General features: G+C 65.5%; 58 protein-coding genes and 1 riboswitch (2 of these 59 only partly in view). Of the genes, 39 read left to right on the top strand and 19 right to left on the bottom strand.

What is annotated here, in order from left to right; all coding sequences use genetic code 11:
* The 5 genes from ACK6C6_RS23890 to ACK6C6_RS23870 all read left to right on the top strand — a co-directional run.
* Positions 1-443: the 3' end of a methyl-accepting chemotaxis protein gene (locus ACK6C6_RS23890; protein WP_409269635.1), read on the top strand. 1,261 nt of this gene lie to the left of the window's left edge; the window shows 443 of its 1,704 coding nt (coding positions 1,262-1,704); its start codon lies off the left edge, out of view; the stop codon is at positions 441-443.
* A gap of 86 nt (positions 444-529) precedes the next feature.
* Positions 530-916, top strand: a complete 387-nt coding sequence (locus tag ACK6C6_RS23885; RefSeq protein WP_209589648.1) for a hypothetical protein — start codon at positions 530-532, stop codon at positions 914-916.
* A 22-nt stretch (positions 917-938) separates the two neighbouring features.
* Positions 939-1,703 carry an alpha/beta hydrolase gene (locus ACK6C6_RS23880; RefSeq protein ID WP_409269634.1) on the top strand — a complete coding sequence of 255 codons (765 nt, stop codon included), beginning with the start codon at positions 939-941 and terminating at the stop codon, positions 1,701-1,703.
* A gap of 22 nt (positions 1,704-1,725) precedes the next feature.
* The gene (locus tag ACK6C6_RS23875; protein WP_409269632.1) at positions 1,726-2,043 is read left to right on the top strand and encodes a Dabb family protein; all 318 of its coding nucleotides are present in this window, start codon (positions 1,726-1,728) and stop codon (positions 2,041-2,043) included.
* Complete coding sequence (locus ACK6C6_RS23870; protein ID WP_409269631.1) at positions 2,040-2,573, top strand: hypothetical protein; 534 nt, start codon at positions 2,040-2,042, stop codon at positions 2,571-2,573. Before ACK6C6_RS23875 ends, ACK6C6_RS23870 begins: the two co-directional genes overlap by 4 nt.
* Here ACK6C6_RS23870 and ACK6C6_RS23865 read toward each other — a convergent pair.
* The 4 genes from ACK6C6_RS23865 to ACK6C6_RS23850 all read right to left on the bottom strand — a co-directional run bounded on the left by ACK6C6_RS23865 (position 2,530) and on the right by ACK6C6_RS23850 (position 8,579).
* A complete protein-coding gene (locus tag ACK6C6_RS23865) occupies positions 2,530-3,750 on the bottom strand; it encodes a serine hydrolase domain-containing protein (protein ID WP_409269629.1) in 1,221 nt (406 codons plus the stop codon). The two genes, ACK6C6_RS23870 and ACK6C6_RS23865, sit on opposite strands and share 44 nt — an antisense overlap.
* 83 nt (positions 3,751-3,833) lie before the next feature.
* Positions 3,834-4,040, bottom strand: a complete 207-nt coding sequence (locus ACK6C6_RS23860; RefSeq protein ID WP_027865824.1) for an addiction module protein — start codon at positions 4,038-4,040, stop codon at positions 3,834-3,836.
* A 42-nt stretch (positions 4,041-4,082) separates the two neighbouring features.
* Positions 4,083-7,682 (bottom strand): M1 family aminopeptidase, encoded by a 3,600-nt coding sequence (locus ACK6C6_RS23855; RefSeq protein WP_409269628.1) that lies wholly within the window; start codon positions 7,680-7,682, stop codon positions 4,083-4,085.
* Positions 7,683-7,685: 3 nt separating this feature from the next.
* Positions 7,686-8,579 (bottom strand): ABC transporter ATP-binding protein, encoded by an 894-nt coding sequence (locus ACK6C6_RS23850; protein WP_209589642.1) that lies wholly within the window; start codon positions 8,577-8,579, stop codon positions 7,686-7,688.
* A 206-nt stretch (positions 8,580-8,785) separates the two neighbouring features.
* Between ACK6C6_RS23850 and ACK6C6_RS23845 the strand changes: the two genes are divergently transcribed.
* Together ACK6C6_RS23845 and coq7 are read left to right on the top strand one after the other, a co-directional pair.
* Positions 8,786-9,211, top strand: a complete 426-nt coding sequence (locus ACK6C6_RS23845; RefSeq protein ID WP_409269627.1) for a hypothetical protein — start codon at positions 8,786-8,788, stop codon at positions 9,209-9,211.
* Positions 9,212-9,264: 53 nt separating this feature from the next.
* A complete protein-coding gene (gene coq7, locus ACK6C6_RS23840) occupies positions 9,265-9,909 on the top strand; it encodes a 2-polyprenyl-3-methyl-6-methoxy-1,4-benzoquinone monooxygenase (RefSeq protein WP_409269625.1) in 645 nt (214 codons plus the stop codon).
* Positions 9,910-10,093: 184 nt separating this feature from the next.
* Here the strand turns inward: coq7 and ACK6C6_RS23835 are convergent, their stop codons facing one another.
* The 4 genes from ACK6C6_RS23835 to ACK6C6_RS23820 all read right to left on the bottom strand — a co-directional run bounded on the left by ACK6C6_RS23835 (position 10,094) and on the right by ACK6C6_RS23820 (position 13,978).
* Entirely contained in the window at positions 10,094-10,516 is a 423-nt protein-coding gene (locus ACK6C6_RS23835) for an OsmC family protein (RefSeq protein ID WP_409269624.1), read from the bottom strand.
* A gap of 94 nt (positions 10,517-10,610) precedes the next feature.
* The gene (locus ACK6C6_RS23830; protein WP_409269623.1) at positions 10,611-11,795 is read right to left on the bottom strand and encodes an ABC transporter permease; all 1,185 of its coding nucleotides are present in this window, start codon (positions 11,793-11,795) and stop codon (positions 10,611-10,613) included.
* The gene (locus ACK6C6_RS23825; RefSeq protein WP_409269622.1) at positions 11,792-12,523 is read right to left on the bottom strand and encodes an ATP-binding cassette domain-containing protein; all 732 of its coding nucleotides are present in this window, start codon (positions 12,521-12,523) and stop codon (positions 11,792-11,794) included. The genes ACK6C6_RS23830 and ACK6C6_RS23825 overlap by 4 nt, the downstream gene beginning before the upstream one ends.
* Positions 12,524-12,535: 12 nt before the next feature.
* Positions 12,536-13,978 (bottom strand): alpha/beta hydrolase, encoded by a 1,443-nt coding sequence (locus ACK6C6_RS23820; RefSeq protein WP_409269621.1) that lies wholly within the window; start codon positions 13,976-13,978, stop codon positions 12,536-12,538.
* Positions 13,979-14,271: 293 nt separating this feature from the next.
* Here ACK6C6_RS23820 and rplM point away from each other — a divergent pair, with 293 nt between their 5' ends.
* Positions 14,272-14,700, top strand: a complete 429-nt coding sequence (rplM, locus tag ACK6C6_RS23815) for a 50S ribosomal protein L13 (protein ID WP_036210443.1) — start codon at positions 14,272-14,274, stop codon at positions 14,698-14,700.
* A 9-nt stretch (positions 14,701-14,709) separates the two neighbouring features.
* Complete coding sequence (rpsI, locus tag ACK6C6_RS23810; protein WP_005667904.1) at positions 14,710-15,102, top strand: 30S ribosomal protein S9; 393 nt, start codon at positions 14,710-14,712, stop codon at positions 15,100-15,102.
* A 94-nt stretch (positions 15,103-15,196) separates the two neighbouring features.
* Here the strand turns inward: rpsI and ACK6C6_RS23805 are convergent, their stop codons facing one another.
* The gene (locus ACK6C6_RS23805) at positions 15,197-15,469 is read right to left on the bottom strand and encodes a hypothetical protein (RefSeq protein WP_409269619.1); all 273 of its coding nucleotides are present in this window, start codon (positions 15,467-15,469) and stop codon (positions 15,197-15,199) included.
* Positions 15,470-15,634: 165 nt separating this feature from the next.
* On the opposite strand from ACK6C6_RS23805, the gene ACK6C6_RS23800 reads away from it, so the two are divergent.
* Both ACK6C6_RS23800 and ACK6C6_RS23795 read left to right on the top strand, forming a co-directional pair.
* Entirely contained in the window at positions 15,635-16,384 is a 750-nt protein-coding gene (locus ACK6C6_RS23800) for a helix-turn-helix domain-containing protein (protein WP_409269618.1), read from the top strand.
* A 14-nt stretch (positions 16,385-16,398) separates the two neighbouring features.
* Entirely contained in the window at positions 16,399-17,127 is a 729-nt protein-coding gene (locus tag ACK6C6_RS23795; protein ID WP_409269617.1) for a hypothetical protein, read from the top strand.
* A gap of 5 nt (positions 17,128-17,132) precedes the next feature.
* Here the strand turns inward: ACK6C6_RS23795 and ACK6C6_RS23790 are convergent, their stop codons facing one another.
* The gene (locus ACK6C6_RS23790) at positions 17,133-17,891 is read right to left on the bottom strand and encodes an SDR family NAD(P)-dependent oxidoreductase (protein ID WP_409269616.1); all 759 of its coding nucleotides are present in this window, start codon (positions 17,889-17,891) and stop codon (positions 17,133-17,135) included.
* Between the two features lie 120 nt (positions 17,892-18,011).
* Here ACK6C6_RS23790 and ACK6C6_RS23785 point away from each other — a divergent pair, with 120 nt between their 5' ends.
* The 4 genes from ACK6C6_RS23785 (at position 18,012) to erpA (ending at position 20,811) form a co-directional block, all read left to right on the top strand.
* Positions 18,012-18,590 carry a TetR/AcrR family transcriptional regulator gene (locus ACK6C6_RS23785; protein ID WP_209589633.1) on the top strand — a complete coding sequence of 193 codons (579 nt, stop codon included), beginning with the start codon at positions 18,012-18,014 and terminating at the stop codon, positions 18,588-18,590.
* Between the two features lie 148 nt (positions 18,591-18,738).
* The gene (gene argC / locus ACK6C6_RS23780) at positions 18,739-19,776 is read left to right on the top strand and encodes an N-acetyl-gamma-glutamyl-phosphate reductase (protein WP_036210458.1); all 1,038 of its coding nucleotides are present in this window, start codon (positions 18,739-18,741) and stop codon (positions 19,774-19,776) included.
* A gap of 187 nt (positions 19,777-19,963) precedes the next feature.
* Positions 19,964-20,368, top strand: a complete 405-nt coding sequence (locus ACK6C6_RS23775; protein ID WP_027865808.1) for a polymer-forming cytoskeletal protein — start codon at positions 19,964-19,966, stop codon at positions 20,366-20,368.
* Positions 20,369-20,442: 74 nt separating this feature from the next.
* On the top strand, positions 20,443-20,811 hold the full coding sequence (erpA, locus tag ACK6C6_RS23770; protein ID WP_027865807.1) for an iron-sulfur cluster insertion protein ErpA: 369 nt from the start codon (positions 20,443-20,445) through the stop codon (positions 20,809-20,811).
* Positions 20,812-21,016: 205 nt separating this feature from the next.
* Here the strand turns inward: erpA and ACK6C6_RS23765 are convergent, their stop codons facing one another.
* Positions 21,017-22,114, bottom strand: a complete 1,098-nt coding sequence (locus ACK6C6_RS23765) for an anhydro-N-acetylmuramic acid kinase (protein WP_409269615.1) — start codon at positions 22,112-22,114, stop codon at positions 21,017-21,019.
* A 332-nt stretch (positions 22,115-22,446) separates the two neighbouring features.
* On the opposite strand from ACK6C6_RS23765, the gene ACK6C6_RS23760 reads away from it, so the two are divergent.
* Positions 22,447-24,075, top strand: a complete 1,629-nt coding sequence (locus ACK6C6_RS23760) for a methyl-accepting chemotaxis protein (protein ID WP_409269614.1) — start codon at positions 22,447-22,449, stop codon at positions 24,073-24,075.
* 40 nt (positions 24,076-24,115) lie between these two features.
* On the opposite strand, the gene ACK6C6_RS23755 is transcribed toward ACK6C6_RS23760, so the two are convergent.
* The 4 genes from ACK6C6_RS23755 to ACK6C6_RS23740 form a co-directional block, all read right to left on the bottom strand.
* A complete protein-coding gene (locus ACK6C6_RS23755) occupies positions 24,116-24,643 on the bottom strand; it encodes a YybH family protein (protein ID WP_409269613.1) in 528 nt (175 codons plus the stop codon).
* 28 nt (positions 24,644-24,671) lie between these two features.
* Entirely contained in the window at positions 24,672-25,835 is a 1,164-nt protein-coding gene (locus ACK6C6_RS23750; protein ID WP_409269612.1) for a dienelactone hydrolase family protein, read from the bottom strand.
* Positions 25,836-25,981: 146 nt separating this feature from the next.
* Complete coding sequence (locus ACK6C6_RS23745; protein WP_409269611.1) at positions 25,982-26,941, bottom strand: IS1595 family transposase; 960 nt, start codon at positions 26,939-26,941, stop codon at positions 25,982-25,984.
* Positions 26,942-27,086: 145 nt separating this feature from the next.
* A complete protein-coding gene (locus ACK6C6_RS23740; protein ID WP_292041688.1) occupies positions 27,087-28,451 on the bottom strand; it encodes a peptidoglycan DD-metalloendopeptidase family protein in 1,365 nt (454 codons plus the stop codon).
* A gap of 159 nt (positions 28,452-28,610) precedes the next feature.
* On the opposite strand from ACK6C6_RS23740, the gene tyrS reads away from it, so the two are divergent.
* The 14 genes from tyrS to ACK6C6_RS23670 all read left to right on the top strand — a co-directional run bounded on the left by tyrS (position 28,611) and on the right by ACK6C6_RS23670 (position 42,632).
* The gene (gene tyrS / locus ACK6C6_RS23735; RefSeq protein WP_409269609.1) at positions 28,611-29,888 is read left to right on the top strand and encodes a tyrosine--tRNA ligase; all 1,278 of its coding nucleotides are present in this window, start codon (positions 28,611-28,613) and stop codon (positions 29,886-29,888) included.
* Entirely contained in the window at positions 29,885-30,352 is a 468-nt protein-coding gene (dtd, locus tag ACK6C6_RS23730; RefSeq protein ID WP_409269607.1) for a D-aminoacyl-tRNA deacylase, read from the top strand. The genes tyrS and dtd overlap by 4 nt, the downstream gene beginning before the upstream one ends.
* A 48-nt stretch (positions 30,353-30,400) precedes the next feature.
* On the top strand, positions 30,401-31,066 hold the full coding sequence (locus ACK6C6_RS23725) for a YbhB/YbcL family Raf kinase inhibitor-like protein (RefSeq protein ID WP_409269606.1): 666 nt from the start codon (positions 30,401-30,403) through the stop codon (positions 31,064-31,066).
* A gap of 28 nt (positions 31,067-31,094) precedes the next feature.
* Positions 31,095-31,757: a histidine phosphatase family protein gene (locus ACK6C6_RS23720; protein WP_409269604.1), complete on the top strand. Its 663-nt coding sequence runs from the start codon at positions 31,095-31,097 to the stop codon at positions 31,755-31,757.
* 128 nt (positions 31,758-31,885) lie between these two features.
* A complete protein-coding gene (gene dusB / locus ACK6C6_RS23715; RefSeq protein WP_409269602.1) occupies positions 31,886-32,911 on the top strand; it encodes a tRNA dihydrouridine synthase DusB in 1,026 nt (341 codons plus the stop codon).
* A gap of 98 nt (positions 32,912-33,009) precedes the next feature.
* Positions 33,010-33,243, top strand: coding sequence for a helix-turn-helix domain-containing protein (locus tag ACK6C6_RS23710; protein WP_027865797.1), 234 nt, complete (start codon positions 33,010-33,012; stop codon positions 33,241-33,243).
* 91 nt (positions 33,244-33,334) lie between these two features.
* Positions 33,335-34,921, top strand: a complete 1,587-nt coding sequence (gene purH / locus ACK6C6_RS23705) for a bifunctional phosphoribosylaminoimidazolecarboxamide formyltransferase/IMP cyclohydrolase (RefSeq protein ID WP_409269601.1) — start codon at positions 33,335-33,337, stop codon at positions 34,919-34,921.
* 188 nt (positions 34,922-35,109) lie between these two features.
* Positions 35,110-35,646 (top strand): crossover junction endodeoxyribonuclease RuvC, encoded by a 537-nt coding sequence (gene ruvC, locus ACK6C6_RS23700; protein WP_209589620.1) that lies wholly within the window; start codon positions 35,110-35,112, stop codon positions 35,644-35,646.
* A 20-nt stretch (positions 35,647-35,666) separates the two neighbouring features.
* Positions 35,667-36,245 carry a Holliday junction branch migration protein RuvA gene (gene ruvA, locus ACK6C6_RS23695; protein ID WP_036210484.1) on the top strand — a complete coding sequence of 193 codons (579 nt, stop codon included), beginning with the start codon at positions 35,667-35,669 and terminating at the stop codon, positions 36,243-36,245.
* Positions 36,242-37,309: a Holliday junction branch migration DNA helicase RuvB gene (gene ruvB, locus ACK6C6_RS23690; protein WP_036210486.1), complete on the top strand. Its 1,068-nt coding sequence runs from the start codon at positions 36,242-36,244 to the stop codon at positions 37,307-37,309. Before ruvA ends, ruvB begins: the two co-directional genes overlap by 4 nt.
* 123 nt (positions 37,310-37,432) lie before the next feature.
* On the top strand, positions 37,433-38,965 hold the full coding sequence (locus ACK6C6_RS23685; RefSeq protein WP_409269600.1) for a right-handed parallel beta-helix repeat-containing protein: 1,533 nt from the start codon (positions 37,433-37,435) through the stop codon (positions 38,963-38,965).
* Positions 38,966-39,084: 119 nt separating this feature from the next.
* Positions 39,085-40,902 carry a CIA30 family protein gene (locus ACK6C6_RS23680; RefSeq protein WP_409269599.1) on the top strand — a complete coding sequence of 606 codons (1,818 nt, stop codon included), beginning with the start codon at positions 39,085-39,087 and terminating at the stop codon, positions 40,900-40,902.
* Between the two features lie 18 nt (positions 40,903-40,920).
* The gene (locus tag ACK6C6_RS23675; RefSeq protein ID WP_409269598.1) at positions 40,921-42,030 is read left to right on the top strand and encodes a sensor histidine kinase; all 1,110 of its coding nucleotides are present in this window, start codon (positions 40,921-40,923) and stop codon (positions 42,028-42,030) included.
* On the top strand, positions 42,027-42,632 hold the full coding sequence (locus ACK6C6_RS23670; RefSeq protein ID WP_036210495.1) for a response regulator transcription factor: 606 nt from the start codon (positions 42,027-42,029) through the stop codon (positions 42,630-42,632). Before ACK6C6_RS23675 ends, ACK6C6_RS23670 begins: the two co-directional genes overlap by 4 nt.
* Before the next feature lie 7 nt (positions 42,633-42,639).
* Here the strand turns inward: ACK6C6_RS23670 and ACK6C6_RS23665 are convergent, their stop codons facing one another.
* The 4 genes from ACK6C6_RS23665 to ACK6C6_RS23650 all read right to left on the bottom strand — a co-directional run bounded on the left by ACK6C6_RS23665 (position 42,640) and on the right by ACK6C6_RS23650 (position 46,947).
* Positions 42,640-43,062, bottom strand: a complete 423-nt coding sequence (locus ACK6C6_RS23665) for a hypothetical protein (RefSeq protein WP_409269596.1) — start codon at positions 43,060-43,062, stop codon at positions 42,640-42,642.
* 91 nt (positions 43,063-43,153) lie between these two features.
* Complete coding sequence (locus tag ACK6C6_RS23660) at positions 43,154-43,495, bottom strand: SMR family transporter (RefSeq protein WP_209589615.1); 342 nt, start codon at positions 43,493-43,495, stop codon at positions 43,154-43,156.
* Positions 43,496-43,553: 58 nt separating this feature from the next.
* Positions 43,554-44,000: a DUF2147 domain-containing protein gene (locus tag ACK6C6_RS23655; protein WP_027865786.1), complete on the bottom strand. Its 447-nt coding sequence runs from the start codon at positions 43,998-44,000 to the stop codon at positions 43,554-43,556.
* 148 nt (positions 44,001-44,148) lie between these two features.
* Positions 44,149-46,947: a valine--tRNA ligase gene (locus tag ACK6C6_RS23650; protein ID WP_209589614.1), complete on the bottom strand. Its 2,799-nt coding sequence runs from the start codon at positions 46,945-46,947 to the stop codon at positions 44,149-44,151.
* 90 nt (positions 46,948-47,037) lie between these two features.
* Positions 47,038-47,143, top strand: a riboswitch (TPP riboswitch).
* A 68-nt stretch (positions 47,144-47,211) separates the two neighbouring features.
* On the opposite strand from ACK6C6_RS23650, the gene thiC reads away from it, so the two are divergent.
* The 9 genes from thiC to ACK6C6_RS23605 all read left to right on the top strand — a co-directional run.
* Positions 47,212-49,125 (top strand): phosphomethylpyrimidine synthase ThiC, encoded by a 1,914-nt coding sequence (thiC, locus tag ACK6C6_RS23645; protein WP_409269595.1) that lies wholly within the window; start codon positions 47,212-47,214, stop codon positions 49,123-49,125.
* The gene (gene thiS, locus ACK6C6_RS23640) at positions 49,125-49,328 is read left to right on the top strand and encodes a sulfur carrier protein ThiS (protein ID WP_209589612.1); all 204 of its coding nucleotides are present in this window, start codon (positions 49,125-49,127) and stop codon (positions 49,326-49,328) included. The genes thiC and thiS overlap by 1 nt, the downstream gene beginning before the upstream one ends.
* 16 nt (positions 49,329-49,344) lie before the next feature.
* A complete protein-coding gene (locus tag ACK6C6_RS23635) occupies positions 49,345-50,139 on the top strand; it encodes a thiazole synthase (RefSeq protein WP_409269593.1) in 795 nt (264 codons plus the stop codon).
* A complete protein-coding gene (locus ACK6C6_RS23630) occupies positions 50,139-50,882 on the top strand; it encodes a hydroxymethylpyrimidine/phosphomethylpyrimidine kinase (protein ID WP_409269592.1) in 744 nt (247 codons plus the stop codon). Before ACK6C6_RS23635 ends, ACK6C6_RS23630 begins: the two co-directional genes overlap by 1 nt.
* 25 nt (positions 50,883-50,907) lie before the next feature.
* Positions 50,908-51,522: a thiamine phosphate synthase gene (gene thiE / locus ACK6C6_RS23625; protein ID WP_409269719.1), complete on the top strand. Its 615-nt coding sequence runs from the start codon at positions 50,908-50,910 to the stop codon at positions 51,520-51,522.
* Positions 51,523-51,561: 39 nt separating this feature from the next.
* Entirely contained in the window at positions 51,562-52,275 is a 714-nt protein-coding gene (locus ACK6C6_RS23620; RefSeq protein WP_409269590.1) for an ion channel, read from the top strand.
* 125 nt (positions 52,276-52,400) lie between these two features.
* Complete coding sequence (locus tag ACK6C6_RS23615; protein WP_409269588.1) at positions 52,401-53,171, top strand: hypothetical protein; 771 nt, start codon at positions 52,401-52,403, stop codon at positions 53,169-53,171.
* A gap of 60 nt (positions 53,172-53,231) precedes the next feature.
* Complete coding sequence (locus tag ACK6C6_RS23610) at positions 53,232-54,683, top strand: M28 family metallopeptidase (protein WP_409269587.1); 1,452 nt, start codon at positions 53,232-53,234, stop codon at positions 54,681-54,683.
* Positions 54,680-54,948, top strand: partial view of a GNAT family N-acetyltransferase gene (locus ACK6C6_RS23605; protein ID WP_409269585.1) — the 5' portion only. 253 nt of this gene lie beyond the right edge of the window; the window shows 269 of its 522 coding nt (coding positions 1-269); the start codon lies at positions 54,680-54,682; its stop codon lies beyond the right edge, outside the window. The genes ACK6C6_RS23610 and ACK6C6_RS23605 overlap by 4 nt, the downstream gene beginning before the upstream one ends.

Here is a 54,948-nt window from a genome sequence, read left to right as displayed (position 1 = left end):
CGGTGTCGCGCGTGGAAGCCGGTTCGCGCCTGGTGGACCAGGCCGGCCGCACGATGGATGAAGTGGTGGCGAGCGTGAAGCGCGTCTCCGACATCATCGGCGAGATCGCAGCGGCCAGCGACGAGCAGCGCGAGGGCATCGAGCAGGTGAACGGCTCGATCGTGCAGATGGACCAGGTGACCCAGCAGAACGCGGCGCTGGTCGAGCAGGCCGCCGCCGCCGCGGCCGCGATGCGCGAGCAGGCCGCCGGGCTGGCGCAGCTGGTGGATACCTTCCAGCTCGCAGCCTCGGCAAGCGCGCAGGCCAATGCACACGCTCCCGTGCAAGCCCTGCCGCGTCCGCCCGCCCGTGCGGCACTGCCGCGCAGCCGCCAGGCGGCGCGCGCCGGCAAGCGGCCTGCCAAGGCGCCGGCCGAGGCGGTTGAAACAGCTGAAGTGGAATAAACGTCCCGGACTTGTCTCGAGGAGGACGCGGATGCCGCGGCGTCGAGGTGTAAGATCGATGGCCTTCACCCGACAAGGAGACCGCCATGTTCAGCCTCGATGATTTCGCGCAGCTGCAGTTCCTGGAAGGCCGCTGGAAGGGCGTCGCGCCGGACGGCAAGGAATTCTTCGAAGAATATACCCGGCCGGAACCGGCGGTGTTCCAGTCGCACCGCTTCCCGGACAGCGCTTTCACCGGCCACACGGACGGCGCCACCATCAGCCTCAAGGACGGCGAGGTGATCTCGCAGTGGGGGGAGTACACCTGGAAGGCGTCCAGCATTGGCGCCGACTCGGCCGCCTTCGAGCCCGTGAATGCGCCGAGCCAGTTCGTCTGGCGCCGGGTCGACGACGCCACCCTGGAAGCCCGGCAGCACTGGACGGCGGACGGCAAGGCGCAGGAATTCACGCTCCAGCTTACCAAACTCAACTAATCACCGAAGGGCACGCGGCTGCATGAAGCAGGCCCTCGTCGTCCTCCTGCTGCTGGCCGTGGGCGCCTATTTGGCCGCCTGCCTGGCGCTGTTCTTCCTGCAGCGCTCGCTGATCTATTATCCGCCGCCGGTCGCCGCCTACGCGGCGCCGAAGACCTCGATCCTTGCGCTGGACGGGGCCAGGGTCCTGGTCTCCGAGCGGCCGCTGGCGGGCGAGCGGGCCCTGATCTACCTCGGCGGGAATGCCGAGGACGTGACAGGCAGCCTGCCCATCCTCGAGCGTGCCTTTCCCGGGCGCGCCCTCTACCTCCTGCACTACCGCGGCTACACCGGCAGCACCGGCAATCCGTCCGAACAGGCCCTGGTCGGCGATGCGCTGGCCCTGTTCGACCGGGTGGCGCGCGAGCACCGGGACGTGGTGCTGATCGGGCGCAGCCTCGGCACCGGCGTGGCGGTGCAGGTGGCCAGCCGGCGGCCAGTCGGTAAGCTGGTGCTGGTCACGCCTTATGACAGCCTGGCGGGACTGGCTGCCCGACAGTTTCCGTATTTTCCGGTACGCTGGCTGCTGCGCGACCGCTATGCCTCGTCGGCGTATGCGCCGCGGGTGCAGGCGCCGACGCTGTTGATCGCTGCCCAGCATGACGAGATCATCCCGGCGGACAGCGCCGAGCGGCTGCTGGCGCGTTTTCCTGCCGGGGTGGCACGGCTGCGCGTGATCGAAGGAACGCAGCACAATTCGATTTCGGAACATCCCGACTACATCCCTTCGCTCCAGTGGGCGAAGTAAACAAACAAGGAAAAGGAGTCTTATGCCAGCCACACCATCCCTGCGTCACGTCGTGCTGTTCGCGTTCAAGAGCGATGCCAGCCAGGAAGCGGTCGATGCCGTCGTCGCCGATTTCGGCCGGCTGCCCGCCGAGATCCCGGTCATCGCCGCCTACGAGTGGGGCACCAACGTGAGCCCGGAAGGCCTGAACCAGGGCTTCACCCACTGCTTCACCTTGAGCTTCGCGAGCGATGCCGACCGCGATGCCTACCTGGTGCACCCGGCGCACCAGCGTTTTGTCTCCACCCTGGGCAGCTGCCTGGAACGTTCGCTGGTAGTCGATTACTGGACGCAGCCTTGAAACGCAGGCTCCTGCTGGGGCTGGCCATCGCATGGCAGATGCCGGCACTTGGGGCAGACCCGATCCCGCCACACCTGGCGGGCGTCTGGGCAACGGCCGATTCGCTGTATGCCGGCACGACCGCCCAGAGCGAGCTGTACTTGCAGGCGGACGGGAGCGGCATGATCATCGGTTCGGCGCCGCCACCGGTGCGCCTGGACGGGCCGGAGCAGGGCACGGCAGCGCCAAACATGCGCGCCGTCCTGGGCCTGCCGCTGCGCGCGGTGGCGGATGCAGAGGTGCTGACCCTGCATCCGTTCTGGAAGGGCCAAGGGACGGGAACGGAACAGGCGAGGTTCAGCTGTCGCTACCTGGCGCAGGGACCGGCCCTGGCTTGCGTCGGCAGCGACAGGCGTGAGATGCTGATGAAGCGGCGTAGCAGTACCCTGCCGCCCGATGCGGTGGCGGCGATCGGCGCCGTCTTTGCCGAGGCTTCCGCCACGAGCGTCAGGGCTGGCGCACCTCGCCCAGGGTCTTCCACACTTCCCTGAACTGCTGGACGATCTTCGGATCGTCCTGTTCGCCCTTGCCGCCGGCTTCGATGTTGGTCATCAGGATGCGGCCGGTGCCGCTGGCGGGGTCGATGAACATGAAGGCCGTGACGCCCGGGTCGCTGCCCGAATGCCCGACCAGCCCGTTCTTGCGGATGCGCCAGAACACGCCGCTGTTCGGTTCTGCCGCCGGGCTGGCGCTAGGGAGGGCGTCGGGCGCGAACTCCGGGTCGAACAGCAGGGTGAAGCCGGCCTTGGTCAGCACGCCTTCGCCGCCCTTGTAGCCCTTCACCATGGCCATCAGGAAGCGCGCCAGGTCGGCCGCGGAGGTGGTCAGGCCGCCGTCCGGGTAGGTGACCAGGGCGTAGCGCGGATAGGCCTGGTGGCGGCGGTTGTAGGCCAGCGCCTGGCGCTTCGCCTGGGTTGGGTCGGCGCGCCAGGTGGTGGAGCGCATCTGCAGCGGCTCGAAGATATGCTTGCGGGTGAAGGCCTCGAAGCTCTGGCCGCTTTTCACCTCGATCAGGTAGGCGGCCAGTGCTGCGCCGATGTTCGAGTAATGGTAGGCGGCGCCCGGCGCTGCCTTGGCGAAGTTGCTTTTCCGGTAGCTGCGCCCGCCCACCGCCAGGTAGTTCTTCAAGAAGCCGCCCAGGCTCAGGTCCTGGCGCCCCGGCTGGGTGAAGTCGCGCCTGAATTGCTGGTAGAGCGGGCCGCCGGTATCGGCATCGGGCAGCACGTAGTAGGAGTGCCCGTAGATCTCGTCGTCGTCGACGATGCTGGAGGTGTGGGTGACCAGGTGGCGCACCGTGATCGCTGCGCCGCCATGCGGATGCTCTACCTTGAAGGGCAGGATGCCGTTGATCTCGGTGTCCAGTCCGAAGTAGCCGAGTTCGATCGCCTTCACGATCGCCACGCCGATCACGGTCTTGCTGACCGAGCCGACGTTCTGCAGCGTCTCCTCGGTGTAAGGGCGCCTGGCCTGCAGGTCCGCATGGCCGAAGCCGCGCTGGTACAGCACGGCATTGCTCGACACCACCGCCACCGCGAAGCCAGGCAGGCTCGAGGCCTGCTGCAGTTTGGCGAGCTTGTGGGTGAGGGCGGGCCGCTCCCCGGCTGCCTGCGCCACCGGGGCGGCGGCCAGCAGGGCCAGCAGGAAGGGCGCGAGCAGCTGCTTCTTCAAGCTCGTACGTACAGGGGCGCGGGCTGAAATGCAAAACCGCGGCCAGGCCGCGGTTTCTCGTGTCGCATCGTGAGGCCCCGGATTTACTCCTGCCATTCCTGCAGCGCGCGAATGGCCGTCTCGCCGTTGCGGATCGCTTTGACGCGGCGCACGACTTCATTGTGCCAGGCTTCGTCGGCATCCTCGTCAGGACCATCGATATCCTGGAGGAGCAGGCGCACCAGGGCGTGCTTTTCCTCAGCACTCAGCATCTGGATCTTTTCCGCGATCTCGGCAACCAGGTTCGACATGATGCTCCTTCCGGTAATATTTTTGAAATAATAACTTGGGTTTTATAGGTTGTCGACTGGAACCATATTGTCCGTTGGTTTTCTGTCAATTAATTTATTGTCCGGGTCGATGCCGGCCCGTGCCGGACGCCCGCCGACCACCAGCGTCACGGTCTGGCTGGCACTGTCGACCAGGCGCCGTTCGCGCGCCAGCGGGTTGCCGTTGCGGTCGTCGACGCCGAATTCGATGTAGTCCTTGAGCGGCGCCGGCTTCTCGTCGCCCAGTTCTCCGGCGCGCACCTTGCCCGCATGCGCCCGGATCGTCACCTCGAACTTGCCGTCCGGGCGCTGGCGCGCGCTGGCGCTGTCGGCGCGGTTCTCGTACAGCACGATGTGCTCGAACAGGTCGTCGATCAAGTACGCCTTGTCCGGCGGCGTCACGGCGCGCAGCCGGTCGACCAGCGCCAGCACGGTCGGGTAGGGCGCGCCCTTGAAGCCGTGTTCCTGCAGCAGGCTGTTCAGGACGTGGTTGACGACGTCCTCGCCCAGCAGGTCGGCAAGCAGGTAGAGCGCCAGGCTGCCCTTGCGGTAGTGGACGTAGTCCTGGTTCTCGTTCTGCGCCAGCGGCAATTCCTTGCGGCGCTCGGTGGCGCGGCCCATCAGGTAGCCATCCAGGTTGTAGCGCAGGAAGCGGCGCATCTTCTGGCCGCCGACCGCGCGCTTCATGACCATCAGCGCGGTGTACTCGGACAGGCTCTCCGACAGCACGCTGGAACCGCGCGCGTGGGCGCCGGCCAGCTGGTGGCCCCACCACTGGTGGGCGGTCTCGTGGGCGCTGACGTAGAAGGGATAGTCGATGTCCTTGGGCGAATCGTCGTCGATGCGGGCGATGAAGCCGACGCTTTCCGAGAACGGGATGGTGCCCGGGAAGGCTTGCGCGTAGGACGCATAGCGCGGGAACTCGACGATGCGCAGCTCGCTGAACTGGTAGGGGCCGAAGCGGCGCGACGCGTATTCCAGGCTGGCCTGGGCGCCGCGGATCATGCGTTCGACGTTGGCGTCGTGGCCCGGATGGTAGAACACGTCGATGGTCACGTCCTGCCAGCGGTCGTGCCGCACTTCGTAGCGCGCCGACTGGATGGCGTAGAAATTGAGGATCGGCTTGTCCATCCGGTAGTGGAAGTAGCGCCGCCCCTTGTCGATCCATTCCTTCTCCAGCGTGCCCGGGGCGATCGCGATCTGGTCGGGGGAGGTGGCGACGACGGCGCTGAAGCCGATCCAGTCGGCGTCCATGCCCAGCACGTTGTTGGCGCGTGCCGCCGGGTCCTCGCGCGCCGGCAGCGGGTCCTTCGGCGCCAGGCCGCGGCGCTTGCGGTCGCGGTCGTCGACCAGCTCCACCGAGGGCTGGTAGCCGATGCGCGGCATGACCTCGTTGGTGAAGAAGGTCCCGTTCTGGATGACCGGGGTGTCGCGGCCGATGCCGAGCAGGCCGCCCGGCTGGTAGCGCACGCTGAACTCGAGCGCCATGCGCGCGCCGGGCGCCAGGGGCTCGGCCAGGCGGTACAGGTAGAAGCCGTGCTCCGGATCGGCCGTGACCTGCCGCGCGGCCTGCGAGAAACGGGCGGCGAGTTCGGCGCCGCGCTGCTGGTACAGGACGACGTCGCGCAGCGGCGCACCGGTGCGGTTCTCCAGCTGGTAGAAACCCTTCACGGCCAGGCTGCGCGCCTCGGGACGGATGTCGACCTGCAGGTCGACATTGGTGATGCGCGGCTGCGGCAGCCTGGCGAAGCGGCGGTAGCGCAGCTCGTAGTCGGCGCGCAGGTTTTCCTGCTGCGCGCTGGTCAGGTAGCCGCCGGCATGCAGCTCGTAGGCCAGCAGGCTACCCGTGCCCGCAAAGATCACGAGACCCGCGCCAAAGCCGGCCAGCACCGGCCTGGACAGGTTGCGGCGCGCCAGGCGCAGGCGCTCGCGCCAGCCGCTGTCGACGCCGCGCGCCCACAGCACGCGCGCCGCCACCATCAGCATCAGCGCCATGCCGCTCCAGTAGAGCTGGAACAGGTGCTCGCGCAGCAGGTAATGGCCGAAGCCGTTCATGGCCGAATAGGTGAAGGACGGCGTGCTGCCGTACACCAGCATCGGGTGGTCGAAGCCGAAGCCCTGCGCGGTCCCGAGCACCAGGTACAGGGCGATCAGGATGAAGTAGGCCAGGTAGCGGTTGTTGACGATCACCTGCATCGCGATCGCCGCCACCGCCAGCAGCGCGTACTGCGGCAGCAGCACCGTGAACAGGAAGCGCAGGTAGAGGCCCGGCTCGAGCCCGAAATAACCCTTGAACAGCTGGATCAGCATCCCGACCAGCATCGCCATCACCAGGAGCAGGGCCTGCAGGCCGACCAGGGCGAGCGTCTTGCCCACCAGCGGCAGCCAGGTCGGCGCCGGCATCGCGTCCAGCATCTGCGCCATGCGCGCCTCGCGCTCGCGCCACACCATCTCGCCGGCGAACAGGGTGGTGACCACCAGCATGTACAGCGAGAACACGTCGCGGATCAGGTCCAGCACCATGTAGGTGACCGGATAGGTATTGGTGCCGTAGATCGAGCCGAGGTCGAGCGCGCTGGCGACCAGGATCAGGGCGCCGGCGACCGTCAGGGCCAGGAAATAGATGTTCCGGCTCGACTCGCGCAGGTTGTACAGCACCGACTTCCCCAGCAGGACGGCCAGGCTGCGGCGCGCGAAGTCGGGCGGCTCGCGGGTGTCGACGGCTGCATGCGACAGCTGCTGCGGGGCGAGGTCGGCCAGCGTATCGGCCAGCCCCTGGCCCTGGGCCTTCTTGTGGCGCGCGTCGACGTTGCCGGTGGTGTGGAAGCGCCAGTAGCCGAACAGCAGGACCACCAGACCGAAGCCGACCCAGATCAGGCGGTTCACCAGGTACACGCCTTCCAGCATGACGGGGCGCGTGTTGCGCTCGGCGATCGGCCAGTATTCGGTAAGGCGGATCAAGGCGGTGGTGCCGAAGGGATCCATCAGCGCGGCCAGGGTCTTGTAGTCGAGGTCGCGCGCCAGCGACGGGGCGACGATGTAGCCGATCATCATGACGATGCTGGCCACGTAGACCGGCAGCATGCGGCGCGACAGCGCGGCCAGCACGAAGAACAGGGCGCCGAAGATGAAGGTGTTGGGCAGCAGCGTGAGCAGGTAGGGCAGCAGGTAGTTCGCCACTCCGCCGGGCCCCAGGCGGTCGGGCTGGATGCCGGGGATGAAGGTCCCGAGCCAGGCGCCCAGCACGATGCTCGACAGGATCACCGCGAGCGTGGCGAAGGCGCCGAGGAAGCGTCCCAGCACGTAGTCCGCCTTGCGGATCGGCGCGCTGAAGAAGAAGTGCTGCATCTCGTATTCGAAGTCCTGCTGCACCGAGCGGCCCATCACGGCCGCCACCACGATCACGCCGAAGCAGCCGAGGAAGGATGCGGTCAGCGCGATCTGGCGCGGCGCATTGATCAGGACCCGGCCGCCGAAGGTGACGATGGCGTCGCGGAACGCGCCGCCCGCCGCCGCCATCCACAGCATCGCCAGCGCCAGGAAGATGCCGAAGTAGATCCAGGTCGACAGCAGCCGCAGGCGCTGGCGCGCCTCGAAACCGGCGATGGCGAACAGCGGGGCCATCGCTCAGCAGTTCCCCGCCGCGGCGTTGAATTTACCCGCGATGGTGGCGAAGTAGACGTCTTCCAGGCTGGCGCGGGCCGGTTCGAAGCCGTCGCCCGGGTCAGTCTCGGCATACACGTGGATCAGGGTGCGGCCGGTAAGCAGGCGGGTCGAGATGACCTGGTGGCGCTTCTGGAACACCGGCAGTTCCTGCTTGGTGACGATGCGCGCCCAGATGTAGTCTTCGATTTCGTAGGTCAGGTCCTGCGGGTCGCCGCACAGCAGCACGTGGCCCTTGTGGATGATCGCCATGTTGGCGCACAGGTCGGCCACGTCGGATACGATGTGGGTCGACAGGATGACGGTCTTGTCCTCGCCGATCTCGGACAGCAGGTTGTGGAAGCGCACGCGCTCCTGCGGATCCAGGCCGGCGGTGGGCTCGTCGACGATGATCAGGCGTGGATCGCCGAGCAGGGCCTGGGCGATGCCGAAGCGCTGGCGCATGCCGCCCGAGAAGGTGCCGAGGCGTTGGTTGCGCACTTCCCAGAGGTTGGTCTGCTGGAGCAGGCCGTCGACCACCTCGCGCCGGCGGTGCTTGTGCGACAGGCCCTTGAGCTGGGCGAAATGGTCGAGCAGCTCGTAAGCGGTCACTTTCGGGTAGACGCCGAAATCCTGCGGCAGGTAGCCGAGCATGCGGCGCACCTCGTCCTTTTCGTCGAGGACGTCGATGTCGTCCAGGAAGACCGAGCCGGAATCGCATTCCTGCAGGGTGGCGAGGATCCGCATCAGCGTCGATTTGCCGGCGCCGTTTGGACCGAGCAGCCCGAACATCCCGGCCGGGATGTTGAGGGTGACACGGTCGAGCGCGACCACGCCATTGGCGTAAGTCTTCGACAAATTGCGGATTTTCAATTCCATGCCATATCCTCAAGCGTGCATATAAACCTTTTTCAACACTTGCATTGTATTAAATTGTCTTGAGGTTTGTGGCGACTTCGCGACGCACGGGCGCTTTGATGGTCCAGACTGCATAATCCGGTGACAGAACGGATGACAGAGCGCAGCAATAATTTCTTTGAATAAACATTGCTCGCGTAAAGCCGTGAAACATGGATAATGACAGGATGAACAAGGCTATCCAGGACAAGCTGCTGGCGCTGATGCGCGAAGGACGCGACCGGACCGAGTCGCTGGACTGGTTCCGGGTGTCGCTGGGCCTGTTCTACCTGGCGGCGCTGATGACCGAGGAGACGATCGACTTCAAGAAGGTCGACCGCGAGTTCAACCGCTTCATCTACCACACCCTCGGCAAGGGCCATACCATCACCAGCGTGCTGCAGTACATGAGCGGCGCGAAGGTGATGCCGACCGTCGAATCCGAACGTTTCATGGACGCGTTCCGGCGCCACTGCCCGGAAATCCCGATCGCATCGATTCCCTTCCTGCTCGAGCTGAACCTGGGCGTGGCGAAGAACATCTCGGGGCTGGAGGCGGCGGGTCCGCTGGCCGACTGGATCGCGCTCAGGAAGGCAGAGGCGCCGGGCGCCTGAGCACCTCGGCTGGGCCTATAATGGTGTTTTCGAATATCGCATTTGACAACATCATGAGCGCATACCGTTCCAACTCCTCCCTCGACGACCTGATCGCCGGCTTCGACAAGGCCTTGCGCGTGGTCGGCGGCGTCGCCGCGTCCTCGCGCCCGAACCCGGGCACGCATGCCACCGACTGCGAACTGAGCGACGACGAGCGCCGCCACAGCGCGGGCCTGATGCGCGTGAACCACGTCGGGGAAGTGTGCGCGCAGGCGCTGTACGACTCGCAGGCGCGCTTCGGCAAGAGCCCGGCGATCCGCAAGCAGTTCGAAAAGTCGGCGCGCGAGGAAGAAGACCACCTGGCCTGGACCGCCGAGCGCCTGTCCGAGCTGGGTTCGCAGCCGAGCCTGCTCAATCCGCTGTGGTATGCGGGTTCCTACGTGCTGGGCAGCATCGCGGCCAAGCTGGGCGACCCGCACAGCCTGGGCTTCGTGGTCGAGACCGAGCGCCAGGTCGAGGCCCACCTGAACCGCCACCTCGAGGACCTGCCGCCACAGGATGCGAAATCGCGCGCGATCGTGGAGCAGATGCGGGTCGACGAGATCGCCCACGGCGCCTCGGCGCAGGCGCTGGGCGCGGCCGAGACGCCGCTGCCGGTGCGGATGCTGATGACGGCGATGTCGAAGGTGATGACGACGACGGCGTATCACATCTGATTGACCGAGTCGCCGCGCTTCCAGTTCTTCTCACGCATCATGTAAACGTCGTTCCGGCGAAGGCCGGAACCCAAGTTCTGCAGGCATCACGACTGCACATGCAAAATTGGATTCCGGCCTTCGCCGGAATGACGGTTTTTAGGGAGGTGGATATTGTGAGGCTGGCGATTAGCCAGCAATCGGATCAAACCTCCACAATCTCCACCGTGTGCGTGATCTCGGCCATCTTGGCCAGCATGATCGACGCCGAGCAGTATTTGTCGTGCGACAGGGTGACTGCACGCTCCACCGCCGCCGGCTTCAGGTTGCGCCCCGTGACCGTGAAGTGGAAGTTAATCTTGGTGAACACTTTCGGGTCGGTCTCCGCGCGCTCGGCCTGCAGCGTGACGTCACAGCCGCGCACTTCCTCGCGGCCGCGCTTGAGGATCAGCACCACGTCATAGGCGGTGCAGCCGCCGGTGCCGACCAGCACCATCTCCATCGGGCGCGGCGCCAGGTTGTGGCCGCCGCCTTCGGGCGCGCCATCCATCATGACCATGTGGCCGCTGCCGGTCTCGGCACGAAAACTCATGCCCGACGGGCCGTTCCAGCTGACTTTCACTTCCATGTATTTTTCTCCGCTCAGGTCTGTTGCCGCTGCATTGTAAAACAGAAGGGGCGCCCTTGCCGGCGCCCCTCTTTACGCTGACCTCAAGGCGAGTTCAGACCGCCAGCACGTAGCGCTCGCTCTTCATGCGCCAGCTCGCGAAGGCCACGATCAGCAGGGCGGGAATCGCCGAGCACAGGAAGGTCAGCAGGTAGGGCATGGCGCCGATGTCGCCCGCCTTGGACGCTTCCTTGATCAGGGTCTGGTTCGACAGCATCGGCACCAGGTACATCCAGTCCGCGGTCTTGAGCTCCATGAACGACACCACCATCATGGGGATGAGGGGCACGAAGGCCACGATGCTGAGGATGGTCTGCGCTTCCTTGAAGGTCTTGGCGTTCATCGCCAGCGCGATGTACAGCGCGCCTGCCAGCAGCGACAGCGCCACCGTGACCAGGCACACCAGCAGCAGCTGGGGCCAGCCCAGGCTCCAGGTCATGCCGATCTCCTCCAGCGGCAGCCATTTGAAGACCGCGTGCGCCAGGATCAGTTCGAGCGTCACGCCGACAATGCCCAGCGTGCTGGCGGCGAGCCACTTGCCGCCGATCAGCTCCCAGGTATGGGCCGGCTGCGCCATCAGCACTTCGAGCGAGCGGCGTTCGCGTTCTCCTGCGGTGCTGTCCACGCTGGCCGAGAGGGGTAGCATGAAGGCCGGGAAGAACAGGAAGCCCATGAGGGTGCCCACCAGCATCGCCGAGCGCGAGGCATTGGTGCCGGTGTCGTAGCGCTGGACCTGGATCGGGGTCACGGCCGCCGGCGATACGCCATGCGCCAGCAGGCGCGCGCCGGCCACGTTGGAACCGTAGGCTTCCAGCACGTCTTCGACGTCGCGGCGCTGGCGGCCGGTGTCGGTCGCGGAGTCGTACCAGATCTCGATGCGGGCAGGGCGCATCGCGTAGTACTGCTCGGCGAAGTCGTCCGGCAGGCGCAGCACCGCCGCTACTTTCTTGCTGCGCAGCAGCTCGCCAATGGCATCCTCATCCATCGGTGGGGTTTCCTGGACCGTGATGTTCTTCTGGCCCAGCTGCGACATCAGGGTCGGCGCGCGGGCGCCGCCGATCACCGCCAGTTCGATGCCTTCGCGCTCGGACTTGGTGCTTTTCTCGATCATCTGGTGCAGCATGAAGCCGTACATGATCGGATAGAGCAGGGTAAACATGGCGAGCATGCCGAGGGTGCGCTTGTCGCGCAGCGTCTCGAGCAGCTCTTTCAGGTAGACGACCAACAGCCTGGATTTCATGCGATTCCTTCCTCGGTGCCGACCAGGTGCACGAATGCGTCTTCCAGGTTGGCGATGCCGGTACGCCGGCACAGTTCATCGGGCGAGCCCTGGGCCACGGTGTGGCCGCCGGCGATGACGATCACGTCCTCGCACAGGGCCGTCACTTCCTGCATCACGTGGGTGGCCATGATCACGCAGCAGCCGTCGGCGCGCAGCGCGCCTAGCGCGGTGCGCAATGCGCGCGTGCTCATGACGTCCAGGCCGCGGCTCGGTTCGTCGAGCAGCAGGTGGCGCGGCCGGTGCAGCAGGGTGCGCGCCAGCGCCACCTTGATGCGCTGGCCCTGCGAAAAGCCCTTGCTGCGGCGCGCGAGGATGTCGTCCATGCCGAGCAGCGCGGAGATTTCCTCGATGCGGCTGTTGATGGCGGGGCGGCCCATGCCGTTGAGCTCGCCGAAGTAGGTGAGGTATTCACGCGTGCTGAGGCGCTCGTACAGGCCGAACTGGTCGGTCAGGAAGCCGATGCTGCGGCGCACCGCCATCGGGTCTTTTTCCGGATCAATGCCGTCGATCGCGATGTTGCCGTGGTCGCGCTTGAGCAGCCCGACCAGGGTGCGCAGCAGGGTGGTCTTGCCGGCGCCGTTGGGGCCCAGCAGCGCGGTGATCTGGCCGTCGCGCGCGGTGAAACTGACGCCGCCCAGCGCCTTGACGGAGCCGAAGCTCTTGCGTACATCGTGGACTTCAATCATGTTCTGGTGCCTTCAGGGTTGCGGGCCGGCGCTGCCGAGCTGGAAAGTCGGGGCCGGGATCTCGTTCATGCATGCCGCGTCGAGCTTGGCCTGCGGCTTGTCGAGGAACTCGCGCAGCAGGCGCGGCGCGCAGCCGAGCTGCGACACGCCATGGCCGGCATTGGCCACCACCACGTGCTGGGCGCGCGGCATGTGCTTGGCGGCGGCGTTGGCGCGGTGCGGCGGCGTGATCGGGTCGAGCGCGCCGGACAGCAGCAGGGCAGGCGCGTCGATCCTGGTCGGCGCCTGCGCCGCGACCGGCGGCACGTTCATCGTCTTGCACATGGCCGGGAAGCGGTCGGTCAGCAGCCTGGTTACCTGGCTGTCATCCGACTTGCGCAGTTCGGGCGTCAGGCGCGGCACGTCCTCGGCGCACACCACGGCCAGTTGCAGCAGGATCGCCACGCTGCCGTCGACGCCGAAGTCGCTGAGCAGGTTTTGGCGCGCCACGAACGGCTGCCAGCGGCCCTGCGCCGCGTTATGGATCAGGAAGGGCAGGCGGCGGGCGTCGGCCGGCGAATACAGGATGTTGTGGATGGTGCCGTAGAAACGCTCGGCGGTCATGGTGACCTCGACCGGCTGCGCGGTGCGCGGGTTCGATAGCGACAGCTTGATGCTGCCGGCTTCGAGCTTCGCGGCGAGCGCGTCGAATTCGGCGCGCAGCTTGGGGAAGGCCTTGTTGCAGCCGGCATCCTTGGCGCACTGTTCGAACATCTTGTCGAGTGCGGCCTGGGCGTCGCGGCCGGCCGCCGGGATGACCTGGTCGGGGGCGGCGACGCCGTCGAAGACGAGGCTGCGCACGCTGGCCGGATACAGGCGCGCATAGGCCTGGCCGAGGCGGGTGCCGTAGGAGCCGCCCCAGACGTTGACGGCGCCGTAGCCGAGCGCGCGGCGCACCAGTTCGGTGTCGCGGGCGGCGGCATCGGTGGTGTAGGCGCCGAACGAGGCCTTGGTCGCCGCGATGCAGGCGCGCAGTTCCGCGTCGAGCTGCTCTTCGGTCATGATCTCTTGTTCGGGCTTGTTCTTGCAATCGAGCTTGCCCGAGCGGCCGGTGCCGCGCTGGTCGATGAACACGATGTCGCGGGTGGCGCGCACCCGGTTGAAGGCCAGGGTCAGCATCTGCACGACTTCGCTGCCCGCCTGGCCGGGGCCGCCGGCGAGCACGAACAAGGGGTCGCTGCGCGTACCCTGGCGGTGCGCCGGCGCCACGGCGACGTGCAGCTTGAGCTTGGCGCCTGCCGGTTTCGCATGGTCAAGGGGCACGTCGAGGGTCATGCAGCGCAGCGCATCGGTGACCCCGGGCAGGTGGCAGCTGCGGTCGGCTACGACGGGCTTGGAGGCGGCGGGGGCTGCCGCGCTTGTCGCCGATACGGCGAGCCAGAGCGCAGCGACGGGGAGTAACGATCTTGTCTTCACACAATCTCCTCAAAGGACGCCTGCATAGTAGAGTGGCATCGTTTTGACGGTCAACGTATTGTTGCACCATCGCATGAAATTATGCGAAGAGGGAACGCTTTGTTTTAAAAGAAAGAAATAGATCAGACAAGCGGGTGGAAAATGCGACAGGAGGCACAGCTTGCATTGACGGGCTGGCCGCTGTTCGGCTATCATCGTGGGCTTTCCCTTTGCTCGGGGAAGATAATAAGGAAGAGTCCGCTGCAACAAGGGCGGAACCACCACAGTGAGCATTTAACTATTAGGAAGTCAACATGAAAACTTTTTCCGCTAAGGGCCATGAAGTCCAGCGCGACTGGTTTGTGATTGACGCGACGGACTTGGTCCTCGGACGTGTTGCCAGCGAAGTGGCACTCCGACTGCGCGGCAAGCACAAGCCGGAGTTCACTCCGCACGTCGATACCGGCGACTACATCATCGTCGTCAATGCAGGCAAGCTCCGCGTGACCGGCACCAAGGCCACCGAGAAGACCTACTACCGTCACTCGGGCTACCCGGGCGGTATCTACGAAACCAACTTCCTGAAAATGCAACAGCGCTTCCCGGGCCGTGCCCTGGAAAAGGCTGTCAAAGGCATGCTGCCAAAGGGCCCGCTGGGCTACGCCATGATCAAGAAGCTGAAAGTGTACGCGGAAGGCACCCACCCGCACGCAGCACAGCAACCTCAAGCACTGACCCTCTAAGGAACTGACATGATCGGTAACTACAACTACGGCACCGGCCGTCGCAAGAGTGCAGTCGCTCGCGTGTTCATCAAGGCCGGCACCGGCCAGATCATCGTGAACGGCAAGCCGGCTTCGGAATACTTCTCGCGCGAAACCGGCCTGATGGTCATTCGTCAGCCGCTGGAACTGACCGGCAACGTCGAGCGTTTCGACATCAAGGTCAACGTGCACGGCGGTGGCGAATCGGGCCAGGCTGGCGCCGTCCGTCACGGCATCACCCGCGCACTGATCGACTACGACGCAGGCCTCAAGGGCGACCTGGCACGTGCCGGTTTCGTCACCCGTGACGCCCGTGAAGTCGAGCGTAAGAAAGTCGGCCTGCGTAAAGCACGCCGCGCAAAGCAGTTCTCGAAGCGTTAATTCGTTTCCCTGCTTGCTGGCAGCGGCGCCAAGCCGCTGTCGCGAAAGCCGTCCTCCGCAAGGTGGGCGGCTTTTTGTTTTTTGGGCTTATGCCTCAGCACCAATATCCCAGGAAAGCCTTGAACACCGTTTCCCTTCTGGCGTACAGGCCGCTTCCGATCATGAGCAGGCTCAGCAGCATCGTGACGATGTAGATCACCTGGTACGGGCTGTCGATGTAGGTGGCGGCCCAGACGGAAGCGCAGAGCAGGACAAGGCCGATGAGGACATGGAGTACGCGTGCGACCAGTTCGGCCGTCGAGCTGGACTTCCTTGGTTGCCATGAGAACCTGGCTTCATTGCGGGTTTGCTTCAGTTCGGGATGCATCCGTTGTTGTCCTCCGTCCAGCCGTATCGACCTTATTCATGCGCCGTGCATAGGGGAATCTCATATTCCTGCCCCATTCACCGATATTCGCCGATATTCATCTTCCAAGTCATGCATGAATAGCAAAGAATACAGCTATTCCATTGACGTTCAGGAAAGGTTCACATGACTTTTGGCGAGAGACTCAAGCAGATCAGGACCGACAAGGGCCTGACCCAACCCCAGTTCGCGCAGATTGCGGGAATCGAACAATCCTACCTGTCCAAGCTGGAAAACGACAAGTCGGTGCCGTCGGCCGAGATGTTTTCCACCATCCTTGCCGCGCTGGAGATGGATGCGGCGACTTTTCTGCAGGACGTGGACAGCGACGTGCTGGCGACGAGCTTGCGTCATATCCCCGCGGTTACCCAGTTCACCAGTGGGGTGGCGGCCGCGCAGGTTCACGATACCAAGCGCTGGTTGTTCTGCTCGGCGGCGGCCTGGGTGCTCGGGTTTGCCATGATGCTGGCGGCGAACGACGGCATCTTCTTCCCGAACAAGCTGTACACCTACAGCTCCCCCGGGGTGATCCGCCCCGGCGAAGCCGAAAATGTCTTTTCTACCTACCGGGAAGTCCTGGGGAACCAAATGCTCGCCAAGCAGATCACGATCGAGGAGATGGCGAAACAGTCGGCGGAATTCATGGCGACTCGGAACCGGCCGCTGACCGTGGAGTGGCCGGACAGCCGCGGCACGGTGTATTACGAGCCGGTGGAGAACGGCCGGCGCCGCTTCGAGCTGGTCACGACCAGGCATGTCGAGGCAAACGGTAACCGCATCCTGCAATACATCGGCGCCATCGTGTTCGCCTGCGGCTTTGTCGGCCTGTTCATCGAATGGCGCCTGCGCCGCCTCAAAAACAAACAAGCAAAATAAGTAAGGGAAACCCCATGTCGCAGATCCCTACCTTCCTCGCCGGCGCTACCACCATGGCCGCGGCCATCGCCGCCATCATGACCCTGAGCGGCGCCAGCGACCCGGCCCGCCGCGCCAGCTTCGACGAGATCACCGTCGGCCGCATCAACATCGTCGAGCCGGACGGCACCAGGCGCCTGATCATCTCGAACAGGGCCCAGTTCCCGGGCGACTTCCAGCAAGGGAAAGAGGGCGCCCGTCCGAACCGGAGCGACGTCGCCGGCATGCTGTTCATCAACGAGGAAGGCACGGAGAACGGTGGCCTGATCCAGAAGGGCAGTGTGCGTGCCGACGGCAGGATCTCGTCCGGCCTGTCGCTCACTTTCGACCGCTTCCGCCAGGACCAGGCCCTGCAGCTCATGAACAACGACAGTGCCGAGCACCAGATGACCGCAATCAAGATCAACGACGTGCCGGCTTATACGGTCACGTCGATGGACGACATCAAGCGCTTCAACGCGGATGTCCGCAAGCTGCCGGAAGCGGAGCGGCAGGCATATTGGAACAAGCTGGCCGAGGAGGGGCGCCTGAACCAGAACCGCATCTGGCTCGGCAATACCGGCGACAAGGGCTCGACCCTGCAGTTGAAAGACGCAAAGGGCCGGATCCGCATGATGCTGCTGGTCTCCGCCGACGGCAAGGCGGAGATCCGGATGCTGGACGAGCAGGGCAAGGTCACGAAGTCCATTACCCCTGGCTCGTAAGCGCCCTAGACGCCGATGCCGCCGGATACGCTGATGACTTCGCCCGTGATATAGCCGCCCTGCGGGCCAGCCAGGAAGCTGGCCAGGCCCGCGACTTCCTCGAGGGTGGCGATGCGGCGGATCGGGTGCTGGGCGAGGACGGCGTCGGGCACGCTCTCGCCCAGCACCTCGGCCGACATATCGGTCGGCATCACGCCGGGCTGGATCACGTTGGCGGTAATGTTGCGCCCGCCCAGGTCGCGCGCGACGCCTTTCGCGTAGCCGATCAGGGCCGCCTTGCTGCCGGCATAGTCGGCGGTGCCCGGCCAGGGGACCACGGTGCCGAGGCGCGAGCCGATGTAGATGATGCGCCCCCCTTCGGCCAGTTTCGGGGCGGCGGCGCGGGTGAGGGCGACGGGGCCCATCACATTGACCTGCCACTGGCGGTCCAGGTTGACGGTGTCGAGGTCCGGCGCATCGACCGGCTTGCCCGACACCGCGATCGCGGCATTGTTGACGAGGATGTCGAGACGGCCAAGGCGGGCGATCACCTCCTCGACCAGCGGCGCGGCGGCGGCCATGTCGGCCTGGTCGCTGCGAATGGCCAGTGCGCGCACTCCTTTGGCCTGCAGCTTCGCGACCACCGCCTCGGCCTTGCCGGCCGAAGCGACATAGCTGATCGCGACATCCGCCCCCTGGTCCGCGAGCGCTTCGGCAATGGCGGCGCCCAGGCCGCGCGAGCCGCCGGTAACGAGTGCGACTTTTCCCTTCAATACTGGTGACATGACATCCCTTTCTGTATCCGTTATTTCGTAACAACTGTTACGATAACGATCAGTATATAATTTTGACCTATGAGCCTGTCAAGGCTTTTTCGTAACAACCATTATGAAAAGAGGGATTTCATGGGGCGACGTCGCGAATTCGACGTGGACCAGGCGCTCGACGCCGTACTCTGCGTGTTCTGGCGCAAGGGCTATGAAGGCGCGTCCTACGCCGACCTGACCGAAGCCGCGGGCGTCGAACGGCCGGCCCTGTACGCCGCCTTCGGCAACAAGGAAGCCATGTTCCGCCGCGCCCTGGAACGCTATAGCGAGCGCTTCCTCGCCTATATCCCGGAAGCGCTGGCCCTGCCGACCGCGCGCGAAGTCGCCGCTCACATCCTCACGCGGGCGGTCGAGCTCAACACCATGTTCGAGGACCAGCGCGGCTGCCTCGGCGTGAACGGCGTGCTGGCCGGATCGGACGATGCCGAGCCGATTCGCCAGGCCCTGATCGACTTCCGCGCCGAGGGCGAAGCCGCCCTGCGCGCGCGCTTCGAGCGCGCCCGCGCGGAAGGAGACTTGCCGGAGACGGCCGACCCTGCGGCCTTGGCCGGCTTCCTGCTGGCGGTAACCCACGGCATCGCCGTGCAGGCCAAGGCCGGGTTCAGCCGCGACAAGCTGCAGGCCGTGGCCGCGCAGGCGCTGCTGGCCTGGCCTTGATGCCATGCAAAGAATATTTGCATCTATTGCTTAGATGGCAAATATTCTTTGCATACCGGATGGCGCCTCCGGCGCAGGCATTTTTCATGGCTGTTAAAATGCAGCCTCGTCCTGAAAAGGTCATTCTTACATCACGAAGGAATAGAACATGATCAAAGTTGGCATCGTTGGCGGAACCGGATACACGGGCGTGGAATTGCTGCGGCTGTTGGCCGTGCACCCCGACGTGCAGCTGACCGCGATCACCTCGCGCAAGGAAGACGGCCTGCCGGTCGCCGACATGTTCCCCTCGCTGCGCGGCGTCGTCGACCTGGCCTTCTCGAGCCCGGACAAGGCCGACCTGACCCAGTGCGACGTGGTGTTCTTCGCCACCCCGCACGGCGTCGCCATGGCCCAGGCCCCGGCGCTGCTGGCGGCCGGCGTCAAGGTGATCGACCTGGCGGCCGACTTCCGCCTGAAGGACCAGGCCACGTTCGAGAAGTGGTACAAGATCCCGCACACCGCGCCGGAACTGATCGAGGAAGCCGTGTACGGCCTGCCGGAACTGAACCGCGATGACATCCGCGGCGCGCGCCTGATCGCCAACCCGGGCTGCTACCCGACCACCATGCAGCTCGGCTTCGTCCCGCTGCTCAAGGCCGGCCTGGTCGACGCGGGCAGCCTGATCGCCGACTGCAAGTCGGGCGTCTCGGGCGCCGGCCGCAAGGCCGAGATCGGTACGCTGTTCTCGGAAGCGAGCGACAACTTCAAGGCCTACGGCGTGCACGGCCACCGACACACCCCGGAAACCTCGGCCCAGCTGGCGCGCTACACCGACCAGAAGGTCGGCCTGATCTTTACCCCGCACCTGGTGCCGATGATCCGCGGCATGCACGCGACCCTGTACGCGCGCCTGACCAAGGACATCGACGATGCGGCCCTGCAAGCCCTGTTCGAGGACACCTACAAGGACAGCACCTTCGTGGACGTGATGCCCTTCGGCTCGCACCCGGAAACCCGCTCGACCCGCGGCTCGAACATGCTGCGCCTGGCGCTGCACCGTCCGGAAGGCGGGAACACTGTCGTCATCCTGGTGGTGCAGGATAACCTGGTCAAGGGCGCCTCGGGCCAGGCCGTGCAGTGCATGAATCTGATGTTCGGCCTGGATGAGGCGACCGGCCTGAAGCAGGTCGCGCTGCTGCCCTAATCCATTCTCCCTGCCGCGCGGAATTTTCCCGCGCGGCATCTCCCTTTTTTCCTACAAAACGGCAACACGCCGCCCCAAGCGATCTAGATCAAGGCCACTCTTGTTGAGAACGGTAAATTGACCGATGCACAGGTTGATTTCAGCGCGCGGCGAATCGCCGCCGGCGTCCTACTGGAAGGGGTGGAACATGTTTGGTCGACAAGTAAAGAGCGAGATTGACAGCCTGGTCGGCATCTCGGCCCGGATCGAGGGCGACCTGTGCTTCACCGGAGGGCTGCGCATCGACGGCGAAGTGCACGGCAATGTGGTCGCGGCGGAAGGCGCCGACAGCATGCTGATCGTCTCCGAGCATGCGCGGATCGAGGGCGAGGTGCGCTGCGCCAGCCTGGTGGTCAACGGCTATATCGCCGGGTCGGTATATTCGTCAGAACTCCTTGAATTACAGCCGAAAGGCCGCATACATGGTGATGTACATTACCGTTTGCTCGAAATGCACGGCGGCGCCCTCGTGACCGGGAAACTGACCCACGAACCTGCGGGCGAGCCGGTGTTTCAGTTTACCGACGCCGAGCCCTCCCTGACGGCCGGATAGTCGGCCTGCCACCAGCATCAGTTGCGGCAACGGTCTATAATGGGCGCAATTCGTATATTCACCAGGAGTGTTTCATGACCGCAGTCGCCGAAGTGCAAGAGCACGACACGATCCCCGTTCCGATCAACTTCACCGACAGCGCCGCAGAGAAAGTTGCTCAGCTGATCGAGGAAGAGGGCAATCCCGACCTCAAGCTGCGCGTGTTCGTGCAGGGTGGCGGTTGCTCCGGCTTCCAGTATGGCTTCACCTTTGACGAAATCGTCAACGAAGACGACACCACGATGGAAAAGAACGGTGTCCAGCTGCTGATCGACTCGATGAGCTACCAGTACCTGGTCGGCGCCGAGATCGACTACAAGGACGACCTCGAAGGCGCCCAGTTCGTGATCAAGAACCCGAACGCCACCTCGACCTGCGGCTGCGGCTCCTCGTTCTCCGCGTGATCTTCCCCCAGGCAGCCCGGTGATCCGGGCAGTCGACGGCCCGGTTCATCCGGGCCGTTCCTTTTGAGGGCTGGCGTTTGCCAGCCCTTTGTCGTTAACGCCCGCCCTACATCGGGGTCAGGTCTGACATTTAGACACGAACTGAGCAATACAGCAGCGTACGCTCGAGCTCGTGTCCGAATGTCAGACCTGACCCCAGGGGTACTTACGCGGGGTAGAGCGCGCCGAGGATGCGCGGGCCGCGTGCCCCGGTAACGGCCGGCAAATTGCCCGGCTCGCGCTGCAGGAAACGCCAGCCCAGCCAGGCGAAGGCCAGCGCCTCGACCCGGTTCGGCGCGATGCCGAGCGCCGCCGTCGATTCCACGCTTGCGCCGCCCAGCGCCGCGCCGATCTCGCGCAGCAGGGTGGCGTTGTAAGCGCCGCCGCCGCAGACGTACACCGCATCCACAGCCGCGTGCTCGCCGCGGATGGCGTCGGCGATCGTCACGGCCGTCAGGCGGGTGAGCGTTGCCATCACGTCCTGTGCCGCGAGTCCGCTGAAGTCTTTCAGTTTGGCATCGAGCCACCCGTCATGGAACAGGTCGCGGCCGGTGCTCTTGGGGGCCGGCTGGCGGAAGAAGGGCTCGTCCAGCAGGGCATCCAGCAGCGGCTGCTGCACGCTGCCGCCGGCAGCCCAGGCGCCGTCCTCGTCGTAGGCCTTGCCGAGGTGGCGACCGATCCACAGGTCCATCAAGACATTGCCCGGACCGGTATCGAAACCGGTGACGCGGCCGTCGCCATGCAGCACGCTGATGTTGCCGATCCCGCCGATGTTGACGACGACCCGCGCCGTGCCCGGCTCCCCGAAGGCGGCCTCGTGGAAGGCCGGCACCAGCGGCGCGCCCTGGCCGCCGGCAGCGATGTCGCGGGTGCGGAAGTCGGCGATCACGTCGATGCCGCTGAGCTCGGCCAGCAGGGCAGGATTGTTGGTCTGGCGCGTGAAGCCCAGTTCCGGACGGTGGCGAATGGTCTGGCCATGCACGGCGACGGCCGCGACCGGCCCGCCTGCCTGGGGCAGCAGCTGGCGCACGCAGTCGGCGTAGCACAGGGCCAGGCCGTTGGCGGCAAGCGCCTCGCGCTCGAGTTCGTTCTCGCTGGCGGCCTGCAGGGCCATCAGCTCGCTGCGCAATGCGGCGGGGAAGGGCGTGAAGGCTGCCGCGATGCTGCGGATGCCGCCGCCGGCGAAGTCCGCCAGCACGCCGTCCACGCCGTCGAGGCTGGTGCCGGACATCAAGCCGATGATCAGCGACGAAGTCTCGCTCATGTACTTTCTCCTTGTAAGGCAAACCGGACAACGGTTTGCAGGGGGCGCTGATCAGCTCATGCGCCGCCCTGCATACTAAACGCTGGCGCTACCGGACGGAAGCATGCCAAGGGAAGTAAGTCCGTCTCCTTACATAATAAATTACTATTAAACCGTTGTTTATTAACGTCTTTTTCTTATTTGAACATCTACTTTTCAAGTATTTACTATGTTTGTTTTAGGCAAATAGAGTTGATTAGAGTAAATTCTCTAGAACTGGAGGCGATGGCTTGACAAGCATGCCAGCGTGTCCAGGTTCATCCAGACCCTCTTTCCGCTTTTGCCCGACCAACATGAAATTCAATGACTTGAACATCGGTACCCGCCTCGGCCTCGCCTTTGCCGCCATTCTTTTCCTCGGTGCCCTCATGTTGGCAACCGCCTTGTGGCAGCTCGGCCGCATCGCCGAAGCCAAGGACATCATGACGGGCACCACGACGAAAGTCGCTCTTGCAGACCAGTGGTTGCAGGGAATTGCAACAAACAGCGTCCGTACGATGGCAAAGCTGAAAACGACCGATCCGGCCGAAGAGGCTTCTTACGAAGAGGAAATGAAGGCCGTCAGTGCCAACGTGAACAAGGTGCAGAAGGAACTCGAAGCCCTCGTGTTAAGCGAGCGCGGCAAGGCCCTGCTGAAGGCCGTGGCCGATCAGCGCAAGCATTATTCCGCCATCCGCGACGAGGCCTTCCGCCGTAAAACCGAGCTGGGCGCAGCCGATGCGACGCTCAAGGCTTTCGTGAGCGACAAAGTGGCGCCCGAAATGAAGCAGTATGTGCGCACTGTGGAAGAGGTGGTGGCTTACCAGCAAAAATTGTTCAACGATGCCAACGCGCAGATCGACGCCTTACAGGCAAACGCCAAAAAACTGCTGGTGGGCACAGGTATCGCTGCCCTGGTATGTGGCGGATTGTTCGCACTGTTCCTCACGCGAAGCATTACCCGCCCGCTGGCGAACGCCGTCGCACTTGCCGAGCAGGTCGCTTCCAGGGACCTGACCGCGGACATCCGGGTGTCGAGCCGCGATGAAGTCGGCCATCTGCTTTCCGCTCTCAAGCGCATGAACGACAGCCTGCTGGCGACGGTGAGCGAAGTGCGAGCGGGCACGGAGACGATCGTCAGCGCTTCGCAGCAGATCGCCTCCGGCAACCTCGACCTGTCGTCCCGTACCGAGCAGCAGGCCGGTTCGCTGGAAGAAACGGCATCCTCGATGGAGGAGCTGACCAGTTCGGTCCGCCAGAACGCCGACAATGCACGCCAGGCGAATGCTCTCGCAAAGACCGCTTCCGAAATTGCGGTTCGCGGCGGCAAGGTGGTATCGGAAGTGGTAACGACCATGGAATCGATCAACGCCTCCTCGAAGAAGATTGGCGACATCATCGCGGTGATCGACGGGATCGCCTTCCAGACCAATATCCTGGCGCTGAATGCCGCGGTCGAGGCTGCGCGTGCCGGAGAGCAGGGGCGGGGCTTTGCCGTCGTCGCTTCGGAAGTGCGCAATCTTGCGCAACGTTCGGCTGGGGCGGCCAAGGAAATCCGCAGCCTGATCGCGGATTCGGTGGAGAAAGTGGATGCCGGTGGGCGCCTGGTCGACGAGGCCGGCGCAACCATGCAGGAAATCGTCCAGGGCATCGTGCGTGTGACTGATGTCATGGCTGAAATCACGTCGGCCAGCGCCGAGCAGGCGCTCGGCATCGAGCAGGTGAATGCCGCCATTACGCAGATGGATGACGTCACGCAGCAGAACGCCGCGTTGGTCGAAGAAGCGGCCGCAGCGGCGGCATCGATGCAGGACCAGGCAAGCTCGCTGGCCGAGCTGGTCAATACCTTCAAGGTCGAGGCCGCTTCCGCGCACACCCGTCCGGCATCCCCTGGCCAGCGCTCCGGCGAGCGCTCGCCGCGCCTGGGACTGGCAGCCGCTTGAGCGCGGTGGGCAGCGCCATCGGTGCGCTGCCCGGCAAGGTTTACTTCTTCGGCCGCGGCTCCGGATTCTCTTCCGCAGACCAGATGACCGCGGCGATCTTCCAGCCATTCTCGGTGCGGACCATCTGCCAGCTTTCCTTGCCCCAGTTGTTGCGGTAGTCGCCAACCATCAAGCTGTAGTCAAACAGTACCTGGGCCATCTCGCCATCGGTATCGATGCGCACGTTGTCAAAGGTTTCGGTACGTGCTTCCGGAGCGCGGGCGATGGATTCGATGAACTTGCGCGGACTGCCGCCTTGCGTCTTGGGAACCGGCTGCGTCGGATCCTTCAGGCCGGCGCGGTAGCGCGCCACGCTGCCGTCGGTGTACACGCTCACCCAGGTAATGTCTTCGCGCAGGAACAGGCGCATGAAGCCTTCCTTGTCCTTGTCGGCAATTGCCTTGCCAAAGGCCTTGATCACGGCCTCGATCTTCTGCCGGCTTTCCGCCGGGTTTTCCGCAAAAGCATGCTGGGGCGCGCCTGCGAACACGGCCAAGCACAGCGAGGCGGTGGCGAGAACGGGTTTCATCGGGTCTCCTGTCTCTATAAATAGGCGATCACGGACGCGCCGCGAAAAACTGGCTGTCGACGCTATGGCGCGGCATGCCGATCTGCTCCGGCTTCTTCATGAGGTAGGCAAAGCCGCTTCGCTCGCCCTTCAGGGCGCCGTTCAGGAAGTTGAGGACATAGCGCGCGCTCTGGGCGTAGGACTGGGCTATTTCGTCGCGGGTGTAGTCGCCGAAGTCGAGCGGATCGAGGCGCAGGTAGCTGGTGCCGAAATACACATGTTCCATGGCGTACATCGTCAGCAGGTAGACGTCGGCGCCCGTCATTTTCTGCAGGATGCTGCCCGAGTGGTCCGGCTTGAATTTCAGCCCGCGCTCGAAGGGCGGCGGCCGCTGGGCCAGGTAGAGCAGGGGCGTGCGCAGCTGTTCCGGCTTCAAGTAGGGCACTTTCTCCAGCATGGCGTGGCGGTAGCGCACCGTGCCGTCCAGGCAGACCAGGGCCTTGATGCGCTCGTCCTGGGCCGCGGCCAGCACATTCGCCATGCCGCCCCAGGAAAAGCCGGCCACGGCCAGGCGGCTGGCGTCGGCCTGCGGCAGCGATTGCGCGTAGTTCACCAGGAAGCGGATGTCGGCCGCCTGCGCTTCAGCGTGCGCCAGGTCGTCCTTCTGCCAGCGCTCGTCGACACCCAGGGCCGGGCTGGCGATCACGAGATAGCCATGGCTGGCCAGGAATTCCATCATCTCGGCATTCTCGAACACATTGCTGCTGATGCTCGGCGAATAGATCACCACCGGATACTTGCCCGGCAGCGCCCGCGCATCGCGCACCGCCCAGCGCACATCCTTGCGCTCCGCAGCGAGCTGCGCGTCACGTCCGCCTTCGCTAACGAATTTCAGCCAATCCGCCAGCACCTTGTCCCGTTCCGCAGGAGAGCGGGTGAAATCGTCGTCCCAGCCCAGCAGCTGGAGGTAGTCGTCGTAGCGCATCGGCTTCCCGCCTTTGACCGCGGGATACCAGATGGCGGTCTGGATCGGGCGCGGCTTGCGTGCCCCTTCCGGCGCGTTGGCGGGATAGCTGCGGCTCGGATCCACCTGCTCGACCACGCGGAAACCGACTGCGAAACTGCCCGGCTTGTTCAGGAAGGGAAAAGCCTGCTGGGCGCTCGATGGCGCCCCTACCAGCACGAGCAGGATGAACGCGAGAAACTTGAGCATATTGCCTTCTTTATTGTTGATCTCTTTTCACTCTAGCATTGAAAGCTAAAGATATGGCAATAAAAATGCTCGCGGATAGCAAAATAACTGCTATTTCATAGAATTCATGACGGGTGCATAGCGAAGCAGGAAAAGAAAAGGCGCTGTCACCGTTCAGTGTTGAACATACCTAAGGCTATTCGCAGCATCTTGTCGGCTGACCGAACTCGCCCGCCGTCGACGGCCCACTGCCAGCCGAGATAATTGGGCAGATAGCGGGAGGCCACCCCGTTAAAGCGCGCCAGCCACTGCCGGAAGCGCCGGTGGTAGGCATTCACGTTCTGGACATGGACGGCGCCACGCACGCGTTCGCCGGCCCGCAGGTTCACCGCTTCGTGCGAGATGGCGGACGTGCGAGCGAACGCCTTGTAGGCAGGATGGGAATCGGTGACCAGCAGCACATCCCTGTCCAACACCGGAAGCAGGTAGCGGTGCAGCTGGGCCGTGGTGACGGCGCCCCGGCCGGTAATGAAATCGAAGGTGGCGCCGGTACGGTCGCGGGCGACCAGCACGCAGACGTGTTCACTGTTGATGCCGCGCCGGCTGGCTACACCTGCGCGCTTGCGCGGCGGCCGGTCGAGCTTGCGCGAGCCCTTCCGGGATTCGAGCAGGAACAGTTCATCGGCCTCGGCGATGCCGGCCAGCGCTGCAGGACGGTCATCCTTGGCCAGGTGCAGGAAACGGTGGCGCCAGCGGAAGCTGGTGTTGCGGTGCACGCCGAGCCGGTCGGCCGCTTTCCGCACGGACTGGCCCTCGAGCATGCCGTCCAGGTAGTCGAGCCATTTGCCGCGGTGGCGCAGCCGTGCCAGCGGCGTACCCGTCAGGGCACTGAAGGTCTTGCCGCAGGCGCAGCAACGGTAGCGCTGTACCCCGCGGTCGTGCCCGTGGCGATGCAGCCGCCGACCCTCACAGACCGGACATGAAGATGGTCTCCTAGCCTCCTCGATGGTCGCACAGACACGATCCAGTCCAACTGCCGGACGCAACAGCGCGAGCAATTGTTCGCGCTGGCGCCTGGTCAGCTGCGCGACACGCGCCAGCCACGGTTTGAAGCTTGCTGCCTGCATTGCCACCTCCACCGTCGTTCGGACAGTGGTTTGACATCGGTTCAGCTCAACAGTTCAAGATCTCCAACACCTAACGGTGACAGCGCCAAAGAAAACGCCCCGCGGCATGCTCGATGCGGCGGGGCGTCGGGAGGAGCGGGATGGCTTAGCGCGCGGCCATCGCGTTGCCGCTCGGTGCGAGCAGCGAGAAGCGGTGGTTCATCTCGGCGGCGGCCATGCGGAAGCGGGCCAGTTCGGCCTGGCTCAGCGGCTGCTGGGCCAGCGACTTGAACTTCTCCGGATTCTGGGCCTGGCCTGCGACGCGGAACTCGTAGTGCAGGTGCGGGCCGGTCGACCAGCCGGTCGAGCCGACATAGCCGATCACCTGGCCCTGGCTGACCTTGGCGCCCTTGCGCATGCCCGGAGCAATGCGGCTCATGTGGGCATAGGCGGTGCTGTACTTCGACCAGTGCTTCAGGACGACCTGGTTGCCGTAGCCGCCGCTGTTGCCGGCGAAATCGATGACGCCGTCGGCGACCGCGCGGATCGGCGTGCCCGTCGAGGCGGCGTAGTCGACGCCCTTGTGCGCCTTCCACTTGCCCGAGATCGGGTGCACGCGCATCGAGAAGCCCGAGGAGATACGCGAGAACTGCAGCGGGGATTTCAGGAAGGCTTTCTTCAGTGCCTTGCCGTCCAGGCTGTAGTAGCCGCCCTGCTTGGTGACCGGGTCTTCGTACCAGACCGACTGGTAAGCGACGCCGCGGTTGACGAATTCGCCTGCCAGGATGCGGCCGGTCTTCACCAGTTCGCCGTCGAGCCAGAAGGTTTCGTAGACGACGCTGAAACGGTCGCCGCGCTTGAGGTCGGAGCGGAAGTCGATGTTGGTCGAGAACATCTCGATCATCTGGCCGACCACCGAGTCCGGCATGCTGCCGCCGTCGACGTTGGAGTCGGTCGCCGAATACAGCGAGGTGGTGATTTCACGCGAACGCATCTCGACGCGGCGCTCCAGCTTGGCCGGGGCTTCCATCGCGACAAATTTTTCGCCCTTGCGCTCGACCGTGATCTGGCGGGCATCGCCAGCCTTGCCGTCGGTGATCGTGGCGCGCATCGACAGCAGCAGGCCATGTTCATCGGTTTCGGCCTGGATGCGCTTGCCGGTCTTGAGCGACAGCAGGCGGCGGGCGGTCTTGTCGGTACGGAGGAATTTCTGGGCGTCGGCATCGTTGACGCCAAGGCGGGTGAAGAGGGAGCCGATCGAGTCGCCCGGACGGATGCGTTCCTCGTGGATGAATTGCTGCTCGTTCTGCTGCAGGGCGGCGATCTGGTCTGCCAGGTTCGGCAGTTCCAGGTTCTGTTCGATCGACGTGACCGGCATGTCTGCTGCGTCGGGAGCGATCGGGGCCACTGCCACTGCGCCGAATGCAAACACGCTCAGGAGTGCGGCGCCGGCGCTCACGATGCGCGTTTTGCGCGTTCGCGGCAGCAGCTGGAGCAGGCTCTTGCTAGTGATTTTATGTATAGGGTTCATGCAATCAGTTAAAATTTGCGGCTGAACTTCTAGGGATCCAGTTTCTTATCGATCTGCAAAGTTTTCTGCAGGAAACTGAAAAACGATCGTGAATTATACCAAAAGAAGTGGTCCTACAACCGTCTTAGCAAATTTCCTACACGAAAATCCCATACGCATATGAATTCGAATGTCTCGTCCGGTAGCGGCGCTCCGGTACATTCTTCCGCCCCCCTGCCGTTGACGGACAAGGTGCTCGAGGCGCTGGCCATTGCCAAGCGCGGTGTCGATGAACTGCTGATCGAAAGCGAATTCGCCCAGAAACTGGCGCGTTCCGAACAGTCGGGCAAGCCGCTGCGCATCAAGCTGGGCCTGGACCCGACCGCGCCCGACCTGCACCTTGGCCATACCGTGGTGCTGAACAAGATGCGCCAGCTGCAAGACCTGGGGCACCAGGTGATCTTCCTGATCGGCGATTTCACCTCGATGATCGGCGACCCGTCGGGCCGCAATGCCACGCGTCCGCCGCTGACCCGTGAGCAGGTCGAGGAAAACGCCATGACTTATTTCCGTCAGGCTTCCCTGGTGCTGGATGCCGCGCGCACGGAAATCCGCTACAACTCCGAATGGTGCGACCCGCTGGGCGCGCGCGGCATGATCCAGCTTGCCTCGCGCTATACCGTGGCCCGCATGATGGAACGCGACGATTTCACCAAGCGCTACAAGAGTGGGACCCCGATCGCGGTGCATGAGTTCCTCTACCCTTTGATGCAAGGCTATGATTCGGTCGCTTTGCACGCGGATCTCGAACTTGGGGGCACCGACCAGAAGTTCAACCTCCTGGTTGGCCGTGAGTTACAGAAAGATTATGGACAGGAACAGCAGTGCATCCTGACCATGCCCCTGCTCGAAGGCCTGGATGGCGTCGAGAAAATGTCCAAGTCCAAGAACAACTACATCGGCATCACCGAAGCCCCGAACACCATGTTCGGCAAGCTGATGAGTATTTCGGACGACATGATGTGGAAGTACTACAACCTGCTGTCCTTCCGTTCGATCGCCGAGATCCAGAACATCAAGGCCGAGGTGCTTGGCGGCGCCAACCCGCGCGATGCGAAAGTGGCGCTCGGCAAGGAAATCGTCGCACGCTTCCACTCGGCCCAGGCCGCCGACGACGCGCTGGCCGACTTCGTCAACCGCTCGAAGGGCGGCATCCCGGACGACGTGCCGGAAGTCGCCTTGTCCGGCGCGCCGCTGGGCGTGGCCCAGCTGCTGAAAGCGGCCGGCCTGTGCGCCTCGACCTCGGAAGCCATGCGCATGGTCGACCAGGGCGGGGTGCGCATCGATGGCGCCGTGGTCAGCGACAAGGGCTTGCAGGTCGAGGCCGGCACTTTCGTGATGCAGGTGGGCAAGCGCAAGTTTGCGCGCGTGACCTTGGCCGGTTCGCCGCAGCGATGATTGGTCTTCTGCAACGCGTCAGCGAAGCCAGCGTGCGCGTCGACGGCGACACCGTCGGCGCGATTCAAGCCGGCCTGATGGTGCTGGTGTGCGCCGAGAAGGGCGACACCGAGCGCGAGGCCGAGGCCCTGCTGGCCAAGCTCCTCGGCTACCGCGTGTTCTCCGACGAGGCCGGCAAGATGAACCGCAGCATCACCGACACGGCTGGCGGCCTGCTGCTGGTGCCGCAGTTCACGCTGGCCGCCGATACGAAATCGGGCACGCGTCCCTCGTTCTCGCCGGCGGCCGCGCCGGATGACGGTCGGCGCCTGTTCGATCATCTCGTGCGCCAAGCCCGCGAACGTCATGGCATCGTCGAGACCGGCAGATTCGGCGCGGACATGAAAGTTTCACTCATCAACGATGGTCCCGTCACTTTCTGGCTGCAGGTTGATCCTGTCGCGATAGGTGGTGCCCAGCGCTGAAACCCCTGCCGTCAACAAGGGTCAATAGGAAGAGGGCTGGGAGGGCATATGCGAATCTGGAGCGATTCATTCACCGAGGGCGGGCCGATCCCGCCGCAATGCGCGTTTGCGGTGGCCGATCCCGACAGCCACGTCCGGCTGTCCAGCAACCGCAGCCCGCATCTCGCCTGGGACGACGTGCCCGCCGGTACCAAGTCCCTGGTACTGATCTGCCACGACCCCGACGTGCCCTCCGTCGGCGACGACGTCAACCAGGAAGGCAAGACCGTTCCCGCCTCGCTGCCGCGGGTGGACTTCTTCCACTGGTCGCTGGTGGACATTCCGGTCTGCCTGAAATCGCTGGCCGAAGGCATGTTCTCCGACATGGTGACCCCGCACGGCAAGCCGGGCCCGCTACTGCCCTTCACGATCAAGAACGGCACCGAGCACCAGCTGCGCCAGGGCATCAACGACTACACCGGCTGGTTTGCGAACGACCCGACCATGGCGGGCGAGTATTACGGTTATGATGGCCCGTGTCCGCCCTGGAATGACGAGCGCGTGCATACTTATGTGTTTACACTGTATGCCCTCGACATCCCGCGCCTGCCGCTGGTCGGCCGCTTCAGCGGCGCCGAACTGCGCCTGGCCATCCGCGGGCATATCCTGGACGAGGCGCGCACCTTCGGCGTGTATTCGCTGAATCCCGACATAACAGCCTTACTTCCGACCTGAGCCCGCGAGGTTCGGGCAAACGAACCTCATGCTTTCGAATAAGAACACAGCAACGACCATCCTCCTGATCCGCCATGGCGAAACCGCCTGGAATGCCGAGAAGCGCCTCCAGGGCCACCTCGACGTCGCCCTCAATGCCGAGGGCGAGCGCCAGGCAGCCCTGCTGGGCGCCGCGCTCGCGGCCGAGCCGATCGACCACATCGTCTCCAGCGACCTGCAGCGCGCGCGCCAGACCGCCGAGGCCCTTGCCCGCGTGCGCGGGATGGGGGTGGGCATCGACCCGGCGCTGCGCGAGCGCTGCTATGGCGGATTCGAAGGCTTGCTGTACAGCGAGATCGCGGCGCGTTTTCCGCTCGAGTTCGCGGCCTGGCAGGCGCGCGACGTGGACGGCGTGCTGCCGCCGGGAAGCAACCGGGGTGAGAGTTTCCGCGAATTCTACGAGCGGACCACCGCGGCGATCGCCCGGCATGCGGCGGCGCATCCGGGCAAGACCATCGCGCTGGTGGCGCATGGCGGGGTGCTCGAGTGTGCATACCGTGCGGCGCTTGGCTTGTCGCTGGAGACGCCGCGGGATTTCAAGGTGCTCAATGCGAGCGTGAACCGGTTCGTGGTGGAGGAGGGCGTGCTGAAGCTGGTCAGCTGGGGGGAGGTTGCGCACCTTCAGCCGGCCGTATTGGACGACCTGGGCTAGTCGCCTACCCCCACTCTTCACCCCTGCCAATATCACACACGCAACAATCGCCAAAATTCTGCCGCTATTTTGAGCAGCGAATGAGGTAAAATACTAGGTTCCCCGAGAAACTTTCGAGACTTTCCGCTGTGCAAATCGGTCCTTACATCCTGCGTAACAATGTCTTCGTCGCCCCCATGGCCGGGGTGACGGACCGCCCGTTCCGCCAGCTGTGCAAGCAGCTCGGCGCCGGTTACGCGGTGTCCGAAATGGCGGCCTCGAACCCGCGCCTGTGGGCCAGCGAAAAAACCGCGCGCCGCACCGACCACGCCGGGGAAATGGAGCCGAAGGCGGTGCAGATCGCCGGCGCCGATCCGAAGGACCTGGCCGACTGCGCCAGGTTCAACGTCGAGCGCGGCGCCCAGATCATCGACATCAACATGGGCTGCCCGGTCAAGAAGGTCTGCAACAGCTGGTGCGGGTCGGCCCTGCTGCAGCACGAAGATCTGGTCGAGCGCATCCTGCACGCCGTGGTGGAGGCGGTCGACGTTCCCGTCACCCTGAAATTCCGCACCGGCTGGGGCCGCCAGAACAAGAACGCCCTGCGCATCGCCCGCATGGCCGAACAGGCCGGCATCGCGATGCTGACCCTGCACGGCCGCACCCGCGCCGACGGCTACAAGGGCGAGGCCGAATACGACACCATCCGCGTCGTCAAGGCGGCGGTGGGCATTCCGGTGGTCGCCAACGGCGACATCACCACGCCGGAAAAGGCAAAGTACGTGCTCGACTACACCGGCGCCGACGCGGTGATGATCGGCCGCGCCGCCCAGGGCCGGCCCTGGATCTGCCGCGAAATCGACCACTACCTGCGCACCGGCGAACACCTGCCGGCGCCGCTGGTCGAGGAAGTACGCGGCCTGATGAACGAACACCTGCCGGCGCACTATGCCTTCTATGGCGAGTATGTCGGCGTGCGCACCGCCCGTAAGCACATCGGGTGGTATGTGCAGGACTTGCCGGGCGGGGAAGAATTCCGCCAGCGCATGAACCTGCTGGAATCGACCGCCGAGCAGCTGGCTGCGGTCGACGCGTTTTTCAAATCGCAGCTCGGGCATGGCGAGCGGTTACAATACCGACCCGCTCATCCGGCCGATGTGGCGTTGGCAGCATAAGTAGTCGTAATACACATATAAGAATCAGAATAAAACGGGGACACGCTGCGCCAAAAACGCGGCGAGCAATCATTAACCAGGATGAAGCAGCAGAGAACATGAGCAAAGAAAGTATCCAGGAAGTCGTCCAGAAAAGCCTCGAGGACTATTTCAACGATCTCGGCGAGCAGAAGCCGACGAACATCTACGACATGATGGTACTGACGGTCGAAAAGCCGGTCCTCGAAGTGGTCATGACGCGCGCCGACGGCAACCAGTCGCACGCGGCGCAGATGCTGGGCATCAACCGCAATACTTTGCGCAAGAAACTCCAGGAGCACGGGCTCCTCTAAAGCTCTTTGCATGGCGTGGCCGTGCGTCTGGGCGCGGCCGGTACACCGTCCGTGCGCCCGGGCGTCAGAATTCTCAACCACAGGCCTCACCATGATCAAACAAGCACTGATTTCCGTTTCCGACAAAACCGGCGTCCTCGACTTCGCGAAGGCCCTGGCTGCCCTCGGCGTCAACATCCTGTCCACTGGCGGCACCGCCAAGCTGCTGCAGGAAAATGGCGTGCAAGTCACTGAAGTTGCCGACTACACCGGTTTCCCGGAAATGCTCGACGGCCGGGTCAAGACCCTGCACCCGAAGGTGCACGGCGGCATCCTGGCACGCCGCGACCTGCCGGAGCACGTCGCCAAGCTCGACGAGCACGGCATCCCGCAGATCGACATGGTCGTGGTCAACCTGTATCCCTTCCAGCAGACCGTCGCCAAGCAGGAATGCTCGCTGGAAGACGCGATCGAGAACATCGACATCGGCGGCCCGACCATGCTGCGCTCGGCCGCCAAGAACCACCGCGACGTGGTCGTGATCGTCGACCCGGCCGACTACGGCGTGGTGCTGGCGGAAATGAAAGGCACCGGTACTACTGCCGGCCCGGTCAGCTACGAGACCAAGTTCCGCCTGGCGAAAAAAGTGTTCGCCCACACCGCCCAGTACGACGGCGCGATCACCAACTACCTGACCAGCCTGGGCGAAGACCGGCTGCATACGACCCGCTCGAGCTACCCGCAGACCCTGAACATGAGCTTCGAGAAGGTCCAGGACATGCGCTACGGCGAGAACCCGCACCAGGGCGCCGCCTTCTACCGCGACCTGGTCACCACACCGGGCGCGCTGGCCAACTACCGCCAGCTGCAGGGCAAGGAACTCTCGTACAACAACATCGCCGACGCCGATGCGGCATGGGAATGCGTCAAGACGCTCGGCGGCCTCGGCCAGCCGGCCGGCTGCGTGATCGTCAAGCACGCCAATCCATGCGGCGTGGCAATCGGCGTCGATGCGCTGGACGCCTACACCCGCGCGCTGCAGACCGACCCGACCTCGGCCTTCGGCGGCATCATCGCCTTCAACGTCGAGGTCGACGGCCGCGCGGCGGAAGCGCTGGCCAAGCTGTTCGTCGAAGTGTTGATTGCACCAAGCTTCACCGCCGAGGCGCGCCAGATCATGTCGGCCAAGCAGAACGTGCGCCTGCTGGAAATCCCGCTGGGCGAAGGCCAGAACGCCTATGACCTGAAGCGCGTCGGCGGCGGCGTGCTGGTGCAGGCGCCGGACGCGAAGAACGTCGGCCTGGGCGACCTGCGCGTGGTCAGCAAGAAGCAGCCGACCCAGCAGCAGCTGCAGGACCTGATGTTCGCCTGGCGCGTGGCCAAGTTCGTCAAGTCGAACGCCATCGTGTTCTGCGCCAACGGCATGACCCTGGGCGTCGGCGCCGGCCAGATGAGCCGCATCGACTCGGCACGCATCGCCTCGATCAAGGCGCAGAATGCCGGCCTGTCCCTGAGCGGTTCGGCAGTGGCCTCGGATGCCTTCTTCCCGTTCCGCGACGGCCTGGACGTGGTGGTGGATGCGGGTGCGACCTGCGTGATCCACCCGGGCGGCTCGATGCGTGACCAGGAAGTGATCGATGCGGCGGATGAGCGTGGTGTGGTGATGCTGTACACCGGCACCCGTCACTTCCGCCATTGATTTTGTAGGGTGGGCGGCTCTGCCGCCCACGCGGTCAACGATCGCCGGAGGGACCGCGACTATTCATCGTTGACCTATCACCGCGTGGGCGGAGAACCCGCCCACCCTACGTGGTCAAACCACAATATACCTGTGTTTTTGCACAGTATTTTTCCCACGAACACCCCGCAGCCGTATATCATTCCACAATGATTATTCTCGGCATCGACCCGGGCCTGCGTACGACGGGGTTCGGCGTCATTGAAAAACACGGCAGCAAGCTGCGCTACATCGCGTCCGGCACCATCAAGACCGGTACCGAGGGCGCACTGCCGCCGCGGCTCAAGGTGATCCTGAACGGCGTGGGCGAAATCGTCTCCGCCTACGGACCGACCTGCGCGGCCATCGAAAAAGTCTTCGTGAACGTCAACCCGCAGTCCACGCTGCTGCTGGGGCAGGCGCGCGGCGCTGCCATCACGGCCCTGGTCGGCGCCGACCTCGACGTGGCCGAATACACGGCGGTGCAGGTCAAGCAGGCCGTGGTCGGCACCGGCAAGGCCGCCAAGGCCCAGGTGCAGGACATGGTGTCGCGCCTCTTGAAGCTTCCCGGCCTGCCGGGCACCGACGCCGCCGACGCGCTCGGCGTGGCGATCTGCCACGCCCACAGCATGGACACGCTGTCGCTGGTCGGGGCGTTGGCGCCTACGACCAGCACGCTGCGCATGAAACGCAGCCGCCTCGTCTAAGAACAATAGGACTACAACACATGATCGGTCGTCTCTCCGGAATCCTGCTCGAAAAAGCGCCGCCGCACGTGCTGGTGGACTGCAACGGCGTCGGCTATGAAGTCGACGTGCCGATGAGCACCTTCTACAACCTGCCGCATACCGGCGAAAAGGTGGTGCTGTTCACCCACCTGGTCGTGCGCGAGGACGCGCACCTGCTGTTCGGTTTCGGCAGCGCTTCCGAGCGGGCCTTGTTCCGCCAGCTGATCAAGATTACCGGCATCGGCGCGCGCATGGCCCTGGCGATTCTGTCGGGCATGTCGGTGGCCGACCTGTCGCAGGCCGTCACGCTGCAGGAAGCCGGCCGCCTGGTGAAGATCCCGGGCATCGGCAAGAAGACCGCCGAGCGCCTGCTGCTCGAACTGAAGGGTAAACTCGGCGCCGACATCGGCGTGGTCGGCGGCGCCGTGCGCGACGACGCCCAGGCCGACGTGCTCAATGCGCTGCTCGCATTGGGGTATTCTGACAAGGAAGCGCTACTGGCGATCAAGAACATGCCGGCAGGTAGCAGCGTCTCCGACGGCATCAAGTTCGCACTCAAGGCACTTTCCAAAGCATGAGCATCCAGACCGACAACTTCACCGAGCAGCGCGTCATCGACGCGGCGCCGGCCTCGCCCAACGAAGAGGCAATCGAGCGCGCCTTGCGGCCGAAGCAGCTGGACGAATACGTCGGCCAGGCCAAGATTCGCGACCAGCTCGAAATTTTTATTTCCGCCGCGCGCAAGCGCCGCGAAGCGCTCGACCACACGCTGCTGTTCGGCCCCCCGGGCCTCGGTAAAACCACGCTGGCGCACATCATCGCGCGCGAGATGGGCGTGAACCTGCGCCAGACGTCCGGCCCGGTGCTGGAGCGTCCCGGCGACCTCGCCGCGCTGCTCACCAATCTCGAGCCGAACGACGTGCTCTTCATCGACGAGATCCACCGCCTGTCGCCGGTGGTCGAGGAAATCCTGTACCCGGCGCTCGAGGACTACCAGATCGACATCATGATCGGCGAGGGCCCGGCCGCGCGTTCCGTGAAGCTCGACCTGCAGCCCTTTACGCTGGTCGGCGCCACCACCCGCGCCGGCATGCTGACCAACCCGCTGCGCGACCGCTTCGGCATCGTCGCGCGCCTCGAGTTCTACAACGTCGACGAGCTGACCAAGATCGTCGCCCGCAGCGCCGCGCTGCTCGACGCCCCGATCAACGAGGCCGGTGCGCGCGAGGTCGCCAAGCGCGCGCGCGGCACCCCGCGTATCGCCAACCGCCTGCTGCGCCGCGTGCGCGACTACGCGGAAGTGAAGGGCACCGGCGAAATCACCGTGGAGATGGCCGACCGCGCGCTGAAGATGCTCGATGTCGACACCGTCGGTTTCGATGTCATGGACCGTAAACTCCTGGAAGCCGTGCTGTTCAAGTTCGCCGGCGGCCCGGTGGGCATCGGCAACCTGGCGGCGGCGATCGGCGAAGCGGCCGACACCATCGAGGACGTGCTCGAACCCTACCTGATCCAGCAGGGCTACCTGCAGCGCACCCCGCGCGGCCGGATCGCCACGCCGCTGGCCTACCAGCACTTCGGCGTCACCGCGCCGCGCATCAGCCCCACGGGCGACCTGTGGGATAACCTGCCGCCCGCTTGAACCGCTTGCCGGGCCGGGTTCGCCCGGCCGGTTCCGGAAGTGCCATTGTCACATCCATCTGCTAGTATTTGACAATGCGCCTGGCAAGGCCCTGTTTGTCGAATACCGATGCAAGGAGCCGTGATGAGCAAGCGAAGAGATTTCCTTCGGATTGCATCGCGGCTGGGCATTGGCGCTTGCTTCGCAAGCCTGCTTCCGCGGATCGCGCTGGCCCGGCCGGGACGCGACGCGACTGTGCATTACATCGATCCGGGCGCCGCCGGTCCGGGTGAGGGAACGCTTGCCAGGCCTTTCCGTTCATGGACCAGCGTGTCCTGGCTGCCCGGCCATACCTACCTGCAGAAGCGCGGCACGACGTATTCCGGTGTCTTCCAGGTGGGGGCAAGCGGCAATGCCTTGCAGCCCATCACGATCGGCGCGTATTACCGGTCCAACGGCGCCGACGACGATGCGCAGCCGAAGCCCGTCATCGTCCTGCCGGCGGCGCCCGTCAAGCCGGCCGGCGGCGCCTCGATCGCGGTGCACGGCAAGGAGCGCGATTTCGTCACCTACCGTCAGCTCGACATCCGGAATACCGCCTTGCCGGAAGGGCGCGACGCGGCAATCATCTGGCTGGGCAATGGCTGCGTTTTCGAAGACTGCAATGTGAGGTCGAACTGTGCCGGCGTGTACATCGTCGACAAAAGCCACGTCACCGTCTCCGGCTGTGTGCTCGACGTCATCAGCAGTGGCGCCGCCTATGGCAACCAGGGGATCCTGGTCGCGGGGGACCGCACGGTCGACGATATCCGGCTGCTCGACAATACCGTCCGCCACCGCGGCGGCGGTTCGGCGACCTCCTACGGCATCCGCTGCGAAGCCTACGGCGGCGACGCTGTCCTGACCCGGCTCGTGATCAGCGGAAACCGCGTCTCTCCGCCATCCGGCGTCGCCCATAACCCGAACCGCGGGGCGATCGGCATTTATCTGGTGGGGGGCAAGGCTGCCACGCTGGACAGGAACACCGTGACCGGCATGCTCACCGGCATCTACATCAATGGTGGAGATCTCAGCTACGTGGGCAAGAATAACTGCAGCAACAATATGAATTTCGGCATTCATATCAGCGGCGTTTCCCGGTCATGCACCATCGAGCACAACGTCTGCAATGCCAATGGCGGAGCCATGACCAGCACCTGTTACGGCCGCGGTATCGAGCTCTCGTCCAAGGCCGGCCAGGGCGCGGTATCCGGCCACACGATCCGCTACAACACCTGCCGCTTCAACTACAACTTTGGCGGGCCGCTGGACAACGGATCGGAAGGCGTCGGCATCGGCCTGGACGACGGGGCCAGCAAGTGTTCCATCTACGGGAACGTGGTCTCGGATAACGAAGGCAACGGCATCCAGATGTACGGCAGCAAAAACCGGAGCAGGTGGCCGGACACGGGCGGCCATACGGTCGACTCCAACGAGCTGGATGCGAACTGCAGCTTCTCGGTCCTGAACCGGCGCAAAGGTGGGAAGAAGCCCAGTCCATTCCAGGCCCATATCGCGCTGGCTTACATCTACGGCAGCCCCACGGTCGTCTCCAACAACCGCTTCAAGGGCAAGACCCGCATGGGGATCTACACCGACAGCACGAATGCGAACATCACGCTGCGCAACAATGGCTAGTCCGGCGGCTGCAACACCGGGCACATGACAATTGTCATGCCGAACTGATGGCGCCTGCATCTACAGGCGCCATCGTGTTTTTCGCATACTGGCTGCACACCAACCCATGCGAGGAACACATGAAGTCCACCGTCCTGAAAGCAGTCTCCGCCGCCGCGATCCTGATGCTGGCCGGCGCCGCCTCTGCCGCCCCCACCCTGGTCCAGGACGTGCGCGTCTTCGACGGCGAGCGCGTGCACGAGCGCCGCTCGGTCCTGTTCGACAAGGGCGTCATCGTCGACGCCGACTTCCGCGGCGCGGCCCCACGCGGCGCGCGCGTGGTCGACGGGGCAGGGCGCACGCTGCTGCCGGGCCTGATCGACGCGCACGTGCACGCCTTCCGCTACCTGGAGCTGCCGCTGCTGTTCGGTGTCACCACCCAGGTCGACATGTTCAACGACGTGCAGATCATGCGGGACCTGAGCGCGGCCATGGCGGCCGGGAAGAACAGCGGGCGCGCGGACATGTTCTCGGCCGGCACCCTGGCCACCGCGAAAGGGGGGCACGGCACCCAGTTCGGCATGCCGATCCCGACACTCGCCACGCCGGCCGAAGCCCAGGCCTTCGTGGATGCGCGCATCGCCGAAGGCTCGCACTTCATCAAGATCGTGCTGGAGGACGGCCACGGCGCCCAGCGCATGAACAGCCTGGATATCGCCACCGCCAAGGCCCTGATCGAGGCCGCACACCGGCGCGGCAAGCGGGCCGTCGTGCATGTCAGCACGCTCGAGAACGCGCGTGCCGCGCTCGAGGCCGGCGCGGATGGGCTGGTGCACCTCTTTATCGGCACCGACATCGCGGCGCGCGACGCGCAGGCGCTGGCGCAACTGGCCAAGGCCAGGCGCGCCTTCGTGATCCCGACCTATGTGGTGCTCGAGAGCATGGCGGGCGTGAAGACGGATGGACTGCTGGCCGATCCCACCCTCGCGGCACTGCTGGACAAGGAACAGCGGCAGCCGATGCGATCCAGCTATGGCCAGGCGCCCAAGCCCGACCTCTTGGTGACGCCCAGGGCCGTCATCGCCGCCATGCACCGTGCCGGGGTGCCGGTGCTGGCCGGCACCGATGCCGGCAATGCGGGCACCCAGTACGGCATCAGCATGCACCATGAGCTGGCGGCCTTGGTCGCGGCCGGAATGAGCCCGGGTGCGGCGCTGGCGGCCGCCACCAGCGCGCCGGCGCGCGCCTTCGGCCTCGGCAAGCGCGGGCAGGTGGCGAAGGGCTACAAGGCCGACCTGCTGCTGGTGGAGGGCAACCCGCTGGCGGACATCGCCAGCACCCGCCGCATCGTCGAGGTCTGGAAGGACGGCGAAAGCGCCGAGCCGCTGCGTACGCGCCAGCGCGAGCGGGTGGCCCGGGAAAACGCGACGCCCGGTCTCGCGCCGGTAGCGCTGCCGGCGGATGGGCGCATCAGCCTGTTCAGCAAGGAGAAGCTTGCCGGTCCCTTCGGCATGGGCTGGTCCGCGACCCACGACGGCATGATGGGCGGCGCCTCGAGCGCGACGCTGGAACTGCTTTCCGTCGAAGCCGGCGCCCCGGCGGCGCTGGCGGTGACGGCGCGCGTGGTGAAGACGAACTTCCCCTATCCGTGGGCGGGACTGGCCTTCGGGCCGGGCGCCGGGCCGATGCAGCCGGCCAACCTCAGTGCGGCCAAGACGATTGCGTTCCGGGTGCGTGGCGACGGCAAGCGCTATGCCCTCAGCATGATGTCGCGTGGTACCACCATTCCAGCCACCGTGCCCTTCACCGCCGGCGCCGACTGGAAAGAAGTGTCGGTCCCGCTGAGCAGCTTTCCCGGCATCGATCCATCCCTGCTGACCATGATAGGATTCAATGCCGGCCCCGAGCCTGGCGACTACCGTTTCGAGATCGCCGACGTGCGCCTGCTGGACCGCTAACCCGACCCGCTTCACGACATGAACAAGATCAGACAGGTGCTGGCGGGGCCGTGGCTCCCGCCGGAGCAGGGCAGGATGCCGTACTTCTGGCTGCTGAGCCTGGCCTACATGGGCTGGAAGTACGCCTATGTCCCTCCTGGTGCAGGGGAACTGGCCCTGCTGGTGCTGACGCTGGCCGTGTTCGTGCCGCTCTACCTTGCAAGCTTTTGGGCGCGCGGCCGGCAGGTATTCGTCTTCATGCTGGTTGCCTGCCTGCTGGGTGCCGCCTGGGTGCCCTGGAACCCGGGCGCAGCCACCTTCTTCATCTTCGCCTGCGCCATGGCGGCCGGGATCGCGACAATGAAATACGCCGTGGCGGCGATCGTGGCCGTCATCGTGTTGGCGCTGCTGGCCTCGCTGCAGACGAGCGGGAATATGCGCTTCATGTTCCTGATGCCGATCCTGACCGTCGGCCTGCCGGTGGGCATGGGCGCCTTCATGGATGCGCGCCTGCGCCGCTCGCGCCAGGAGCTGATGCGCAAGCAGGAAGAGGTCGAGCACCTGGCCACCATCGCCGAGCGCGAGCGCATCTCGCGCGACCTGCACGACCTGCTCGGGCATTCGCTCTCGCTGATCGCGCTGAAGGCCGAGCTGGCGCGCAAGCTGGCGCACCGCGACGCGGATGCCTGCGCGCGCGAAGTAGGCGACATCGAAACCAGCGCGCGCCAGGCCCTGGCCGAAGTGCGCGCCGCAGTGACGGGCTACCGCGAGAAGGGCCTGGGGCATGCGCTGGCGAGCGCCCGCGCCAGCCTGGCGGCGGCCGACGTCCGGCTGGAGGAAAACGTGGAGCGCTTCGCGCTGGCGCCGGCCGCCGAGAACGTGCTGGCGCTGGCGCTGCGCGAGGCGGTCACCAACGTGGTGCGCCACGCCGGCGCGCGCCGCTGCAGCGTGTCCCTGGGCCTGGAACACGGCGTGGCGGTGCTGCGCATCCTGGACGACGGCAAGGCGCGCAGCGAGGCCGACATCCGGCACGGCAACGGCTTGTGCGGCATGCGCGAGCGCGCCCAGTCGCTCGGGGGCAGGCTGGCGCTGCGCGCCCGCGCCGGCCTTGAACTCGAACTGCGCGTCCCTGCCGGAGTAGCCTCATGATTCGCATATTGCTGGCCGAAGACCAGGCCCTGGTCCTCGGTGCGATGGCTGCGCTGCTCAGGCTCGAGCCGGATTTCGAGGTGGTCGGCGCCGCCACCAACGGCAGGGAAGCCCTCGCCATGTGCGAGCGGCTCCAGCCCGACATCGTCCTGACCGACATCGAGATGCCCCTGATGACCGGGCTGGAACTGGCGGCCGAGCTGAAGGAGCGCCGCTTGCCGCCGAAGCTGATCGTGGTGACCACCTTCGGGCGCAGCGGCTACCTGCGCCGCGCCCTCGAGGCGGGGGTGCGCGGCTACCTGCTGAAGGATGCGTCGGTGGATTCCCTGGCGGCCGCCATCCGCGCGGTGCACGGCGGCGGGCGTGCGATCGCGCCCGAGCTGGCGCTGGAAAGCTGGAGCGGCGGGGCCGACCCGCTCACCGAGCGCGAACGCCAGGTGCTGCGCCTGGCCGGGGAAGGGCGCAGCAGCAGCGACATCGCGCGCCAGGTGCACCTGTCCGAAGGGACGGTGCGCAACTACCTGTCCGAGGCGATCAGCAAGCTGGGCGCCGCCAACCGGGTCGACGCCTATCGCATGGCGCGCGACGCCGGCTGGCTGTAGCCCGTCCTCAAAGGTGGTGCACGACGGACAGGCGCGACTGGCGGCCTTCGCGGGCGCGCACGCGGCCCGCGCTCGGTCCCTGCAGCATCAGGAGGGTCAGCGCAAGCGACACGATCAGGGTGAAGCCGAGCAGCGCCCCGCTCAGCCACATGGCGGTCGGCTCGGCGCTGCCCCACAGGATCGCGCTGCCGGCCACGAAGGTGAGCAGCAGCGCCGCGGCCGACACCCGGCCCAGCGCGGGCGAGCGCTTGATGCGGTGGCCGGCCATGCCGATGAAGAAGAAGCCCGACGCGGCCAGCAGCATGGCCGCCAGCAGGGCGGCGGAGCTCGACACTTCATGCGCGGAAGCGCCGTTCGGGAACAGCATCACCGGAGGCGCCACCAGCACCAGGATCCCGGCCATCAGGCAGGCCAGACGCAAGAAGATCATTCGACTTTCCTCGTATTGAATTCGTTGTAATAACAACTCAGCAATACGAGACGATATCGAATTTGCAATTATTGCGGCGCGCGAATGAAGCTCAGTGACTGACGCTTTTCGAGAACAGGTTGATCACCGCCACCCCTGCGATGATCAGTCCGAGTCCGGCGATGGCGGGCAGGTCGAGGCGCTGCCCGTAGACGAACCAGCTGATCAGGGAAATCAGCACGATGCCGACCGCCGACCAGATCGCATAGGCGATCCCCGTAGGCAGCACGCGCAGGCTGAAGGTCAGCAGGTAGAAGGACAGGGCATAGCAGCCCACCGTGACCAGGCTGGGGATCGGCCGGGTAAAGCTGTCGGAGGCCTTGAGCGCGGTGGTGCCGATGACCTCCGTGACGATGGCGAAGGCGAGGTAGAGATAGGCTTGGGACTGGGTCATGCGCCCATCATACAGGGCGAGCGGCCGGCGCCTGTGGGCACGGGCCGCTACATGGGGATTACTGCTCGCGGACCCAGGTCTGCGAACGGCCGAACATCGGCGCGCCGATGTAGCCGCGCACTTCCAGCTTGCTGCCGTTGTCCTTCAGGGCCGCCTTGCTCTTGTAGGTCTTGCCCTTGGACGGATCGAGGATCTCGCCGCCGGTGTACTCGTTGCCGTCCTTTTTCAGGCCGGACAGGATGGTCATGCCGATGATCGGCTGGTCCTTGCGCGCGCCTTCGCAGGCGGTGCATTTCGGGTTCTGGTCCTGGTCGGCCGGGCGGAACAGTTTTTCGATCTTGCCGGTCAGGACGCCGTTCTCTTCGGTGATGCGTACGAGGGACTTCGGCTTGCCGGTTTCGTCGTCGATCGTTTTCCAGGTGCCTGCGGCCGAGGTGTTCTGGGCCATGGCAGCCGGTGCGGCGAGGATCAGGGCAATCAGGCTTGCCTGCATCAGTTTACGCATTGTGGGTCTCCATTGTTGTTGTCTGACGGGACCAGTGTAGCAAACTGTATTCACGGCCGGGTCATCGAAATCCGAGGAAGTATTCGAATTGGATGGGTTCCAACAAAAAACGCGGCCGAAGCCGCGTTTTTCGTTTGGCGATGCCGAATCAGGCTGCCGGCAGCTTCGCCAGCTGCTCCTGCATCTTGGCCAGCGTGGCCGAGAAGTTCGCCACGCGTTCCTTCTCCTGCTCCACCACCGCGGCCGGGGCGCGGGCAACGAAGCTTTCGTTCGACAGCTTGCCGCTGGCCTTGGCGATCTCGCCCTGCAGGCGCGCGATCTCTTTCGACAGGCGCTCGCGCTCGGCGGCGACGTCGATCTCGACCTTCAGCATCAGCTTGGTGGTGCCGACGATCGACACGGCGGCCGGCGATTCCGGCAGCGCGTCGACCACCTGCACCTCCTGCAGCTTGCCCAGTGCCTGGATGTAGGGGGCGAACACCGCCATGCGGGCGCGGTCTTCCGCGTTGCCCGGCTCGACGATCAGCGGCACGCGCACCGACGGCGACAGCGACATCTCACCGCGCAGGTTGCGGGTGGCGTCGATCAGGGCCTTGAGCTGTTCCATCCAGGCTTCCGCCTCTTCGCTCACGAACGAGGTATCGGCCAGCGGGTAGGGCTGCAGCATGATCGAATCGCCGGTCTTGCCGGCCAGCGGCGCGATCGCCTGCCACAGGGCTTCGGTCACGAACGGGATGATCGGGTGCGCCAGGCGCAGCACCACTTCCAGCACGCGCAGCAGGGTGTGGCGGGTGGCGCGCTGTTGCGCTTCCGTGCCCTGCTGGACCGAGACCTTGGCCAGTTCCAGGTACCAGTCGCAGTATTCGTACCAGACGAAGTTGTAGATGCTGCTGGCGATGTTGTCGAAGCGGTAGTCGGCAAAGCCCTTGGCGATATCGAGTTCGACGCGGTTCAGCAGGGAGATGATCCAGCGGTCGGCCTGCGACAGGTCTTCCGGATTCGGCTGGCCGCAGTCCTTGCCTTCCGTGTTCATCATCACGAAGCGGGTGGCGTTCCACAGCTTGTTGCAGAAGTTGCGGTAGCCCTCGCAGCGGCCGAGGTCGAAGTTGATGTTGCGGCCCAGCGAAGCGTAGCTCGCCATGGTGAAGCGCACGGCGTCGGTGCCGAAGGCCGGGATCCCCTCCGGGAATTCCTTGCGGGTGGCCTTGGCGATCTTCTCGGCGGCGCGCGGGTCCATCAGGCCGGTGGTGCGCTTGGCCACCAGCGACTCGACGTCGATGCCGTCGATCAGGTCGATCGGGTCGAGCGTGTTGCCCTTCGACTTGGACATCTTCTGGCCCTGGCTGTCGCGCACCAGGCCGTGCACATACACGGTCTCGAACGGCACCTTGCCGGTGAAGTGGGTCGTCATCATCACCATGCGGGCGACCCAGAAGAAGATGATGTCGAAACCGGTCACCAGCACCGACGAGGGCAGGAAGTGCTTCATGTCCGGGGTTTCTTCCGGCCAGCCCATGGTCGAGAAGGGCACCAGGGCCGAGGAGAACCAGGTATCCAGCACGTCGTCGTCGCGGCGCAGTGCGCCGGTGACGCCCTGGGCCGCGGCCTTGGCTTGCGCTTCTTCCTCGGTGCGGGCGACCACGATCTCGCCGTTCTCGCCGTACCAGGCCGGGATGCGGTGGCCCCACCACAGCTGGCGCGAGATGCACCAGTCCTGGATGTTGCCCAGCCACTGGTTGTAGGTGGTGGTCCAGTTCTCGGGCACGAACTTGATCTCGCCGTTGGCCACCTTTTCCAGCGCCACGTCGGTGATCGACTTGCCCGGGTTGAAGGTGCCTTCCGGCGCCGGTTTGCTCATGGCGACGAACCACTGGTCGGTCAGCATCGGCTCGATGACCACGCCGGTGCGGTCGCCGCGCGGCACCATCAGCTTGTGCGGCTTGACTTCGGCCAGCAGGCCTTGCGCCTCCAGGTCGGCGACGATCTGCTTGCGCGCGGCGAAGCGGTCCAGGCCCTGGTACTGGCTCGGGCCGTTCTCGTTGATCTTGGCGTCCAGGGTGAAGATGTTGATCGGCGCGAGGTTGGCGCGCTGGCCGACCGCGTAGTCGTTGAAGTCGTGGGCCGGGGTGATCTTGACGCAGCCGGTGCCGAATTCCTTGTCGACGTAGCTGTCCGCGATCACCGGGATCTGGCGGCCGGTCAGGGGCAGGTTCAGCAGCTTGCCGTGCAGGTGGGTATAGCGTTCGTCGGTCGGGTCCACCGCCACGGCGACGTCGCCCAGCAGGGTTTCCGGACGGGTGGTGGCGACCGTGAGGTGGCCCGAGCCGTCGGCCAGCGGGTACTTGATGTACCACATCGAGCCGTCTTCTTCCTGCGAATCGACTTCCAGGTCCGACACGGCGGTGCCCAGCACCGGATCCCAGTTGACCAGGCGCTTGCCGCGGTAGATCAGGCCCTGTTCGTACAGGCGCACGAAGACTTCCGCCACGGTTTTGCTGCGGCTTTCGTCCATCGTGAAGTATTCGCGCTTCCAGTCCGGCGAGGTGCCCATGCGGCGCATCTGGCCGGTGATGGTGTTGCCCGACTTTTCCTTCCACTCCCAGACCTTCTCGACGAAGGCTTCGCGGCCGAGGTCGTGGCGCGAGATCTTCTGCGCGTCGAGCTGGCGCTCCACCACGATCTGGGTGGCGATGCCGGCGTGGTCGGTGCCCGGGATCCAGGCGGTGTTATAGCCGCGCATGCGGTAGTAGCGGGTCAGGCCGTCCATCACGGTCTGGTTGAAGGCATGGCCCATGTGCAGGGTGCCCGTGACGTTCGGCGGCGGCAGCTGGATGCTGAACGACGGCTTGCCGTCTTCCATGGTGGCGGTGAAGTAACCGCGCTGTTCCCACTCGGTGCGCCAGTATTGTTCAATGTCTGCGGGCTCGAAAGACTTGGCAAGTTCCATGATGTGGTGAGATAAAAATTGTGCGAAAAGAACCATTATAGAGTAGATGCGGCTATAATCCGCCCCGCTGCGTTCCGGAAAGCCGGGCGCGGCACACGCTAGGGGTCCTGCTGTCGCAAACGCGACACGCGGGTGAGAAATACCCTCCGAACCTGATCTGGATAATGCCAGCGAAGGGAAGCAGTCAGAACACGGCCCGGGGCGCGCACGCGCCTGCCTGGCCGATCCTGGCACACTCCTTTGCTGGCTCCGCAAAGGAGCCACATGAACGCACCTCTGAAGTTCGACGCCGCGACCGCCACGGTCGACCAGGCGGCCATCGAACCCTTCCCCAACTCGCGCAAGGTCTACATCGAAGGCAGCCGGCCCGACATCCGCGTGCCGATGCGCGAGATTTCGCAATCCCCGACACCCGACAGCTTCGGCGGCGAGGCGAATCCGCCGCTGTTCGTCTACGACACTTCCGGACCCTACACCGACCCGGCTGCCGGCATTGACATCCGCCGCGGCCTGGGTACACCGCGTACGCCGTGGATCCTCGAACGGGGAGATACCGAGGAGTTGGCGGGCCCGACTTCCGACTACGGCAAGGCGCGCCTGCTTGACCCGGCGCTCACCGCCCTGCGCTTCGAGCTGCAGCGCACCCCGCGCCGCGCCCGCAGCGGGCGCAACGTCACCCAGATGCACTATGCGCGCCAGGGCATCGTGACGCCCGAGATGGAGTTCGTCGCCCTGCGCGAAAACCTGCGCCGCAAGGAATACCTGGCTTCGCTGGTCGATTCCGGTCCCATGGGCGCGCGCGTGGCCAGCCTGCTGTCGCGCCAGCATCCGGGCCAGTCCTTCGGCGCCAGCATCCCCGCCGAGATCACGCCCGAGTTCGTGCGCGACGAGGTGGCCCGTGGCCGCGCCATCATCCCGGCCAACATCAACCACCCGGAAATCGAGCCGATGATCATCGGCCGTAACTTCCTGGTGAAGATCAACGCCAACATCGGCAACTCGGCGGTGACGTCCTCGATCGGCGAGGAAGTGGAAAAGATGACCTGGGCGATCCGCTGGGGCGCCGACAACGTGATGGACCTCTCGACCGGCAAGCACATCCACGAGACGCGCGAGTGGATCATCCGGAATTCGCCGGTGCCGATCGGAACCGTGCCGATCTACCAGGCCCTGGAAAAGGTCGGCGGCAAGGCCGAGGAACTGACTTGGGAGATCTACCGCGACACCCTGATCGAGCAGGCGGAGCAGGGCGTCGACTACTTCACCATCCACGCCGGCGTGCGCCTGGCCTACGTGCCGATGACGGCCAAGCGCCTGACCGGCATCGTCTCGCGCGGCGGTTCCATCATGGCCAAGTGGTGCCTGGCGCACCACAAGGAATCCTTCCTGTACACGCATTTCGAGGAGATCTGCGAGATCATGAAGGCCTATGACGTGTCCTTCAGCCTGGGCGACGGCCTGCGTCCCGGCTCGATCTACGACGCCAACGACGAAGCCCAGCTGGCCGAGCTGAAGACCCTGGGCGAACTGACGCAGATCGCCTGGAAGCACGACGTGCAGACCATGATCGAGGGCCCCGGCCACGTGCCCCTGCACCTGATCAAGGAGAACATGGACCTGCAGCTGGAACAGTGCAGCGAAGCGCCGTTCTACACCCTGGGGCCGCTCACCACCGACATCGCGCCCGGCTACGACCACATCACCTCGGGCATCGGCGCCGCCACCATCGGCTGGTACGGCACCGCCATGCTGTGCTACGTCACGCCCAAGGAGCACCTGGGCCTGCCCGACAAGAACGATGTCAAGGACGGCATCATCACCTACAAGATCGCGGCCCACGCGGCCGACCTGGCCAAGGGCCACCCTGGCGCCCAGCTGCGGGACAACGCCCTGTCGAAGGCGCGCTTCGAATTCCGCTGGGCAGACCAGTTCAACCTCGGCCTCGACCCGGACAAGGCGCGCGCCTTCCACGACGAGACCCTGCCCAAGGAGTCAAGCAAGGTGGCGCACTTCTGCTCGATGTGCGGCCCGCATTTCTGTTCGATGAAAATCACGCAGGAGGTGCGCGAGTATGCCGCCGCCAGCGGCGTGGCCGAAGGGGCCGCGCTGGCGAAGGGCATGGAAGAAAAGGCGATCGAGTTCGTGCGCGGCGGCGCCAGGCTGTACCGGGAGGTCTGATGACGGAGATCGAATTGAACGGCGCCCTGTACCAGGTGCCGGCGGGCGTCTCGCTGCTGGACCTGGCGGGCCAGCTGGGCCTGGCCGAGCAAGCGGTGGCGGTGGCGGTCAACCGCGAAGTGGTGCCGCGCCAGCAGTGGCCGCAGCGCCGGCTGCAGGCCCGCGACAAAGTGGACATCGTGCGCGCCATCGGCGGCGGTTGAAAACAAGGAGATGACAATGAATGCAATCGTAGAGAACGACTTCCTGACCATCGCCGGGCGCCAGTACGCTTCGCGCCTGCTGGTCGGCAGCGGCAAGTACCGCGACCTGGCGCAGACGCGCGAAGCCACCCTGGCAGCCGGCGCCGAGATCGTCACCGTGGCGATCCGCCGCGTGAACATCGGCCAGGACCCGAACGCTCCCAGCCTGCTCGACGTGCTGCCCCTGGAGGAATTCACCATCCTGCCCAACACGGCCGGCTGCTACACGGCGAAAGACGCCGTGTACACGCTGCAGATGGCGCGCGAGCTGCTGGGCGGGCGCAAGCTGGTCAAGCTGGAGGTGCTGGGCGACGAGAAGACCCTGTTCCCCCAGATGCCCGAAACGCTCAAGGCGGCGGAGGTCCTGGTGCGCGACGGTTTCGACGTGATGGTCTATTGCAGCGACGACCCGGTGCAGGCGCGCATCCTGCAGGAGATCGGTTGCGTCGCCGTAATGCCGCTGGCCTCGCTCATCGGTTCCGGCATGGGCATCCTGAATCCCTGGAACCTCTCGCTCATCATCGAGCAGGCATCGGTGCCGGTGCTGGTCGATGCCGGTGTCGGCACGGCCTCGGATGCGGCGATCGCGATGGAGCTCGGCTGCGACGGCGTGCTCATGAACACCGCGATCGCGGCCGCCCACGATCCGGTGCGCATGGCGCGCGCGATGCGCCACGCCGTCATCGCCGGGCGCGAGGCGCGCCTGGCGGGGCGCATGCCGAAGCGCTTCGCGGCCTCGCCCTCGTCGCCGCTGCAGGGCATGGCCACCTGATGGTGCCGACCGTGCTCGTGTTCGCCGGGCTCGACCCCGGCGGCGGGGCAGGGCTGGCGGCGGACATCGCCGCCATCGGCGCCCTCGGCGGCCACGCGCTGCCGGTGGCGACGGCCCTGACCGTCCAGGACAACAACCGGGTGCACGAGGTGCACCCGGTCGACGCCGGCCTGGTCCTGCGCCAGGCCGATGCCCTGGTCGATGCCTTCGGCATCGACGCGGTCAAGATAGGCATTCCCGGCAGCCGCGAGAACGCGGCCGTCATCGCCCGGCTGCTGCGCCGGCTGCGCGCGTCCGCCCCGGCGCTGCCGGTCGTGCTCGACCCGGTGCTGGCCAGCGGCCACGGCGACGCGCTCGGCAAGGGCAACGCCATCGCCGCGCTGGCCGAGCTGCTGCCGCTGGCCACCGTGCTGGTGCCGAACCTGCCGGAGGCGGCGGCGTTGGGGGAGGTCCCCTGCGAGCACGTGCTGGTCACCGGCGGTCATGGCGAGGGAGACATCGTCGTCAACCGCTGGCTGCAGGGCGGGGTGGAGCAGCGCAGCTGGCGCCTGCCGCGCCTGCCGCACAGCTACCACGGCAGCGGCTGCACGCTGGCCGCCGCCATCGCGGCGCGCCTCGCGCTGGGCGACCCGATGGCGCAAGCGCTCGAGCATGCCCAGGACTACTGCCACCAGACACTGGCGCACGCCTTCCGGATTGCGCCCGGACAGCGCATCCCGCGCCGCATCCTGCATACACACTGAAAGGAACATCGTGAAACAACACTTCATGCGCGGGCTCTACCTCGTCACCCCGGACTGGGACGACACCGAACGCCTGCTCGCGGTCACCGACCTCGCCTTGACTGCTGGCGCATCCCTGGTGCAGTACCGCCATAAAAGCGCCAGCCCGGCCTTGCGCGCCGAGCAAGCCGCGGCCCTGCTGGCGCTGTGCCGCAGCCACAACCGGCCGCTCGTGATCAACGACCACATCGACCTGTGCCGCGACCTCGACGCCGACGGCGTGCACGTCGGCGGCACGGACATGTCGGTGGCGCAGGCGCGGGCCCTGCTGGGACCGGGCAAGATCGTCGGCGCCTCCTGCTACGGCGAGCTGAAACTGGCCGAGAACGCCCAGCAGGCGGGCGCCAGCTACGTCGCCTTCGGCGGCTTCTATCCCTCCCCGGTCAAGAAATACAGCTTCGTCACGCCGCCCGAACTGGTCGAGGTCTGGCGCGACCGCGTGGCCCTGCCGATGGTGGTGATCGGCGGCATGACCCCGCTGAATGCGGCACCGCTGGTGCGGCGCGGCGCCTCGATGGTGGCGGCGATCACGAGCGTGTACGCGGCGGCCGACCCGGCGGCGGCCGTGCGCGACTTCTGCGCGCTGTTCCGGCACGCCTGAACTTACAATGGCAGCGTTGCCACTCTTGCCATACCGACCATGCGACCGCTGCGCCTGCTCATCCATACCAGCCGCCACCCCTCGGCCATCCTGCTGCTGGTACAGCTGCTCGGCATGCTGTTGTACCCCTTTATCGAGCACGAACCCGCCGGGCACACGGCCTTCAACGTGTTCGGCATTCTGGTGCTGTCGCTGACCATCCGCATGGTGCGGCGCACGCCGGGCGAGACCCGGATCAGCGTGGCGCTGGCGGTGCCGATCGTGATCCTGCTGGCGCTGCAGACCTTCTACGACCTGCGCGGCACGCTGCTGCCCTGGTCCTCGGCGCTGGAAGCGCTGTTCTACTTCTACGCCGCCGGCAGCCTGATCGCCTACATGATGGAAGACCGCCGGGCCACCACCGACGAGCTGTTCGCCGCCGGCGCCACCTTCACCCTGCTGGCCTGGGGCTTCACCCACCTGTACCTGATGGTGCAGGAACTGCATCCCGGCACCTTCGCGGCCGCCGTCAACGCCTCCGCTCCGCGTACCTGGAGCGAGCTGAATTACCTGAGCTTCGCACTGCTGTCGAGCACCGGCATCGGCGACGTGATTCCGCTCACCGTGCATGCGCGCGCCCTGTGCAGCATCGAGATGCTGGTGGGCGTGATGTACCTCGCGGCCGTGGTGGCGCGCCTGATCGGCTTCACCACCCAGGGCAAGATCTACCGGCGCCGCCCGGATGCCCCGCGTGAATCCTGGGAAGAGGACTAGCGCATCCGTGGTGAATAAAATGCGGCCCGCACGCGCCGTGTTAAGTCTTCAATAAGACGCATGCCTTAACTTGGCGCGGTTTGCAGCACCGGCATCCCGCCATCGCTGCGCCACGTTTCGCGTGCATGATGCCGAAAGCCCGGATACTGAGAACCTTCCTTGCCGTCCTGCTGGCGCCGCTCGCCGCCTATGCGCTCGCCGCCGCCTCTCCCAAGCCGATGTTCGACTACCGCTACAGCTACGAGAACTACCGGATCTGGTCGGATCGACCCATCCCGGGCGAGATCACCGCGGTGCTGGACGACGTGACGCGGCGCCTGCGTACCTCGACCCTGCACCAGCGCGAAACGCCGGTCGAGATCTTCTTCTGCAACGAGCCCTGGCGCCTGTGGCTCTATGGCCGCGCTTTCAGCACCCGCCTGGGCGGGGCGGCCGACGTCTGGCTGACCCGGCAGGTGTTCATCCGCGCCTCCGACATCCCGGCCAACCGCATCCATACACCGAATGGCGGGCCGCTGGCCGATGCCGCGCAGCGCCCGCTGTCCTACTTCATCGCGCACGAGATCACCCACAACGACGTGTCGCGCCGTTTCGGGCGCACGGTCATGCTGCGCTATCCGGAATGGCTGCTGGAAGGCTATGCCGACTACGTGGGCAAGGCGGGCGACTTCGATTTCGAGGACAACCACGCGCTGTTCACTGCCGGCGCCGGCGCCCTCGATCGCGACAGGAGCGGCCTGTACCGCGAATTCCACCTGAAGGTCGCCTACCTGCTCGACAAGAAGGGCTGGACCCTGGAGCAGGTGTTCGCGAATCCGCCCGACGAGGAAGAACTGGACGCCCGCCTGCGCGCGCAGCGCCCACATATGTATCAATTTGCGCCTGCCGTGGATTGACCGGCCGCGGCGCCGCATGCGATATTGCCTTTCTAGCCACTTCCATCGAAAGCATCCGCAATGCGTCTTTACGTCACCGCCCTTGTCCTCGCACTGGCCAGCGCCGGTTGCGCCCAGGTCCCCACCGCCGCCACCATCTCGCCGGAGGCGCTGCGCACCCACGTGCAATACCTCTCCTCCGACCAGCTCGAAGGCCGCGGCACGCCCTCGCGCGGACAGGACCTCGCCACCGACTACATCGCGGCCCAGTTCCGCAAGGCGGGCCTGGAGCCGGCCGGCGACGACGGCTACTTCCAGACCGCGACCTGGCAGTACGCCGAGCGCAAGGCTGACGACGTGAGCCTGAGCGTGCTGGCCGGCGGCAGCACCGTCACCGTGCCGGCCGGCGGCGCGACCGGCAACTTCCTCGATCCGGTGACCCTGGCGGCCACGCCGGCGGTGTTCATGAGCTGGAAGGATGCGCTGGACAACAGCGAAGCCGCCAACGGCAAGGTGCTGGTGGTGCCGGCCCCGCCGGTGCCGCGCGCCGCGCGCCAGCTGCAGGAAAAACTCAAGAGCAAGCCGCTGCTGGTCGTCATGATCGACCGCGAGCGCCGTCATGGCGCCGGTACCGGCGGCTGGCTGATCGATCCGGAGCAGGCTGCGCCGCAGGGCGCGGCGCCGGCTCAGTTGCCTGTCCTGTTGCTGCATGCGCCTGACGCCGCGGCGGCGCTGGAGAAGGGCGGGGCAAGCGTCACGGCACGCGTGGCCGCCCCGAGCATCCGCCCGGTCAAGCTGCGCAACGTGGTCGGCGTGTTGCGCGGTGCCGATCCGGTGCTGAAGAACACCTACGTCCTGATGACGGCGCACCACGACCACGTGGGTATCCGCGACGGCGAGGTCTACAACGGCGCCAACGACGACGCCAGCGGCGTGGTGTCGCTGATCGAGGCCGCCAATGTGCTGGCCGCGCGCAAGGAGCGTCCGCGCCGCAGCATCGTGTTCATGACCTTCTTCGGCGAAGAACTCGGCATGCTGGGCTCGAAGTACTATGCGCGCCACCCGGTGTTCCCGCTGAAGGACACGGTGGTGAACATCAACCTCGAGCAGACCGGCCGCACCGACGACAGCGAAGGCAAGCAGCTCAATTCGATCGCCATGACCGGCTACGACTTCTCGACCCTCGGCGACATGCTCAAGAAGTCCGCCGAGCGCACGGGAGTGCGCCTGTGGAAGCATGCGGCCTTCAGCGACGCCTTCTTCTCGCGCGCCGACAACCAGTCGCTGGCCGACGCCGGCGTGCCGGCGCACACCCTGTCGGTGGCCTACGGCTTCTCGGATTACCACGGCAAGGACGACACCTGGGACAAGCTCGACTACGACAACATGGCGCGCGTCACGCGCATGCTGACCGAAGGCGTGTACGACATCGCCAACGCGACCGAGCGCCCGACCTGGACGGCGGCCCCGAAGGCGGCCAACTACGCCGCCAAGGGGCGCGCGCTCACGGCCGGCGAGGCGGCGGCCAAGTGAGCGGCGGCGCGGTCCTGGTGCGGCGTTTGCTGGCGGACGAGTGGCAGGCCTACCGCGCGATCCGCCTGCGCGCGCTGGCGGATGCGCCCGAGGCCTTCGGCAGCACGCTGGCGCGGGAAGAGGCGCTGCCGGACGATACCTGGGCGACGCGGGTGGCGAAGTCCGCGGTCTCCGGCATCGATTGCGCGCTGGTGGCGGAAGTGGAAGGCCAGCTCGCTGGCCTGCTGTGGGCCAAGGTCGATGCGCAGGATGCCGGCCGGGTGAA

Source organism: Massilia sp. BHUDP2 (genome assembly GCF_046236355.1).
Lineage (GTDB): Bacteria > Pseudomonadota > Gammaproteobacteria > Burkholderiales > Burkholderiaceae_D > Telluria > Telluria varians.
Note: the sequence above shows the minus strand (reverse complement) of the source record. Positions and strands in the feature narration are given on the sequence as shown.

Coding starts and splice junctions, on each gene's coding strand:
- ACK6C6_RS23885 (WP_209589648.1), top strand. CDS start 530: ATGTTCAGCCTCGATGATTTCGCGCAGCTGCAGTTCCTGGAAGGCCGC.
- ACK6C6_RS23880 (WP_409269634.1), top strand. CDS start 939: ATGAAGCAGGCCCTCGTCGTCCTCCTGCTGCTGGCCGTGGGCGCCTAT.
- ACK6C6_RS23875 (WP_409269632.1), top strand. CDS start 1,726: ATGCCAGCCACACCATCCCTGCGTCACGTCGTGCTGTTCGCGTTCAAG.
- ACK6C6_RS23860 (WP_027865824.1), bottom strand. CDS start 4,040: ATGTCGAACCTGGTTGCCGAGATCGCGGAAAAGATCCAGATGCTGAGT.
- ACK6C6_RS23855 (WP_409269628.1), bottom strand. CDS start 7,682: ATGGCCCCGCTGTTCGCCATCGCCGGTTTCGAGGCGCGCCAGCGCCTG.
- ACK6C6_RS23850 (WP_209589642.1), bottom strand. CDS start 8,579: ATGGAATTGAAAATCCGCAATTTGTCGAAGACTTACGCCAATGGCGTG.
- ACK6C6_RS23845 (WP_409269627.1), top strand. CDS start 8,786: ATGAACAAGGCTATCCAGGACAAGCTGCTGGCGCTGATGCGCGAAGGA.
- coq7 (WP_409269625.1), top strand. CDS start 9,265: ATGAGCGCATACCGTTCCAACTCCTCCCTCGACGACCTGATCGCCGGC.
- ACK6C6_RS23835 (WP_409269624.1), bottom strand. CDS start 10,516: ATGGAAGTGAAAGTCAGCTGGAACGGCCCGTCGGGCATGAGTTTTCGT.
- ACK6C6_RS23830 (WP_409269623.1), bottom strand. CDS start 11,795: ATGAAATCCAGGCTGTTGGTCGTCTACCTGAAAGAGCTGCTCGAGACG.
- ACK6C6_RS23825 (WP_409269622.1), bottom strand. CDS start 12,523: ATGATTGAAGTCCACGATGTACGCAAGAGCTTCGGCTCCGTCAAGGCG.
- rplM (WP_036210443.1), top strand. CDS start 14,272: ATGAAAACTTTTTCCGCTAAGGGCCATGAAGTCCAGCGCGACTGGTTT.
- rpsI (WP_005667904.1), top strand. CDS start 14,710: ATGATCGGTAACTACAACTACGGCACCGGCCGTCGCAAGAGTGCAGTC.
- ACK6C6_RS23805 (WP_409269619.1), bottom strand. CDS start 15,469: ATGCATCCCGAACTGAAGCAAACCCGCAATGAAGCCAGGTTCTCATGG.
- ACK6C6_RS23800 (WP_409269618.1), top strand. CDS start 15,635: ATGACTTTTGGCGAGAGACTCAAGCAGATCAGGACCGACAAGGGCCTG.
- ACK6C6_RS23795 (WP_409269617.1), top strand. CDS start 16,399: ATGTCGCAGATCCCTACCTTCCTCGCCGGCGCTACCACCATGGCCGCG.
- ACK6C6_RS23790 (WP_409269616.1), bottom strand. CDS start 17,891: ATGTCACCAGTATTGAAGGGAAAAGTCGCACTCGTTACCGGCGGCTCG.
- ACK6C6_RS23785 (WP_209589633.1), top strand. CDS start 18,012: ATGGGGCGACGTCGCGAATTCGACGTGGACCAGGCGCTCGACGCCGTA.
- argC (WP_036210458.1), top strand. CDS start 18,739: ATGATCAAAGTTGGCATCGTTGGCGGAACCGGATACACGGGCGTGGAA.
- ACK6C6_RS23775 (WP_027865808.1), top strand. CDS start 19,964: ATGTTTGGTCGACAAGTAAAGAGCGAGATTGACAGCCTGGTCGGCATC.
- erpA (WP_027865807.1), top strand. CDS start 20,443: ATGACCGCAGTCGCCGAAGTGCAAGAGCACGACACGATCCCCGTTCCG.
- ACK6C6_RS23765 (WP_409269615.1), bottom strand. CDS start 22,114: ATGAGCGAGACTTCGTCGCTGATCATCGGCTTGATGTCCGGCACCAGC.
- ACK6C6_RS23760 (WP_409269614.1), top strand. CDS start 22,447: ATGAAATTCAATGACTTGAACATCGGTACCCGCCTCGGCCTCGCCTTT.
- ACK6C6_RS23755 (WP_409269613.1), bottom strand. CDS start 24,643: ATGAAACCCGTTCTCGCCACCGCCTCGCTGTGCTTGGCCGTGTTCGCA.
- ACK6C6_RS23750 (WP_409269612.1), bottom strand. CDS start 25,835: ATGCTCAAGTTTCTCGCGTTCATCCTGCTCGTGCTGGTAGGGGCGCCA.
- ACK6C6_RS23745 (WP_409269611.1), bottom strand. CDS start 26,941: ATGCAGGCAGCAAGCTTCAAACCGTGGCTGGCGCGTGTCGCGCAGCTG.
- ACK6C6_RS23740 (WP_292041688.1), bottom strand. CDS start 28,451: ATGAACCCTATACATAAAATCACTAGCAAGAGCCTGCTCCAGCTGCTG.
- tyrS (WP_409269609.1), top strand. CDS start 28,611: ATGAATTCGAATGTCTCGTCCGGTAGCGGCGCTCCGGTACATTCTTCC.
- dtd (WP_409269607.1), top strand. CDS start 29,885: ATGATTGGTCTTCTGCAACGCGTCAGCGAAGCCAGCGTGCGCGTCGAC.
- ACK6C6_RS23725 (WP_409269606.1), top strand. CDS start 30,401: ATGCGAATCTGGAGCGATTCATTCACCGAGGGCGGGCCGATCCCGCCG.
- ACK6C6_RS23720 (WP_409269604.1), top strand. CDS start 31,095: ATGCTTTCGAATAAGAACACAGCAACGACCATCCTCCTGATCCGCCAT.
- ACK6C6_RS23710 (WP_027865797.1), top strand. CDS start 33,010: ATGAGCAAAGAAAGTATCCAGGAAGTCGTCCAGAAAAGCCTCGAGGAC.
- purH (WP_409269601.1), top strand. CDS start 33,335: ATGATCAAACAAGCACTGATTTCCGTTTCCGACAAAACCGGCGTCCTC.
- ruvC (WP_209589620.1), top strand. CDS start 35,110: ATGATTATTCTCGGCATCGACCCGGGCCTGCGTACGACGGGGTTCGGC.
- ruvA (WP_036210484.1), top strand. CDS start 35,667: ATGATCGGTCGTCTCTCCGGAATCCTGCTCGAAAAAGCGCCGCCGCAC.
- ruvB (WP_036210486.1), top strand. CDS start 36,242: ATGAGCATCCAGACCGACAACTTCACCGAGCAGCGCGTCATCGACGCG.
- ACK6C6_RS23685 (WP_409269600.1), top strand. CDS start 37,433: ATGAGCAAGCGAAGAGATTTCCTTCGGATTGCATCGCGGCTGGGCATT.
- ACK6C6_RS23680 (WP_409269599.1), top strand. CDS start 39,085: ATGAAGTCCACCGTCCTGAAAGCAGTCTCCGCCGCCGCGATCCTGATG.
- ACK6C6_RS23675 (WP_409269598.1), top strand. CDS start 40,921: ATGAACAAGATCAGACAGGTGCTGGCGGGGCCGTGGCTCCCGCCGGAG.
- ACK6C6_RS23670 (WP_036210495.1), top strand. CDS start 42,027: ATGATTCGCATATTGCTGGCCGAAGACCAGGCCCTGGTCCTCGGTGCG.
- ACK6C6_RS23665 (WP_409269596.1), bottom strand. CDS start 43,062: ATGATCTTCTTGCGTCTGGCCTGCCTGATGGCCGGGATCCTGGTGCTG.
- ACK6C6_RS23660 (WP_209589615.1), bottom strand. CDS start 43,495: ATGACCCAGTCCCAAGCCTATCTCTACCTCGCCTTCGCCATCGTCACG.
- ACK6C6_RS23655 (WP_027865786.1), bottom strand. CDS start 44,000: ATGCGTAAACTGATGCAGGCAAGCCTGATTGCCCTGATCCTCGCCGCA.
- ACK6C6_RS23650 (WP_209589614.1), bottom strand. CDS start 46,947: ATGGAACTTGCCAAGTCTTTCGAGCCCGCAGACATTGAACAATACTGG.
- thiC (WP_409269595.1), top strand. CDS start 47,212: ATGAACGCACCTCTGAAGTTCGACGCCGCGACCGCCACGGTCGACCAG.
- thiS (WP_209589612.1), top strand. CDS start 49,125: ATGACGGAGATCGAATTGAACGGCGCCCTGTACCAGGTGCCGGCGGGC.
- ACK6C6_RS23635 (WP_409269593.1), top strand. CDS start 49,345: ATGAATGCAATCGTAGAGAACGACTTCCTGACCATCGCCGGGCGCCAG.
- ACK6C6_RS23630 (WP_409269592.1), top strand. CDS start 50,139: ATGGTGCCGACCGTGCTCGTGTTCGCCGGGCTCGACCCCGGCGGCGGG.
- thiE (WP_409269719.1), top strand. CDS start 50,908: ATGCGCGGGCTCTACCTCGTCACCCCGGACTGGGACGACACCGAACGC.
- ACK6C6_RS23620 (WP_409269590.1), top strand. CDS start 51,562: ATGCGACCGCTGCGCCTGCTCATCCATACCAGCCGCCACCCCTCGGCC.
- ACK6C6_RS23615 (WP_409269588.1), top strand. CDS start 52,401: ATGATGCCGAAAGCCCGGATACTGAGAACCTTCCTTGCCGTCCTGCTG.
- ACK6C6_RS23610 (WP_409269587.1), top strand. CDS start 53,232: ATGCGTCTTTACGTCACCGCCCTTGTCCTCGCACTGGCCAGCGCCGGT.